The organism is Bacteroides sp. AM23-12, assembly GCF_003434395.1.
In the GTDB taxonomy this organism is placed as follows: Bacteria; Bacteroidota; Bacteroidia; order Bacteroidales; family Bacteroidaceae; genus Bacteroides; species Bacteroides thetaiotaomicron.
The window spans coordinates 1-43962 of record NZ_QTLF01000005.1 but is presented as its reverse complement, the minus strand read 5'-3'; the positions used below and the strand labels follow the sequence as shown (position 1 = coordinate 43962).

Annotated in this window: 37 protein-coding genes and 1 tRNA gene; 22 read left to right on the top strand and 16 right to left on the bottom strand. The window is 42.5% G+C overall.

Going from position 1 to position 43962, the window contains the following annotated elements:
* The 6 genes from DW640_RS06845 to DW640_RS06820 all read left to right on the top strand — a co-directional run.
* The coding region (locus DW640_RS06845) for a SusC/RagA family TonB-linked outer membrane protein (RefSeq protein ID WP_233525428.1) at positions 1-2830 on the top strand (2830 nt) is incomplete at its 5' end.
* An 18-nt stretch (positions 2831-2848) separates the two neighbouring features.
* Positions 2849-4393 carry a SusD/RagB family nutrient-binding outer membrane lipoprotein gene (locus DW640_RS06840; RefSeq protein WP_011107596.1) on the top strand — a complete coding sequence of 515 codons (1545 nt, stop codon included), beginning with the start codon at positions 2849-2851 and terminating at the stop codon, positions 4391-4393.
* A 24-nt stretch (positions 4394-4417) separates the two neighbouring features.
* Positions 4418-5545, top strand: coding sequence for a glycoside hydrolase family 18 (locus DW640_RS06835; RefSeq protein ID WP_008763540.1), 1128 nt, complete (start codon positions 4418-4420; stop codon positions 5543-5545).
* A 6-nt stretch (positions 5546-5551) separates the two neighbouring features.
* The gene (locus DW640_RS06830; protein ID WP_016267699.1) at positions 5552-6733 is read left to right on the top strand and encodes a DUF1735 and LamG domain-containing protein; all 1182 of its coding nucleotides are present in this window, start codon (positions 5552-5554) and stop codon (positions 6731-6733) included.
* Positions 6734-6762: 29 nt separating this feature from the next.
* Entirely contained in the window at positions 6763-7668 is a 906-nt protein-coding gene (locus DW640_RS06825; protein ID WP_011107597.1) for a DUF4999 domain-containing protein, read from the top strand.
* Between the two features lie 130 nt (positions 7669-7798).
* Positions 7799-10120, top strand: coding sequence for a family 20 glycosylhydrolase (locus tag DW640_RS06820; protein ID WP_117577679.1), 2322 nt, complete (start codon positions 7799-7801; stop codon positions 10118-10120).
* A 59-nt stretch (positions 10121-10179) separates the two neighbouring features.
* Here DW640_RS06820 and DW640_RS06815 read toward each other — a convergent pair whose 3' ends face one another.
* On the bottom strand, positions 10180-11172 hold the full coding sequence (locus tag DW640_RS06815; RefSeq protein ID WP_117577677.1) for a FecR family protein: 993 nt from the start codon (positions 11170-11172) through the stop codon (positions 10180-10182).
* Positions 11173-11335: 163 nt separating this feature from the next.
* Between DW640_RS06815 and DW640_RS06810 the strand changes: the two genes are divergently transcribed.
* From DW640_RS06810 to DW640_RS06790, 5 genes are read left to right on the top strand one after another with little or no spacing between them, the layout of a single operon-like run.
* The gene (locus DW640_RS06810) at positions 11336-11944 is read left to right on the top strand and encodes an RNA polymerase sigma-70 factor (RefSeq protein WP_008763535.1); all 609 of its coding nucleotides are present in this window, start codon (positions 11336-11338) and stop codon (positions 11942-11944) included.
* Positions 11945-11963: 19 nt separating this feature from the next.
* Entirely contained in the window at positions 11964-15137 is a 3174-nt protein-coding gene (locus DW640_RS06805; RefSeq protein ID WP_117577767.1) for an exodeoxyribonuclease V subunit beta, read from the top strand.
* Positions 15137-15763, top strand: coding sequence for a radical SAM protein (locus DW640_RS06800; protein ID WP_117577675.1), 627 nt, complete (start codon positions 15137-15139; stop codon positions 15761-15763). Before DW640_RS06805 ends, DW640_RS06800 begins: the two co-directional genes overlap by 1 nt.
* A complete protein-coding gene (locus DW640_RS06795; protein WP_117577673.1) occupies positions 15760-16569 on the top strand; it encodes an energy transducer TonB in 810 nt (269 codons plus the stop codon). The genes DW640_RS06800 and DW640_RS06795 overlap by 4 nt, the downstream gene beginning before the upstream one ends.
* A 35-nt stretch (positions 16570-16604) precedes the next feature.
* A complete protein-coding gene (locus DW640_RS06790) occupies positions 16605-19469 on the top strand; it encodes a PD-(D/E)XK nuclease family protein (RefSeq protein ID WP_117577671.1) in 2865 nt (954 codons plus the stop codon).
* A gap of 124 nt (positions 19470-19593) precedes the next feature.
* On the opposite strand, the gene DW640_RS06785 is transcribed toward DW640_RS06790, so the two are convergent.
* Complete coding sequence (locus tag DW640_RS06785) at positions 19594-20727, bottom strand: hybrid sensor histidine kinase/response regulator (protein WP_008763530.1); 1134 nt, start codon at positions 20725-20727, stop codon at positions 19594-19596.
* A gap of 23 nt (positions 20728-20750) precedes the next feature.
* The gene (locus DW640_RS06780) at positions 20751-21680 is read right to left on the bottom strand and encodes a UDP-glucuronic acid decarboxylase family protein (RefSeq protein WP_008763529.1); all 930 of its coding nucleotides are present in this window, start codon (positions 21678-21680) and stop codon (positions 20751-20753) included.
* A 204-nt stretch (positions 21681-21884) separates the two neighbouring features.
* Here DW640_RS06780 and DW640_RS06775 point away from each other — a divergent pair, with 204 nt between their 5' ends.
* Both DW640_RS06775 and DW640_RS06770 read left to right on the top strand, forming a co-directional pair.
* Positions 21885-22844 carry a hypothetical protein gene (locus DW640_RS06775; protein ID WP_182014805.1) on the top strand — a complete coding sequence of 320 codons (960 nt, stop codon included), beginning with the start codon at positions 21885-21887 and terminating at the stop codon, positions 22842-22844.
* A 241-nt stretch (positions 22845-23085) separates the two neighbouring features.
* Positions 23086-24045, top strand: coding sequence for a helix-turn-helix domain-containing protein (locus tag DW640_RS06770; protein WP_008763527.1), 960 nt, complete (start codon positions 23086-23088; stop codon positions 24043-24045).
* Positions 24046-24150: 105 nt separating this feature from the next.
* Here DW640_RS06770 and DW640_RS06765 read toward each other — a convergent pair whose 3' ends face one another.
* The 9 genes from DW640_RS06765 to DW640_RS06725 all read right to left on the bottom strand — a co-directional run bounded on the left by DW640_RS06765 (position 24151) and on the right by DW640_RS06725 (position 33979).
* On the bottom strand, positions 24151-25104 hold the full coding sequence (locus tag DW640_RS06765; protein ID WP_008763526.1) for a FimB/Mfa2 family fimbrial subunit: 954 nt from the start codon (positions 25102-25104) through the stop codon (positions 24151-24153).
* A 219-nt stretch (positions 25105-25323) separates the two neighbouring features.
* Entirely contained in the window at positions 25324-27024 is a 1701-nt protein-coding gene (locus DW640_RS06760) for an Mfa1 family fimbria major subunit (RefSeq protein ID WP_117577669.1), read from the bottom strand.
* 46 nt (positions 27025-27070) lie between these two features.
* Positions 27071-28585 (bottom strand): DUF3868 domain-containing protein, encoded by a 1515-nt coding sequence (locus tag DW640_RS06755; protein WP_182427177.1) that lies wholly within the window; start codon positions 28583-28585, stop codon positions 27071-27073.
* A gap of 11 nt (positions 28586-28596) precedes the next feature.
* Positions 28597-29166, bottom strand: coding sequence for a DUF3575 domain-containing protein (locus DW640_RS06750; protein ID WP_117577668.1), 570 nt, complete (start codon positions 29164-29166; stop codon positions 28597-28599).
* Positions 29167-29180: 14 nt separating this feature from the next.
* Positions 29181-31007, bottom strand: a complete 1827-nt coding sequence (locus DW640_RS06745; protein WP_011107606.1) for a hypothetical protein — start codon at positions 31005-31007, stop codon at positions 29181-29183.
* A gap of 13 nt (positions 31008-31020) precedes the next feature.
* A complete protein-coding gene (locus tag DW640_RS06740; protein WP_011107607.1) occupies positions 31021-31365 on the bottom strand; it encodes a hypothetical protein in 345 nt (114 codons plus the stop codon).
* A 359-nt stretch (positions 31366-31724) separates the two neighbouring features.
* The gene (locus DW640_RS06735) at positions 31725-32267 is read right to left on the bottom strand and encodes a ParB/RepB/Spo0J family partition protein (protein ID WP_008763520.1); all 543 of its coding nucleotides are present in this window, start codon (positions 32265-32267) and stop codon (positions 31725-31727) included.
* The gene (locus tag DW640_RS06730; protein WP_008763519.1) at positions 32264-33568 is read right to left on the bottom strand and encodes a DUF3440 domain-containing protein; all 1305 of its coding nucleotides are present in this window, start codon (positions 33566-33568) and stop codon (positions 32264-32266) included. The genes DW640_RS06735 and DW640_RS06730 overlap by 4 nt, the downstream gene beginning before the upstream one ends.
* Before the next feature lie 3 nt (positions 33569-33571).
* Positions 33572-33979, bottom strand: a complete 408-nt coding sequence (locus tag DW640_RS06725) for a hypothetical protein (RefSeq protein WP_008763518.1) — start codon at positions 33977-33979, stop codon at positions 33572-33574.
* A 472-nt stretch (positions 33980-34451) separates the two neighbouring features.
* On the opposite strand from DW640_RS06725, the gene DW640_RS23545 reads away from it, so the two are divergent.
* The 6 genes from DW640_RS23545 to DW640_RS06700 all read left to right on the top strand — a co-directional run bounded on the left by DW640_RS23545 (position 34452) and on the right by DW640_RS06700 (position 38530).
* Entirely contained in the window at positions 34452-34601 is a 150-nt protein-coding gene (locus DW640_RS23545; protein WP_008763517.1) for a hypothetical protein, read from the top strand.
* 59 nt (positions 34602-34660) lie between these two features.
* Complete coding sequence (locus DW640_RS06720) at positions 34661-35215, top strand: DUF4251 domain-containing protein (RefSeq protein WP_117577667.1); 555 nt, start codon at positions 34661-34663, stop codon at positions 35213-35215.
* Between the two features lie 102 nt (positions 35216-35317).
* Positions 35318-35962: a DUF4136 domain-containing protein gene (locus tag DW640_RS06715; protein WP_008763515.1), complete on the top strand. Its 645-nt coding sequence runs from the start codon at positions 35318-35320 to the stop codon at positions 35960-35962.
* 11 nt (positions 35963-35973) lie between these two features.
* Positions 35974-36609 (top strand): outer membrane beta-barrel protein, encoded by a 636-nt coding sequence (locus DW640_RS06710; RefSeq protein WP_008763514.1) that lies wholly within the window; start codon positions 35974-35976, stop codon positions 36607-36609.
* A gap of 111 nt (positions 36610-36720) precedes the next feature.
* Complete coding sequence (locus DW640_RS06705) at positions 36721-37758, top strand: sensor histidine kinase (protein WP_011107610.1); 1038 nt, start codon at positions 36721-36723, stop codon at positions 37756-37758.
* Positions 37751-38530: a LytTR family DNA-binding domain-containing protein gene (locus DW640_RS06700; RefSeq protein WP_117577666.1), complete on the top strand. Its 780-nt coding sequence runs from the start codon at positions 37751-37753 to the stop codon at positions 38528-38530. Before DW640_RS06705 ends, DW640_RS06700 begins: the two co-directional genes overlap by 8 nt.
* A 137-nt stretch (positions 38531-38667) precedes the next feature.
* Here the strand turns inward: DW640_RS06700 and DW640_RS06695 are convergent.
* Positions 38668-38741, bottom strand: a tRNA-Asp gene (locus tag DW640_RS06695).
* A gap of 157 nt (positions 38742-38898) precedes the next feature.
* Between DW640_RS06695 and DW640_RS06690 the strand changes: the two genes are divergently transcribed.
* Positions 38899-40215: a pyridoxal phosphate-dependent aminotransferase gene (locus DW640_RS06690; RefSeq protein ID WP_117577665.1), complete on the top strand. Its 1317-nt coding sequence runs from the start codon at positions 38899-38901 to the stop codon at positions 40213-40215.
* Positions 40216-40364: 149 nt separating this feature from the next.
* On the top strand, positions 40365-40955 hold the full coding sequence (locus tag DW640_RS06685) for a YqgE/AlgH family protein (protein WP_008763511.1): 591 nt from the start codon (positions 40365-40367) through the stop codon (positions 40953-40955).
* On the opposite strand, the gene DW640_RS06680 is transcribed toward DW640_RS06685, so the two are convergent.
* From DW640_RS06680 to recR, 3 genes are read right to left on the bottom strand one after another with little or no spacing between them, the layout of a single operon-like run.
* Positions 40952-41491 (bottom strand): GNAT family N-acetyltransferase, encoded by a 540-nt coding sequence (locus DW640_RS06680; RefSeq protein WP_008763510.1) that lies wholly within the window; start codon positions 41489-41491, stop codon positions 40952-40954. The genes DW640_RS06685 and DW640_RS06680 overlap by 4 nt on opposite strands.
* A 6-nt stretch (positions 41492-41497) precedes the next feature.
* Positions 41498-41947, bottom strand: coding sequence for a hypothetical protein (locus DW640_RS06675; RefSeq protein WP_117577663.1), 450 nt, complete (start codon positions 41945-41947; stop codon positions 41498-41500).
* Positions 41948-41983: 36 nt separating this feature from the next.
* The gene (recR, locus tag DW640_RS06670; protein ID WP_008763508.1) at positions 41984-42601 is read right to left on the bottom strand and encodes a recombination mediator RecR; all 618 of its coding nucleotides are present in this window, start codon (positions 42599-42601) and stop codon (positions 41984-41986) included.
* 88 nt (positions 42602-42689) lie between these two features.
* Between recR and DW640_RS06665 the strand changes: the two genes are divergently transcribed.
* Positions 42690-43962 (top strand): sodium:solute symporter (locus tag DW640_RS06665; RefSeq protein WP_117577763.1); only part of this gene is annotated, 1273 nt, incomplete at its 3' end.

The following is a 43962-nucleotide window of genomic DNA, read 5'->3' as shown; positions in this document are numbered from 1 at the left end:
AGGTGATGTGTTAGAAATCTCCTATATCGGTTATGCCTCCCAATCAATCACGCTTGCCAACGCCCAACCCCTAAAAGTCACAATGGGTGAAGACACGCAAACCTTGGACGAAGTAGTAGTTACTGCGTTGGGTATCAAACGTGAACAAAAAGCGTTGAGTTATAATGTACAGCAAGTAAAGGGAGAAGCTTTAACAGCGGTGAAAGATGCCAACTTTATCAATTCGCTTGCAGGTAAAGTAGCCGGTGTGCAGATAAGCAGCGGTGCTACAGGTGCCGGTGGTGCTACACGTGTTGTAATGCGTGGTATGAAGTCATTGACCAAGAATAACAATGCTTTATATGTGATTGACGGTGTACCTATGTTTAACACAGGTTCAAGTGGTGGTGACGGTCAGTACGGATCAATGGGTGGTTCTGATGCAGTAGCAGACTTAAACCCGGACGATATAGAAAGTATAAGTATGATGACCGGACCGTCAGCTGCTGCCCTTTATGGCTCTGCCGCAGCCAATGGAGTAGTCCTGGTTAACACAAAGAAAGGGAAAAAAGAAAAGATATCACTTACTGTTTCCAATAGTACGACCTTCTCCAAGGCATATATTATGCCTGAGATGCAGAACAGATACGGAACAAGTTCAGGCTTGTTCAGCTGGGGAGATCTGACAGATAAAAGATATGATCCGAAAGACTTCTTCAATACCGGTAGTAATATTATAAACTCCATTACATTATCGACAGGAAGCGATAAAAATCAGACTTACTTCTCAGCTTCCACGACAAATTCAGATGGTATTTTACCAAATAACAGCTACAACCGCTATAACTTTACCGCACGCAATACAACTAACTTCCTGAATGATAAGCTGACACTGGATATCGGTGCGCAATATATCATACAGAATAATACCAATATGGTATCTCAGGGACAATATTACAATCCCCTACCCGCTTTGTATCTGTTTCCACGCGGAGATAATTTTGATGAAATCCGCCTGTACGAACGTTACGATACAAATTACGGATTTATGAAACAATACTGGCCTTATGGCGACGGCGGACTGTCTTTGCAGAATCCTTACTGGACTCAAAACCGCATCAGACGTACCTCTGACAAAAAACGCTATATGCTGAATGCCTCTCTGAAATGGAAAGTTACAGACTGGTTAAATATCACCGGACGTGTCAATTTGGACAACTCGGATTATCGTAACAAAACAGAAAAATACGCTTCAACACTTGCCACTTTCTGCTCTGTCAATGGTGGTTTTGAAGATGCTATGCGTCAGGAACGTTCTTTATATACCGATTTAATGGCTACTGTTGATAAAACATTCGGAGATTTCCGTCTGAATACCAATATAGGTATGTCACTTTATCACACTTCCATGCAGACAATCGGCTTTGCTGGTGACCTGATTATACCTAACTTCTTTGCACTGAATAATATTAATTACGCTGCAAACTATAAACCACTACCGGACGGATACGATGACGAAGTACAAAGTATATTCGCTAATGTCGAATTAGGATGGAGAAGTCAACTTTACCTCACGTTGACCGGACGTAATGACTGGGATTCCAAACTGGCTTTCTCCAATCAGTCTTCATATTTCTACCCTTCTGTCGGCTTATCGGCTGTACTGACGGAAATGTTCGCTCTGCCTAAAATCATATCTTATGCAAAAGTACGTGGTTCTTACACAGTTGTAGCCTCTTCTTTCGACCGCTACCTGACTAACCCGGGATATGAATATAACAGCCAGACTCACAACTGGGCAAACCCGACAGTTTACCCGATGGACAATCTGAAACCGGAGAAAACCAAATCATGGGAAATCGGTCTGAACTTGAAGTTCTGGGAAAACCGCTTCAATCTGGACGCAACCTATTATCGTTCCAATACTTTAAACCAGACATTTAAAGTAGATATTCCCTCTTCCTCCGGATATAATAAGGCAATCGTTCAGACTGGTAATGTACAAAACCAGGGAATCGAACTGGCGCTCGGCTTCACCGACGAATGGGCAGGATTCAGATGGGCATCAAATGCTACTTTCACTCTGAACCGCAACAAGGTAAAACGTCTGGCAGGCGGTAGCACCAACCCTGTAACGGGCGAACTGATTGATATGCCAAACATGCCTGTAGGATGGCTTGGTAAAGAGAATGTAGCTCCCCGAGTAATCTTGACAGAAGGAGGTACAATGACCGACATATACGTGTACAATGAATTAACCAAAGATAATAACGGAAATATAAAAGTGGATGCTCAAACCGGAGGACTTAGTATGCATACGGCAGAGACTCCTACCAAAGTCGGAAATTTGAACGCTAACTATAATTTAGGCTGGACCAACAATTTCACTTACAAAGGAATCAATCTGGGAGTCGTACTTTCCGCACGTGTAGGTGGTCTGGCATACTCAGCCACGCAAGGTGTTCTGGACTACTATGGTGTATCAAGTATCACGGCAAATGCACGTGACAATAAAGGTGTACCAACGAATAACGGAAAAGTGGATACACAGAAATACTATCAGACCATCGGTACCGGTGAAGGCGGTTACGGAAGATACTATTTATACAGTGCCACCAATGTCCGTCTTCAGGAACTCAGTCTTAGCTATACACTTCCCAAGAAATGGCTGAACAATGTAGCCAATGTAACCTTCGGGCTTGTAGGACGCAACCTGTGGATGATCTATTGCAAAGCACCGTTTGACCCTGAATTGTCTGCTTCTACATCCAGTAATTACTATATGAATGTGGACTACTTCATGCAACCGAGCATGCGCAATATAGGATTTAATGTAAAAGTACAATTCTAAATTAATGAGAAAATTATTATGAAGAAATATCTAAGAAATATAACAGTCGGTACTGCTTTGGTATTAGTTGCCGGGAGTTGTACTGGTAATTTTGAAGAATACAACACCAATCAATTCCAGATTCATGAAGCTGACCCTTCTACTTTGATGAAGTCAATGATTGAGACGATCGTAAACATTCAACAGAATGACTCGCAGATGATGGATCAGATGGTCGGTCAGTTAGGAGGCTATCTGACATGTGCGAATGTATGGAGCGGCACTAACTTCGGCACATTCAATCAAAGTGATGCCTGGAATGCAGGTCCCTGGAATACTAATTTCGAGAAAATATACGGTAATTTCTTCCAGATACAGGAAGCAACTAATGAAAGCGGGCACTATTATGCTTTTGCACGTATGATACGGGCCATAACCATGCTGCGTGTTGCCGATTGTTACGGTCCGATGCCCTACAGTCAAGTGAAAAAAGGTAACTTCTATGTAGCTTATGACACAGAAGAACAAGTCTATAAGAATATAATGGAAGATTTTGCAAGCGCTGCCAACGTACTCTATAACTATTACAAAGATACCAATGGTAACGCACCGCTCGCCAGCAACGACCCTGTATTCAGCGGCAATTATGCCAACTGGGCAAGACTCGCAAATTCCATGCGACTGAGGGTGGCTATCCGCATCAGTACAGCATATCCGGAGATGGCAAAAGAAAATGCGGAAGCTGCCGCATCTCATGAAGCCGGACTGATCGAAGCAAATAATGACAATGCCATGATGGATTGCGGCTCGCAGACAAACCCTTACCAATTGGCAGCTGTAAGCTGGGGTGATTTGCGTGTCAATGCCAATATCGTTGATTATATGAACGGATACGGTGATCCGCGTATGTCTAAATACTTCAACCATTCAACATTCACTGGTCACACTCAGGAATATGTGGGCATGCGCTCCGGAGAAGATGGTTTTGCCAAAAGTGACGTTGCAGGTTATTCCATACCGGCCATCACAGGAACTTCAAAGCTATTAGTATTCTGCGCTGCTGAAACAGCATTCCTCCGTGCGGAAGGCAAACTGAAGAACTGGTCTGTCGGCAATAAATCGGCTAAAGAGTACTATGAAGAAGGAATCAAACTCTCCATGGAACAGTACGGCACAACAATGCCTGACAATTATCTGACAAATACCGAAAAACCGACAGTATCACATAATAATGATCCCAGAGGCCATGCATATACCATCTCCAACACCGTTGCCGTTGCATGGAATGACAACAATGAAGAAGAAAATCTTCAGCGTATCATTACTCAGAAATGGATAGCCAACTATCCGTTGGGACTGGAAGCATGGGCTGAATATCGCCGTACCGGTTATCCGGAACTCTATCCTTGCATCGACAATCTGTCTCCATCAGGAGTAGACAGCAAGCGTGGTATGCGTCGTCTGAGATTCCCTTACACGGAAGTACAGAACAACCATTCCAATTATCAGCAAGGTGTTTCGTATCTGAAAAATGGTGGTCCGGATAATGAAGCCACAGATTTGTCGTGGGGAAAAACTAATTAATATAACCTCCTAACTAGAATTAATATGAAAAAGAATTATTTACTATATTTTTTATTGTTAGCGTTGAGCACCCCAATATGGGTGAGCTGTAATGACTGGACAGAATCAGAAGCAAAAGATTACTTCGAAGGTCCTTCAGAAGAATACTATGCAGCCCTGCGCGCATATAAAAAGTCTGATCATCCCAAAGCTTTCGGATGGTTCGGCAACTGGACAGGCGAAGGCGCTTCATTAGTAAACAGCATGGCAGGAATCCCGGATAGCGTGGATGTCGTTTCCATCTGGGGGAATTGGTCGAATATTACAGAAGCGCAAAAGAAGGATCTCAAGTTCTGTCAAGAAGTAAAAGGAACTCGCTTCACCATGTGCTTTATCATCACTTCGGTAGGTACACAGATCACTCCACAACATATATATGACAATTGGGAGTCAATGGGATTCGCAAGCCAACAGGAAGCTGTTAATGATTTCTGGGGCTGGCCTTCGGACGAGTCTGATAAAGAAGCCGTCGAAGCATCTATCCGCAAATATGCAAATGCTATCGCTGATACGATCAACAAATACGGCTATGACGGATTCGATATCGACTACGAACCAAACTATGGTAATAAAGGTAACATTGTGGACGACGATGACAGAATGTTCATATTCGTAGACGAACTTGGCAAACACTTCGGTCCTAAATCGGGAACCGGCAAGTTATTGATCATTGACGGCGAACCGCAAAGTATAAAGAACAGACCCGATGTAGGCCCTTACTTTGATTACTTTATCATTCAGGCCTATAAACCCGGTAATGACAACAATCTGGACAAACGTCTGATAGACGGTGGTGTAGCAGGTCCGGGACTCGTTCAGACTTACGGTAGCGTAATGTCCGAAGAGCAAATCACAAAGATGACCATCATGACCGAAAACTTTGAGGCTGTAGATGCTGCTATGGATGGCGGATATCCTTATACCGACCGTTATGGCAACAGCATGAAATCTTTGGAAGGAATGGCACGCTGGCAACCGAAAAATGGTTTCCGTAAAGGCGGAGTAGGAAGCTATCATATGGAAGCAGAGTATCCGACAAATCCGGAATACAAGAATCTACGCAAAGCTATCCAGATTATGAATCCTTCTACCAAACCGTTAATTAAATATTAATTCACTATGAAACAGATTAAAAACATAAGAAACTTCTTATTGATATCGCTTATCGCAGGCGGTACATGGATCGGCTGTGACGATGCGAATTATAGTACATTGGACACGCACGTCTTCTTCGAAGAAGCTTTAACTGCAACAAGCACCAAAGTGACTGTTATGGGCAGCGGTGAAACCAATGTCACACTGAACGCGCATATCAGCAATACACAACAGAAAGACAACAGCTATAGTCTGGCAATAGATCAGGCTGCTCTTGACGCATACAACAAGGCTAATGGTACAAACTACATCGCATTGCCGGAAACCCATTACACCCTTCCGGACAATATTACGATTAAAGCAGGCGCTTATAATGCAGATCCCATTTCCATACATATCAAAGCATTCTCCGAGGAAATGAATGCATCCGGTGAATCATATGCTTTACCCGTACGCCTGGTAGCAAAACAAGGTAGTATTGATGTAATGCCTGTTACCGGTAGCTTGGTGATTCTTGCCAATAGTATCATGGAATTTTCCGCCCCGCAATTTGTTGGAAGTACAGAACTCGTAGCCCAGAAATTCTCTGAAGCTCCTGAAACCTACAACGAGTTTACTGTCGAAGTTCGTTTCCAGGTAAGCAATACTGCCAATCGTAACCGTGCAGTATTCAGCACATCCGGCAGCGACGGCAAGAGCTTGTTATTGCGTTTCGAAGATCCGCAAAGCGACAATAGTGACCACAAAGCTCACTCATTAGTTCAGATTCAGACTCATGAAACCTATCTGAATCCGACCTACTCTTTCGAACCTAATAAGTGGCAACATCTTGCTGTGACATACAACGGTTCTAAATATCGTATCTATATTAACGGTAAAGACGGAGGTTCAAAAGACGTTGCCGGCGGGCCTTGTATATTTGGTAATATGAGTTGGTTCAGTGGCGGTAGCTGGTGGAGCGGATGTAAAATCTTGGTAAGTGAAGCCCGTATCTGGTCTGTATGCCGGTCGGAAATTCAGATTCAGAACAACATGACTATCACAAGTCCAAAATCTCCGGGATTAGAAGCTTATTGGAGATTCAATGAAGGTAAAGGTAATGTATTTGAAGATGCTACCGGTAAAGGGCATACTATTACCACAACAGTCACTCCTGTGTGGATAGATAAGATTCTGTCTACAGATGAAGCTACTCCATGGAAATAAAATGATGGTACAATTTTAATATAGTTACTATGAATAAAGTATTTCAATCAATAATCATTACACTCATGAGTGCAATGATCCCTTTCTTCTCATCTTGCAGCGATGATGATTCGGTCAACGAATGGGATATGAGCTATGTTTCTTTATTGCCGGCAGATTATTTGAGACCGACTCCTTCGTTTACACTAAAGCATGTGGAAGAAGAAGGTATTGAAGGCAGTGTTGAGTTTCAGTTTATGGCTACAACACAAAAAGCTGTTACCCAAGATATAAATGTACACTATAGTGTCACCTGTGATGGTATAGATGCAAACAAAATCAATCTGTCTGCCAAAAATCTGTTGATAAAAGCTGGTTCTACAGCTTCAGAACCGATTACTTTGAGCATCACAGACTGGAAGTATCTGGAAAATACCAAAGAAGCGCTTGAGTATACTCTGAAAATAAAAATCGCAGATATCGAATCAACATCGGCGGAAGTTACTAATGCAGCATACTATCAGGAAATAGTTCTGAAAATCTCTAAAACCGCAGAAAAGAAAAAGGAAAGTGTGCTACTGACCAACGTCAAAGACTGGATATTCACCTTTATGACCGGAGTAGAAAATTCGGCATCAAACTCTGTCGCAGGAACAGGAACGAATGACGTTGCTACAAATGGAGTACCTTTCTGGTTGACAGTTGACTTCAAAGAAGTTAAAAACGTCACAGGCGTTCAAACAACCCATTGGGGAGCCGGATATGCTCCTTCAAAAGTGGAAATATTCTCTTCGGAGAATGGAGATGACTGGGTATCCATCGGACAATGGGATACTAAAGGAAGAACTCAGACTATCACATTCGACGAGCGGGTTAAGACACGTTACCTGAAGTATCAGATGATTACTGTTCCCAGCCGCGTAGATATCACAAGGTTCTATATTTATGCATGGTAATAAGCGTATGGAATAAGTTTTCCATCAATTAAATATCGGACAAGAGCAGACTTACAAGAAAAATGTATAAGTTTGCTCTTGTTTTTATATAGAGCTACAATCCACCTTTAGCAAACATAAATTAGATAAAATGAAAAAACATCATCTATTAGGAGTCATTCTTTTATGCAGTGGACTATTTTCCTGTTCTTCAGGAGTTATTCAGCAGGCAAACTACGAAGTTATTCCTCTGCCTCAGGAAATCAAAATTACGACCGGAAACTTTGTACTAAATGACCGTACTTCCATCGTCTATCCGAAAGATAACAAGGAAATGCAGCAAAATGCAAATCTGTTGGCGGAATACATTCATCAGATGTCCGGCAAAAAGCTGAAAGTCATTGACGAGCCAGTCACTTCAAACACAATAATCTTAGCAACAGGTCTGAATGCAGACAATGCCGAAGCATATCAACTAAAAGTAACCCAAGACAACGTAATCATCACAGGTACTTCAGAAGCAGGAACTTTTTATGGCATACAGACTTTGCGGAAGTCACTCCCAATTACAAACAAAGGAGACATAAGCCTTCCTGCTGCCGAAATCAACGACTATCCACGTTTCTCCTATCGCGGAGTACATTTAGATGTTTCACGCCATTTCTTCCCGGCCGACTCTGTCAAACGCTTTATTGATATGATGGCTTTACACAATATCAACCGTCTTCACTGGCATCTGACCGATGATCAGGGATGGAGAATTGAAATCAAAAAACGTCCGGAGTTGACCACTATCGGTTCCAAACGCTCGGAGACAGTCATCGGACATAATTCCGGAGAATATGACGGCATTCCCTATAGCGGTTTTTATACACAAGATGAAGCTAGGGAGATTGTAAAATATGCACAGGAACGCCATATCACAGTAATACCGGAAATTGACCTTCCGGGACATATGCAGGCTGCGCTTGCTGCTTACCCCGAATTGGGTTGCACGGGCGGCCCCTATGAAGTATGGAAAATGTGGGGAGTATCAGAAGACGTACTCTGTGCCGGAAATGACAAGACACTGGCATTTATAGAAGATGTCCTGAATGAAATTGTAGATATTTTCCCATCCGAATATATTCATGTCGGCGGTGATGAATGCCCGAAGGTACGTTGGGAGAAATGCCCGAAATGTCAGGCACGTATCAAGGAACTGGGACTAAAAGCCGATAAAGATCACACAGCCGAACAAAGACTTCAGAGTTATATCATTAATTATGCTGAACAGTTTCTTAACGGCAAAGGACGTCAGATCATTGGCTGGGAAGAAATACTGGAAGGAGGACTGGCACCCAATGCCACTGTCATGTCATGGAGAGGCATAGAAGGAGGAATTGAAGCAGTGAAGCATAAACACGACGCAATCATGACACCCAGTTCATTCCTGTACTTCGATTACTATCAGACCATGGATACAGACAATGAACCGCCTGCTATCGGAGGGTATGTACCTTTAGAAAAGGTATATAGCTACGAACCGGTTCCTCAGATACTCACTCCCGAAGAAGCTAAGCATATCGTAGGCATACAAGCCAACTTATGGACGGAATATATCCCTACTTATAGTCAGGTAGAATATATGGAACTCCCCCGTATGGCCGCATTATCAGAAGTACAGTGGACTATGCCGGAGAAAAAAGAATATGCGGATTTCCTGAAACGATTGCCCGGACTGATCGCTGTCTATGACATCAATCAATATAACTATGCCAAACATATCTTCCAGGTAAAGTCCCAATATATCCCTGATACCGAAGCCAACGTATTGAATGTTGTCTTATCTACTATTGATAATACTCCGGTCTACTATACATTTGATGGCAGTGAACCTACAGCCAGTTCCAATATATACACGGACACACTGAAAATCGGCCAAAGCTGCACACTGAAAGCAATCACTATCCGTCCCAACGGCAGTAGTGCAGTGTTGAAAGAGGATATCAAATTCAACAAAGCCACCATGCAGCCGATCACCATGCAGCAGCCCATTAATGAAAAGTATAAATTCGAAGGAAAGAATACACTCATTGACGGACTGGCAGGAAGCAGAAATTACCGTACCGGACGATGGATTGCCTTCTATCAGAACGACCTTGAAGCAGTGATTGACCTGCAACAGGAGATTCCGATAAGCAAAGCATGGGTACGCACCTACGTAGAAATAGGAGAAGAAATTCTTGATTTACGCGAACTTTCCGTAGCCGTATCAAACGATGGAAAAGAGTACAAAGAAGTAAAATCCGAAGTTTACCCCGCCGTCAGTAAGGAAGATAAGAATGGCATCTATACCCATGAACTTTCTTTCGATACAGTGCAGGCACGTTATGTGAAAATAACAGCCCGTCCGGAATATAACATACCGGCATGGCATTGGGGTAAAGGAAGACCGGCATTTATATTCGTAGATGAAATAGGGCTGGAATAAAACTTAAAAAGGTATGTCGCTGGGCGACATACCTTTTTTTAACATTCTCTTTATCCTCTTTATTTTTTAGACAATCGAATAATCCGTCCTTCCTTCTTATAGCTGAAGTGATTTGTATGCATCAATACATTCAATATTTCGTCCGGAAGATTATCAGTAGAGAATTCACCGGTAAACCGTTCGGTCTTCAGACTTTCGTCATCATACACAAACTTCAAGTCATATAGTTTCTCCATAATATTTGTAATCTCCAGCAATGAATGTTGCTTGAATTTCAGTTTTCCGTTAATCCACAGAAGAACTTCGGTCGGCTCGGCATATTCTATTAATTCAGCCTGATAGGTCGTTGTATTAATGTTCAACGTTTGTCCCGGTTTCAGCAGATAGCCATTATTGACGGTTCGCGGAGATTCCATCCGCACAGAACCTTGCAACAGAGTGGTTACTACCCTGTCCTCTTCTTCACGTGCCCGTACATTAAACTTTGTACCCAATACGCAAGTCTTAATATGCTTCGTATTTACGATGAATGGAGCATGCTTGTCACGGGCCACTTCAAAGTAAGCCTCGCCCGACAAATCAATCTGACGATCCGTACTCCAGAAAGAGTTACGGTAAATAAGCTTCGTAGATGCATTCAGCCAAACCTTACTACCGTCCGGAAGCACTGTTTGCGCTCTCTGTCCACCGGTAGTCATCACTGTATAATCAGAAAGTTTATTGGAAAGCAATCCCCACGCAATTCCGCCTGCGAAAACAAGTCCTGCGAGAAAAGCGGCTGCCGTGGACGCATAACGTCCCCATCGAACCGATATACTTCTTCGCTTGGCTTTTTTCTCCTTTTCACGTACGAGCGACTTAAACTTCGTCAGTGACGCTTCTGTGTCTACAGCATCCATCACTGCCATACGGTCGCCTACAAAAAGGGTATAATATAGCTGCTCTAGTATTTGTCGGTTTTCCGGTGCTTCTTCACACCATAGTTCTACCTGCTGACATTCTTCGTCATTGCATCCTCCCCTCAGGTAGTTCATCAAGATAGATTCATCCATGTTCAATCATCCTTTTACTATAAAAAAATATAATACCTCTGTTATTAATACAGTTGGCAGCGCAAATATACTAAACTAAAAAAGAAAAAAATATTTTCTCCCGTTTTATTTCGTTTCTTTCATTGCTTTCATTATTTTTGCTCTGCATAAAAAATAATGAAGAATGCAACAACCTCCTATATACCTAGATATTAACAATAATAAATCTATCATCAATGCCTTGAAAGCAGGCGAAGAATATGTATTCGACGCTGTCTACAGGTATTATTTCCGTAGATTGTGCGCCTTTTGTTCGCAATATGTCAGCGAGCAGGAGGAGATTGAGGAGATTGTACAGGACACGATGATGTGGTTATGGGAAAACCGCTGTAGTCTTATGGAAGAGCTTACTTTGAAAACGCTTCTCTTTACTATTGTCAAAAACAAAGCTCTGAACCGTATTTCCCATTTCGAGATCAGACGAAAAGTACATCAGGAGATTACAGAAAAATTCGAGAAAGAATTCGACAATCCTGACTTTTATCTGGAAAATGAGTTGTTCCGCCTTTATGAGAATGCTCTGAAACAGCTTCCCAAAGATTATCGGGAAGCATATGAGATGAATCGTAATCACCGGATGACTCATAAAGAAATTGCAGAAAAGCTGAACGTCTCTCCCCAAACCGTCAACTATCGTATCGGACAGGCTTTAAAGCTATTACGCATTGCCCTAAAAGACTATTTACCTTTATTTATTCTTTATTTCGGGCTTGACATATTCAAACAATCATGAAACAATTCATATCAAAAGTATGAGTGAACTCCTAGTCTATAAAGCCTCGGCAGGTTCAGGCAAAACCTTTACCCTTGCAGTGGAATACATAAAGTTGCTGATACTGAATCCACGTGCCTACCGACAGATTCTCGCCGTAACCTTTACCAATAAGGCAACAGCGGAAATGAAGGAACGTATCCTCAGTCAGCTATACGGCATTCAGATCGGCGACAAAGATTCCGAGGCCTACCTGAACCGCATCAAAGAAGAAACAAAGAGGACAGAACAGGAAATACGGGAAGCCGCAGGAATCGCCCTCGGATATATGCTGCACGACTACAGTCGTTTCCGTGTAGAAACCATCGATTCTTTTTTCCAGTCCGTCATGCGCAATCTGGCTCGTGAGCTGGAACTCAGTCCGAATCTGAATATCGAACTGAACAATGCGGAAGTACTCAGTGATGCGGTGGACAGCATGATTGAGAAACTGGGTCCCACCTCTCCTGTCCTCGCATGGCTGTTAGACTACATCAACGAACGAATAGCTGATGACAAACGCTGGAATGTATCGGATGAAGTCAAAAATTTCGGGCGCAACATCTTCGACGAAGGATATATAGAAAAAGGTGAAGGTCTCCGCCAGCGCCTCCGCAATCCGGATACCATCAAAGAATACCGCAAGCAGCTGAAAGCATTGGAAACAGAAATCCTGGAGCAAATGAAAGGATTCTATGACCAGTTTGAAGGAGAACTGGAAGGACACGCCCTTACCGCAGATGAACTAAAAAACGGTTCACGAGGAATCGGCAGTTATTTCCGTAAGCTGAACAATGGCATTCTAAGTAATGACATCCGCAATGCCACTGTAGAGAAATGCCTGGAAGATGCCAAACACTGGGCTACCAAAACATCTCCACGGTTTGCCGATATTATTGATCTTGCGAAATCCAGCCTGATGCAGATACTGGAGGATGCGGAGAAGCTGCGTTCTAAAAACAATCTCCTGCTAAATAGTTGCCGGCTTTCCCTGCAGCATCTCAACAAGGTACAGCTTCTCGCCAATATCGACGAAGAAGTGCGACAGCTGAACCATGACAACAACCGGTTCCTTTTATCAGATACCAATGCCCTGCTCCATCAACTGGTTAAGGACGGAGATTCCTCTTTCGTGTTCGAAAAGATAGGAACCAACATCCGCAATGTCATGATCGACGAGTTTCAAGACACCAGCCGGATGCAATGGGAAAATTTCAAACTGCTCCTGCTCGAAGGGCTTTCACAAGGAGCAGACAGCCTGATAGTAGGAGACGTCAAACAGTCCATCTACCGCTGGCGAAACGGTGACTGGGGAATCCTTAACGGTCTGAACGACCGCATCGAGCATTTCCCCATCAAGGTAAAGACCTTAGCCACCAACCGGAGAAGTGAGACCAATGTCATCCGGTTCAACAACCAGATATTCACTGCTGCCGTAAATTACCTGAACGAAGTCTACAAAAAACAGTTGGGCAAAGATTGCGATGATCTTCAGAAAGCCTATGCCGATGTGGTACAGGAATCTCCGCGAAGTGTACAGAAAGGATATGTCAAAGCCACTTTCCTGGAACCGGACGAAGCGCACGACTATACAGACCAGACACTGATAAGTCTCGGTGAAGAAGTGGAACATCTGCTTTCTTCCGGTGTACGGCTGAATGACATAGCTATCCTTGTACGCAAGAATAAAAGCATTCCCCGCATCGCGGACTACTTCGACAAAGAGTTACATTATAAAATTGTATCAGACGAAGCCTTCCGCCTCGATGCCTCTCTTGCCATCTGCATGATGATAGACGCACTGCGATTTCTATCCGACGAGAACAATAAGATTGCACGGGCCCAACTGGCAATAGCCTATCAGAACGAAGTTCTGCAAAAGAATCTGGACTGGAACACCCTTCTGCTCCTTCCGATAGAAAACTATCTGCCGCCCGCATTTCTTGAAAAGCAGAAAGAACTCCGTCTCATGCCTCTCTACGAATTGCTGGAAGAACTATTCAGCATCTTCGAAATGAGTCACATTGAAGAACAGGATGCCTATCTGTTTGCCTTCTTCGATGCCGTAACGGATTATTTGCAAAGTAACTCCTCGGAACTCGACGGTTTTATCCGCTACTGGGATGAGACGCTGTGCAGCAAAACCATTCCCAGCGGTGAAGTGGAAGGTATCCGAATCTTCTCCATCCACAAATCCAAAGGATTGGAATTTCATACAGTACTCCTTCCCTTCTGCGACTGGAAACTGGAGAATGAAACGAATAACCAACTGGTATGGTGTGCCCCGCAGGAAGCTCCGTTCAACGCCATGGATATCCTCCCCATCAATTACTCGACACAAATGGCCGAATCTATCTATGGGAACGATTATCTGCTGGAACGTCTTCAACTGTGGGTGGACAATCTCAACCTGCTTTATGTAGCCTTCACCCGTGCCGGAAAGAATCTGATCATCTGGAGCAAGAAAGGACAAAAAGGAACCATGTCCGAACTGCTAGCCAATACACTACCTGTAGTTGCCCTCAAAGAAGGCATCGACTGGGAGGAGGACTGCTATGAGCAAGGAGAGCTCTGTCCTTCGGAAGAAGAAAAAGCAAAAACTTCGACCAATAAACTGACTCAGAAGCCAGACAAATTGCCTGTCCGCATGGAATCCATGCGTCATGAGATTGAATTCCGTCAATCCAACCGCTCCGCCGATTTCATTCAGGGAATCGAGGAAGAAGAATCGGATGACCGTTTCATTAATCGCGGACGTATGTTGCACACGCTATTTTCTGCCATAGAAACAGCAGAAGATATTGATCCGGCTATTGAGCGCCTCATTTTCGAAGGGGTCATCGCCAGCAGCGAAAAGGCCGAAGAAATACGGGAAGTAGCCCGAAAAGCATTCTCTTCCCCGGAGATTCAGGACTGGTATTCGGGGGAATGGACCCTGTTCAACGAATGTGCCATCATCTACAAAGAAAAAGGGGTGTTGCAAACCCGGCGTCCCGACCGTGTCATGATGAAAGACGGTCAAGTAGTTGTAGTTGACTTCAAATTCGGAAAAGAGAACCTCCAATATAACAAACAGGTAAAAGGATATATGCAACTGCTTACTAAGATGGGATATAAAAATATCACCGGTTACCTGTGGTACGTAGATGAAGAGCTAATTGTAAAAGTGAAATAATGAAAGCCGCACCGCTCATAGGAATTAGCCGCCATCGGCTCAGTACTGATGGAGAGGGAGTCACTACTCTGGTGGCTTTCCATGGCTGCCCGCTGCGCTGCAAATATTGCCTCAATCCGCAATCTCTGCACTCAGAAGGTATATGGAAGAACTATGACTGCGGGCAGCTTTATGAGGAAGTCCGACAGGATGAATTATACTTTCTAGCCACTAACGGAGGCATTACATTCGGAGGCGGAGAACCTTGTTTACAGAGCGATTTCATTGATGAATTCCGTCAACTCTGTGGACAGGAATGGCAGCTTTCCGTAGAAACGTCACTCAATGTAACGCAAGAAAATATAGAGAAACTAGTACCTGTTGTCGATTCTTATATCATCGATATCAAAGACATTAATAATACCATATACCAGAAGTACACCGGAAAAAATAATGAAAAAGTCCTGCATAATCTTCAATATTTGATTGAGCACGGAAAAAACGAACAAATCATTGTCCGTACCCCCGTCATTCCCGCATACAATACAGAGAACGACGTCGATAATAGCATCCGTTTACTGAAAGAAATGGGAATCATCCAATTCGATCGGTTTACTTATAAAACACCTAACAATTGTCAGCCATGAAACGAGGAAAACAAACCTGCAAGATATTAAAGGATATCCGCAGACAAATAGCAGAAGCTAATGATATTGAGTTCATTACTTCCGAGTGTCAATATCAGGGTGATTGTCTGGGCACTTGTCCCAAGTGCGAAGCCGAAGTACGTTATCTGGAACAACAGTTGGAACGTAAACGGATGGCTGGAAAAGCCATAACTATATTGGGGATATCTGCCGGACTGGTAGCAATGGCACCAATGACTTCATGTAGTAGTTCTCCTAATAAAGGGACTAGTCAGGAAACTATCAGTGACTCTACCAATGCAAGTGTAATGTTTGGAGAAATATGCTCGACCCCTGTAAAGGATACTATACCTATGGTAGAGAAAGATACGATAAACAAACAAGAATTACCTGAACTACCCCAAGACATGGGATTAATTGAGATCACTCCCATATCAGGCGAAATAATAACAGTAAAAGACTCGCTTACTGAAAAAGACTCGCTTACCGACGTATTAGAAGTAGCTGCTGTCATGCCTGAATTTCCGGGAGGAGCACAAGAACTAATGAAATTCATTAGTGCAAACATAGAATATCCCGAAATAGCCCAAGGAGACATGGGACAAGGTCGCGTCATCGTTCGATTTATCGTTGACAAAGAAGGGAATATTATTCAACCTAAAGTGGTACGTAGTGTAGATCCATATTTAGATAAAGAAGCATTACGTATTGTCGGTCTTATGCCTAAATGGAAACCGGGAGAACTGGATGACGGAACGAAAGTTGCCGTCCGCTTCACAATCCCTGTAATGTTCAGGCTGCAATAAACAAATATCTAAGATAGAAAAAACTTATAACTGATATGCAATCATTTCTCCAACTAGTCGCTCATGATTTATATGCCAAGATAGGAAACGACCTGTCCCGTACAGTACTCGTCTTCCCTAACAAACGTGCCAACTTATTCTTCAACGAATATCTGGCAGGAGAATCCGACCAACCGATCTGGTCTCCTGCCGCAATGAGTATCAGCGACCTGTTCCGGAAGTTATCTGTGCAGAAAGCCGGTGACCCTATCCGGTTGGTCTGCGAACTATATAAAGTATTCCGTGAAGAAACAGAAAGTCAGGAAACACTGGACGACTTCTATTTTTGGGGCGAGCTGCTCATCAGCGATTTCGACGATGTAGATAAAAACCTGGTAGATGCGGACAAACTCTTCAGTAACTTGCAGGACCTGAAGAATCTGATAGACGATTACGAATTCCTTGATAAAGAGCAGGAAGAAGCAATCCAACAGTTCTTCCAAAACTTCTCTATCGAGCGCCGTACCGTACTCAAAGAGAAGTTTATCTCCCTTTGGGACAAACTGGGTACTATCTACCACCGCTACCGTGAGAACTTAGCGGAACTCGGAATAGCCTACGAAGGAATGCTCTATCGCAATGTAATCGAGCAACTCGATACCACCCGACTGAAATATGACAAATACATCTTTGTCGGCTTCAACGTGCTCAATAAAGTAGAGACCAAATTCTTCCAGCTATTACAAGATGCGGATAAAGCCATGTTCTACTGGGATTACGATCTCTTTTATACCAAGCAAATAGCCAAACACGAAGCCGGAGAATTCATCAACCGTAATCTGAAACGATTCCCGAATGAATTGCCCGAAAGTTGTTTCGACACTCTGCGGAAGCCGAAGAACATACGCTATATCTCTGCTTCTACCGAGAACGCGCAAGCCCGCTTTCTTCCGGAATGGGTACAAAGTACTCTTTCCACTGCCAACGAAGAAAAAGAGAACGCCGTAGTCCTCTGCAACGAAGCCCTGCTGCTTCCCGTACTCCACTCCATCCCGCAAGAAGTGAAGAACGTCAACATCACGATGGGTTTCCCGCTTGCACAAACTCCGGTATACAGCTTTATTAATGCCGCTATGGAATTACAAACGAACGGCTACCGTACCGCTACCGGACGTTTCACCTACGAAACCGTATCCGCTATACTGAAGCACCCATATACCCGTCAGCTATCCATCAACGCTGAACCTCTGGAACGGGAACTGACCAAGACTAACCGCTTCTACCCGCTCCCTTCGGAACTGAAAATGGATGATTTCCTGATCAAACTTTTCACTCCCCGAAGCGGCATCAAGGAGCTATGCGACTACCTGACAGAATTAATCAAAGACATCTCCCTTCTCTATCGGGAAGAAAGCGAGTACAACGATATCTTCAATCAGCTATACCGGGAATCCCTCTTCAAGAGCTATACCACCATCAACCGTCTCTATAGCCTGATAGAAACCGGAGAGCTGAATGTACGCACCGACACACTAAGACGCCTGGTCAGCAAAGTGCTGACCGCCTCCAACATTCCTTTCCACGGTGAACCTGCCATTGGTATGCAAGTCATGGGAGTACTGGAAACCCGTAACCTTGACTTTCGCAATATCATCCTTCTCTCTCTCAACGAAGGACAATTGCCTAAATCAGGAGGTGATTCTTCCTTTATTCCCTATAACCTCCGGAAAGCTTTCGGTATGACCACCATCGAACACAAAAATGCGGTCTATGCCTATTATTTCTACCGACTGATACAACGGGCGGAAAACATCACCTTGCTTTACAACACTTCTTCCAATGGGCTGAACCGTGGAGAAGAATCCCGTTTCATGTTACAATTGCTTGTAGAAGGGCCTCACAAGATTACCCGCGAATATCTTGAAGCCGGACAATCTCCTCAAGGTACAACAGATATCAGCATAGAGAAAACTCCGGAAGTATTCGAACGACTTCGCTGCTCTTATGACTGTTCGAATCCCCAATCGTATATACTTTCTCCTTCAGCCCTCAACGCCTATCTCGATTGCCGGCTGAAATTCTATTACCGTTATGTAGCCAGACTAAAAGCACCGGACGAAGTCAGTGCGGAAATCGACTCCGCATTGTTCGGAACCATCTTCCACCTCTCCGCCCAATTAGCTTATACAGACCTGACCGCTAACAGGAAAATAATACAAAAAGAAGATTTGGAACGCTTGCTGCGCAACGAAGTCAAACTACAAAACTATGTTGACCTCGCTTTCAAGCAAGAGCTTTTCAAGGTTCCGGCAGACGAAAAGCCCGAATATAATGGCGTACAACTCATCAACTCCAAAGTAATCGTCTCCTATCTGAAACAACTGCTGAGGAATGACCTGCAATACGCCCCCTTCGAAATGGTCGCCATGGAAAAACCTGTTGCCGAAAAGATAACGATTCAGACCGGTCAAGGTCCGATCACCCTCCGATTGGGAGGAACCATCGATCGTATGGATGCCAAAGACACCACCCTGCGTATTGTAGACTATAAAACCGGAGGAAGCCCCAAGACGCCTGCCAACATCAAGCAACTGTTTACTCCGTCGGAAACGCGTCCCAACTATATCTTCCAGACTTTCCTGTATGCCGCCATTATGAGCCGGCAGCAGTCTCTGAAAGTAGCTCCTTCCCTTCTCTACATCCATCGGGCAGCCTCTGAAAGCTATTCGCCCGTCATTGAAATGGGAGAGCCACGCCAACCGAAGATTCCGGTCAACAACTTTGCCTTTTTTGAAGATGAATTCCGAGAACGTCTGCAAAGACTATTAAAAGAAATATTCGATGAGAATGAGCCTTTCACACAGACAGAAGATACAAAGAAATGTGCTTATTGTGATTTTAAAGCCATTTGTAAACGATAAAATGCTGAAAGAATAATTTATAACTATCAAACAAAACCTGTCCTGTTATTCTGAGCTGTCACTACTTCTCTAAAGTAATGTGCTTAGAAAACAGGACAGGTTTTTATCTTATATCGAACTTATATTAGCTTTCCAACAACGGAATCGAGAAACTGAACGTAGAACCTTCTCCTTTCTTCGAAGTGAACCAGAGCTCACCTCCGTTCTTAGTAACAAAGTCCTTACAGAGCAGCAGTCCGAGTCCCGAACCTTCTTCATTATTTGTACCGAAAGTACTGAAATGCGTATCGGTATGCAACAATTTCTTCTGATTTTCTTCATCAATACCACACCCGCTATCCTTCACGCTAACTATCGCCATGCTATCTTCTTCTCTCAGTGATACCAAGACTTCCGATCCCTCGTTACTGAACTTGATTGCATTACTTATCAAGTTACGGATAACCGTCTTAATCATATCAATATCCGCACGTACTTCCATACGATCTTCAGGTATTTCCACAGCAATGTGGATATTCTTCAGCCCGGCTACCATTGTAAAGATCTCGCTCACTCCTTCCACTACTTCTACCATATCGATATTCTGGTAAACAACTTTCAGCTTACCAATCTGACTCTTCGTCCACTTCAATAAGTTGTCGAGCAAGGAGAATACATCCTCTGTTGTCTGATTGGCCATTGTCAGCAGTTCATACATTTCAGAGCCGATAGTTTCACTCGGTAAGTTCAGAATCAGCATATTGAGCACCATCTTAATAGAGCCCATAGGCGAACGCAGGTCGTGTGCAATCACAGAGTAGAGTTTATCACGTCCTATGATAGTCTTGCGCAACTCTTCTGTTTGTGCTATGATAATTCGTTTGGCTGCCACCAACGAGATCTGATGCGTTACACGAATAATCAGTTCCTCTTTATTAAACGGTTTGGAAATAAAATCGTTACCGCCCACCTGAAATCCTTTCACGATATCCGCCGTACTATTCAAAGCAGTAAGAAAGATCACTGGAATTTCGCTCATTTCTTCATCGGCCTTCATTTGCTGGGCTACTTCGAAACCGCTGATATCCGGCATCATCACATCCAGCAACACAAGATCAGGTTTTTCTTTCTTCACCTGCTCCAAAGCCTGAGTTCCATTGCCTGCTGTTACAATATTGAACTTCTCATTGGTCAGAAGCACCTTCAGCAGAAGGACATTTGAAATTACGTCGTCCACAATAAGGACCTTATATTCGGAAGGATTAATTTCCACATTCATATCATTCTATTTTTTATGTTACATCAGACATTTTTAAAATACTCAATCATACGCTTCAGCCCATCTTCCAGCTCGACGGTAGGCTGCCATCCCAGTTTCTCTTTTGCCAGTTTTATATCCGGCTGACGCTGTTTCGGATCATCGGTCGGCAGAGGTTTAAAAACTATCTTCGAAGTAGAGCCAGTCATCCGGATCACTCTTTCCGCCAATTCAAGAACCGGAAACTCATTCGGATTTCCAATATTTATCGGACCCGTAAAGTCATCTTCCGTATCCATCATCCGCACCATTCCTTCTATCAGGTCATCGATATACTGAAAACTGCGTGTCTGTTTCCCATCACCATATATCGTGATATCTTCATTATTCAGCGCCTGTATGATAAAGTTTGAGACCACACGACCATCATTAGGAAGCATTCTCGGACCATAAGTATTAAAGATACGAATGATCTTGATGCGAGTCTGATTCTGGCGGTAGTAATCCATAAACAAGGTTTCAGCACATCTCTTTCCTTCATCATAACATGAGCGATAACCTACCGGATTCACATTTCCCCAATAGCTTTCCGGCTGAGGATGAATAATTGGATCACCATACACTTCGCTAGTGGAGGCTTGCAGTATTTTGGCATCCAGTCTCATCGCCAGTCCGAGCATATTGATAGCCCCCATCACAGATGTTTTGGCAGTTTGAATCGGATCATGTTGGTAATGAATGGGTGACGCCGGACAAGCCAGATTGTAAATTTCATCCACTTCGGCAGAATAAGGATAAGTAACGTCGTGTCTTACAACTTCAAAATGATGGTTTCCCATCAAATGCTTTATATTGTCCTTAGAACCTGTAAAGAAGTTATCCAAACATATAACGTCGTGTCCCTCATTTACAAGTCGAGTACAAAGATGCGAGCCTATAAATCCAGCCCCGCCACTTACCAATATTCTTTTCATCTTCTAATTTTAACTATTGTTTTTCAGAGAAGAGAACTTCCCCGTCTTGTTTATAGAGGCAAATGTAAACGATTTGCTCATAATATACAATTTTAAAGGTGGATATTTTTTAAGAAAAGCAAAAATAAAATAGTTTCAGTTTCCGAAACAACTTTCCTGTGTCAAGTGTTATTAATAGAAACAAACCACTAATTCAATAGGATTATGATAATGAATGAACTTAATACAAACCTGATAGAAGCGGCCAAAGAAAAGTTCCCTGCAAAAGGACAATTGGCAAATATATTAATGGATACCCTTTATATGGGCAAGGAAGCTATCTACCGGAGGCTGCGTGGCGAAGTCCCCTTTACATTTCAGGAAGCAGCCATTATTTCAAAAGAACTGGGGATATCCCTGGACAGAATTGCCGGAGTTAGCTTCAGCAACAATGCAATGTTCGATATCAATGTAGTAGATCATGGCAACCCCTTCGAAACTTACTATGATTTCCTCAACAAGCACGTCAAGTTATTCCATACGCTGCGGGAAGATCCGAATGCCTCATTAGGTACAGCCTCCAATGTAATTCCGCAGACACTATATCTGAAGCACGAACTTCTGGCCAAGTTCCGTTTCTTCAAGTGGATGTATCAGAATGAACATATTAAGTGCAAACATTTCGAAGAACTGGAGATTCCTCAAAAGATAATCAATGTCCAGCAAGATTTTGCGAAACTTTCGCATCATATTCATTCTACCGATTACATTTGGGACAGCATGGTTTTTCTTCATCTTATCAATGATATACAGTATTTTTCCGACATACATCTCATTTCAGACGAAATGAAGCAAAATCTGAAAGAAGAATTGCTGATACTTACAGATGAGTTGGAAAGGCTTGCTATAAAAGGAAAGACAGACTTTGGTAATGATGTGCATATTTATGTGTCACAAATCAACTTCGAGGCGACTTACAGTTATCTCGAGACAAGTACACTACAACTTAGTCTGATACGTGTTTATTCCATTAATTCACTCACTACACAGGACGTTCAGATGTTTCAAAGTCTGAAAGAATGGATTCAGTCATTAAAGAAATTCTCTACACTCATCTCAGAAAGTAGTGAGATGCAACGCATCCAATTCTTTAATCAACAGCGCGAAATCATTGATGCTCTATAGAGTTCTTCCTAATTTCGATAATCGAAACTAACTGAATTTTATAATTCCAAATCATGAAAGTAGACAAGCTTATTGCCTACTTTTTTCCATTATACGTTCTTTTTCTATCTCTATTCTATCAAATGAGAAAAAGCTCTTACTCTTCAGAACTGTTTTCCCACACAAAACTCTCGTTTACATGCCGTAATTTTGCATAGAATGTATCACATAAAGTATTAACGTATATAAAAGAGAACAAACAATGAAAAATGGTATTGTAAACGAGTTGATTACTGCAATGAAAGAACGGATCCCCAAAGGACAAAATCTTGCCAATTCTCTGGCAGACATTTTGTATATGGGTAAAGAAGCCGTCTATCGCAGACTACGGGGTGAAGTAGCTTTTACTATCGACGAAGTAGCCCTTCTGTCTAAAAAACTGGGGATTTCTATTGATCAGATTATAGGTAACCACCTTTCCAATAGAGTTACTTTTGATATGAACCTGCTGCATTCGCCCAACACTTTAGAAAGTTATTATGAGATTATCAGCCGTTATCAGCAGATATTCGATTATGTGAAAGGAGACGATACGACGGAAGTATATACAGCTTCCAATCTTCTTCCCTTCACTCTTTATTCATCTTACGAATACATGTCTAAGTTCCGCCTTTGCCGATGGATTTATCAGAACGGGCAAATGAAAACACCGAACTCACTGGCAGAGATGCAGGTAGAAGACAGAATCGTGAAAGCGCATAATAAGCTGAGTGAAAGTGTAAAGCAATGTCGGAAGACCTATTTTATCTGGGATAGCAACATCTTTCTTTCCTTTGTCAAAGAGATCAAGTATTTCGCAAGTCTGAATCTGATTACGGAAGACGACGTGGCACACCTGAAAGATGAACTCTACCAATTGCTTTCAGTCATGGAGACACTATCTGTTAAGGGAGAATTCAGTGAGGGGCGAAAAGTCTCTTTCTATCTCTCAAACATTGATTTCGAAGCGACTTACACCTACATAGAGAAACAAGACTACCAAGTCAGTTTGCTCCGGGTGTATTCCATCAATTCGATGGATTCGCAAAGTCCGCAAATCTGTCAGATACAGCGGAACTGGATTCAATCATTGAAACGACATTCCACACTAATTTCAGAAAGTGGAGAAGCCCAGCGTATCGAGTTCCTGCAAAAGCAACGTACAGTGATTGATACTCTCTAAAGTACAAACAGCCCGGATCATTATCGACCCGGGCTGTTCTCCCTTCAGGATATTACTATTTATCCTGTCCCACTAATAATAGTTCCCCACTATTCTTAGATCATTCTATTGATTCTCTTCCTGAATGCGATGCACCCATCCATTGACAACAATCTGTACAGCAAGCCATGATTCAGACAAAAAAAAGATTATATGATAGTTGCTCTGTCGATCCAGATATTCTTGTGTGCTCAGATTTTTACCCTCCGCATTGGTCATAGCAAGATAATCAATCAGATTTATATCGAACACTCTCTTTCCGGATGCTTTTTCAGTAAGCACCAAACGAGTTTTCCGGTCTTCCATCAGTCTCATTGTATTCATGTCTACATAGGCAGTCGCAGGATCCTTCTGTTCCATATAGTAAGGTCGGAAACTCAACACATCATCATCCAGTAATGAATTATCATGTCCCAGATGTCCATTAGATTCTATAATCTCATAGTCATAGTCATTCATATCCAGTGTCCAGCTGCCTGTATAAGACTGGAAGCCAAATCGTACGATTTTTGTATCTCTGATCAGATTTATCGTCTCAGTCTGGTGGACGGTCCCATCGAAGTTGACATTGATGACTTCACCATACCAGAGCGTTTCCATCCTTTTATTGATGATGAGAGAGGCTTCACGTTTTAGTTTCAATTTTAAATCCGTAAGAGTAGAGACACCAGGTGTCAATGAAGTGATATCATATGAATCACGTGCACCGGCCCATGCCATAAACTGATATTGTCCGACAGGAAGTTCAACTTCCATCAGATAATTGCCGGTAGACAATGCACTTCCCTCTTCAGCTTGTTTAAACAGATATTTCCCATTCTTATCAAATACATAAAGTTCTACTTTATCTACCTGAGCATGAAACGCATCCGCAAACTCCATGTTATAGTCATACTTGAACTTCACTGACAAGCGGCATTCCGGCAGGTCTTCATTAAAGCTGTCGCATGAAGCTACTATCCCGGAACTCATCAACAGAATACCTAAGGCAACGTAACATATAAGGCTTTTTAGATTCATATTTTCCTTTTTTTCAATTATATATAGAGGAAAAGAAATAATCTCTTTTCTCGTTATTTCCTAATTCAGAGGATAGAATACTTTATTGATTCCATCAAAAGTAATATCCCGAAATTTTAAAAAGTTTTCGGCAACTTTGAAAATATTGGGAGTAAAGTTGTGGGAGAGTTTCTCCCACAACTTTTATTTGAAAAATCTATTTCTATTACTAATTCCGAATTACATAATTTCCTCTTGAGTATACCAAGTCCAAGGATTAGGTATAATTTCAATAGACAACCAGCCTTCGTCACTCTCATCCGGCGTTCCTTCGTCCGGATCCGGAATAGCCGGATATCCTGGATTGTTAAACTTCTTAACATTGATATCGTAAACAGAGTTACGAACAACTCCAAATTCACCTAATTCATTTGTTACAGCACTGGTATCATCATGTTTGATCATAATTTTGTAGTAACTTACAGCACCTACATAATAAGTAAGACCTGTTACAGTTATAGCTCTGTCTTTAGCTGCAACATTTCCTACATTAGCTTTTGTTGCTTTAAAATCGTCAACAAGACTGGTAATAGCTGCAGCATCAGCTGTAGCAGGAAGGCTAATTTCACCTACACCAACAGCAGCTAAATATCTATTATACGCAGTAGTACGAGCAGTCGGGAAGGTAGTAGGCTCTTTATCAGCATATTTAGCTTTCAATTCTACCTCAATCCACTCCATTAATGTAGCAAAAGTATAGAAGCCACCATTGATTAACATCCAGTCACCGACAAGTTTCGGATCTGTTTCCTGAGCTGTAGATGGAGTACCATCATTTGGCGCAGGTCTGCCATATTCAGACGGAATGAATTTAGCCTTCAACAGTACATGTGTAGTATAAGCATGTACATTATGAGTTGCAGTCTGCGTATTTTCAAGACAATATTCAGCAACTTTATTCACCGTAGTTGTAGGATCATTCCAAATTGAAGGAGCTGAAGTACTGGTATAAGCATTATAGTTAGCCAAAGCTTGAGTACTATAGTTAGGGTCAACTCTGTATGAACCGATCTTATACTGGTCAAACGGAGTAATACATGTACCACGAGCACCTAAAGGTTTTTTAGCAGGAGTCTCATTCCAAGTCAACGTTCTCTTAGATACAGGGAAGAATGTCTTGTTAGTAGCATTCAACACCCATCCCGCACCCGAAATAGTTGCCTTAGCATCAGAATCAGCAGTAACATATACACGAACTTTTGATACAACACGGTCAATTCTGATAGATATTGGATTATTAGTAGCTGCTGTCTCAGTTGCATAAAGAGATAAATCGACAGGTTCACCAAATGTTCCTGAAGCTTCATCTTCATCTGAAGGTTCCAACGAACCTTTGGCGTTAGACATCATAAATTTACCAGCAGTTGTCATAGAAGCCGAAGTATCGTCAAGGGCAGCATTTACTGTTGCATATGTCGTTCCAACAGGCCATTTTTGATCTGTCAGACTAGCAGTCTTTGCTTCAAATTTTGGAGATGGATTTGCAATAATCAATATCCGCTTAGAAGTTGCAGGAACTTTAAAAGCCTTGCCTGCAGCCCCACTAGGTATGCCATTGGCATCAAGACCTGCTTCATCATCAGTCAATGTGATATCAGCAGTTACAGTTGCAGCATCCTCATTCGCATTTGCCGTAAAGAATATGGCACGTACTTTAGTAATTTTGGATTCGTCCTCTGTTGCAGCTTCCTGATTCGGATTATGTAATCCACGGGTCTGTACCGGAGTCTTTACAGCTAATGCCACCCATGCGTCTGCATTCGGATCTGTTACCAAGTCATTATTGTTGCCCGGATTATCTACCGGCACCAAATCTTCGTTACTACAAGCAGCAAAAGCCACAGCAGCAAGCGCTAACATAAGAAAATTCTTCTTTTTCATTGTTTTTACAAATTAATAAAAGCGTTTGTAACTAGTTTATTTATCTCTATTTTCTTTTTTTCTTTTCTATTTCAGCTGCATTCTTTTTTTTCTTAGCCAGTTCCTCCAAATTCTGTCCGGCAGCTTGCAGACCCGATTTGGCTGCGGCTTTCAAATATTCTTCCGCATGTTCATACTCTCCTTTTAATAACATTAATACACCCATAGCATTGCTATACTCAGGCAGCTGCTTATTGACATTTACCATATTCAGATAGCGTTCCGCAGATACTAAGTCATTACGCGAAAGAGCAGCAGCGGCAGCATTAATACTGGCGATCTCATCCTTCGGATACATCCGGACCGCAGTCTCGAACACATCGATGAATTCCTGAGAACCCTTCGGATAGCTGTTGGCAACCATAAACATTTCATTCAGGCTCAGATTCTGAGGACGTGTCTTTATGATCTCTTTCGCTTCGTCCAGATTAAAGTTCTTAATCTCATAATTCACCTTACAAATAGCCACACGAAGACTTGGGAATATATATTTCAACATATATCGATAAGGTACTCCGCCACGAAGCTGCATCAACTTAGCTTCCCTACCTTTTTCAACAGGGATATCATTGATAATATTCAGCGCTTCATCTTTATATTCAAAATCAATCGTATCCAGCGCCTTCACCAGTCCATCCCAGTTTTCACCACCAAAGATGATATAATACTGATTTCTCGAGAAATCGTATCTGGATGCCAGATAATCACGTAGCGCCATCGCACGTCCTTCGGACAGACGTTTGTTATTTGCCAGTGATCCTTCAGGTGAAGCATAGCCTACAATATCCAATTTGTTTACCTTGATACTAGGATCAGACTTCAATTCATCAATCATCGCACGGATCTTAGCCAGCTCCTTCGGGTTATTCATATATTCCGGACGAATATTAATCTTGTTCACCTCGAAGTCGAGGAAACATTCCGCCTGTATATCACGGCTCTTCACTTCTTCCGCTTTAGGCTGCAAATAGGCAAAGAAAGGTGTTACCACGTAAGGTACTAATATACGTTCCAGTTCAATATCCCCAAGTGGTTCCACATCCATCAGCTGAATTTCGCCGCAGCCGCATTCGTCGCGCTGTACGTCCACCCGGGCATCGTCCATCCACGATTCGTAAGGCAATATATATCTGTATCGAATCGTATCATTTCTTTTCTTGCTACCCTTTTCCACCACATAAGGTTTTTCGTAGCTATCCTTCTCCTTCGCACTCATCAATAAAAGCCAGCGTTCATACGCCAGGTATTCATTATGTCCCTTGATGGATACTTTCGGAAGATTGTAAGTATGTGCAGGAGCAACCAGTTGCGGAATAAAATCCACTCCGTGTGCCGATTTGACCTTTACATCCTCCAGAACGAAGTCAATATTTATATAAACCGATTTACCGCGCTGTTCCAACTGTACCGGTACTACAGAGATAACCCCGTCATAAGAGCGTGTCTGGGCAACTGCCGAATTTATATTCTGACATAAGATAGCCAATACACACACGATGAATTGTATACTTCCGTTCATCATTCTATTCTACTTTATTTAATTACGTAAATAAGTGACACACTCGCTTTGGTGGGACCGAAATAGTTTTTACTGCTGTCTTTCAGTTTGGTACCACACGCCCTGCACGGATATTTGTCATATACAATATGTGCATACCCCACTCCTACCGATGCTTCGATGCTCCAGCGTTTCTTCAGAATCCATGAATGACCGACGGAAACACCCCCGCCATACAGATATCCCTGATAGCGGCTGTTCTGCATATTCTCACTAATAAACGACCAGTCCGGGAACCCACCGACATTGAAGTCCGCATAATGTCCATGCACTCCGATGAACGTACGTCTGAACTTCTCACAAAACCAGTAGCGGACTTCCGGCTGTATTCCCCAATGGCGCAGACGTCTTCCGTTGTCCGGCTTCCAGGGATTATAGTTCACCGGAACGTCCAGCGTCCACTTACGTGCCAGTCCGAATTCCAGCCCGAGATTCATGGTAGTCGTAGCGTCATATAGAAGGTTGCTTTTAAGCGCAATTTTCTGAGCTTTACTCTCGATAAAACATCCGAGCACCAATACTATGAGTATACTAACTTTCTTCATTTATCTTACGTTTATTAATTACCCTTTTGAGTGATATCAATTTTGATACGCTTCACCGTACTTTCACCTGTATATAAACTACCGGGCATAATTGTTGTCAGATACACAATACCGTTTCTCGTTGTTGAAGCCGTATTAGGCATTATTTTAATATAGATATGCCCGTCTTCCACTATGATTTTATCCGTATCATTTCTGTCCACCATCGAAGATGGCAGTAATTTTATCCATTCCTTAGGATTGTCAGTACCATCTTCCACTTCCCCGGTAAGGCAATGATAATCCACCTCACCAGTCGTCGGAAACGGATAACTATTGGCAGGCATGTATTTAAGTATGGTACCGCCGGCATCAATAGCCGCTCTTCGTCTGATATGAACCTGTTTTTCCAAATTTCCAAGTTTTAATGTTATATATGCATTCACTTTATCTCTTCCCTCAAAACTCTGCCCCACTTCACTATACATCAGCCAGCTTTGTATCAATACACTGACCGGAGTGACACGTGGAGAAGTGCTTGCTACTATAGGCAATTTTCCGTCAGCGGGACTGCTTAGCGCAAACGAATTATCAGCTTCGGCCATATTGTCGGTTATTGTACGCGCATCCGGAAAAGCCTTTTCACAATCCGTTATCACTTTAAAAGCCTCATAAGTACTCGCATCATCCGGAGAATAAGCTATAAAGACAGAATTACTCACACCCAGATAATAATCATTGTTAGCTATAATCTCATAAGAATTACTGTCGTCCACTGTAATTTCAAAATCCAGATCCGTATTCGACGGTTTAGAAAGCTTTGCATCCGCTACGGTATCATACCCCCGTCCATGCACTTTCTTTATTGTAAAAGTATACGCATGATTCCGATATATATTCATATAGTTCAGATCCTTATCTACTATCGCCATTTTGTAATAATAGCTTTTAGTTTCATAAATTCCCTGAATGATCAGATATGTACTATAAGTCTGGGTATTGGTTTCATAGATATAAATAGGACTGTTTTCGGTACTTTGTTTATTGGTTATCGTTTCTGCTGACACCAAAGGCAACGAGCATGAAGCATCGTATTGATAATTCGTCAAATTACCAGCATTGCCCATAATAGAAGCAGGGATAAGGTTATGCAACTGCCCCTGTCGCGGAACGTTTGCCACAGCAGACACTCCTTCCAGTTCAAAGTTCGATGCTTCATTAACAACCACGATTTTGGCAACCGCCCGAAGAAGCATCAACGAACTCCCGTCACTCTTTTCTATCTTCGTTGTATTATCCACCTTATCTACTTCCAGCAAATAACTCATCGGTATCGTCTCACCCACACCGCTGAACGGGATGCGGGCAGGAGAAGTACTTGCCGGCTCCGTCAGCAAGTTCGTACATGCAGTAGCCAGGGTAGTTGTTCCCTCAATCAACTTCTCAGTAAGTTGTGACTCATTGAAAACATATCCCGTAGAAGCATTTCCGTAATAAAACTGAGCCATCGGATTAGCTAATATCAGCAACTGGTACTTACTTCCATCAGTCCGCTTAGTTAAAAGGACATATCGCTTTCCTGCAAACTCGAAGGCCTGCACAGCTTCTACAAAAATAGCCCCTGTGCCACTCCCTCTGAACACGAGTACCCAGGGAGTCATTTCGACCGTATTTTCATCCCCTAGTGCCCTGGTCGAAGGCAGGCGGTATGAATTCGCCCGTGCAAAAATCTCAAGCCGCACCTTGTCTTCCGAAATATCTCCCGGATCATCCGGCTCTCCCGTCAACAATGTTTCATGCTCACAGGCGGATATCAGTAAGATGATCACCAGACCAAATATCTTCATTATATATTTCATCATTTTCTTCATCTTTTCACGCAACGTATTGATAATTAACCTCCTGTATCATCGGAATTAATTGTTCGGACAAGGAATAGCGTTCTGAATACACAATATCATTCAGATTATCATAAGCAGTAATATAATTCAATTGGTTTATTACGGGAATATTATACGGTTCATTGGCAAAAAATACAAAATCATACGTTTCCGGATTGACTAGATGTGTACTGCTCTGAACACCTATTCCTCTGATCGAAATAAATGTCCCTTTGGCAGTAGTATTATTAGTGAAAGTATCATCCATACAAGATAATATAGCTACTAATAATAAAAGGTTGAACAACCCAATATTCACTTTAAATCCCTCTAATCTCATTAAACATTCGTATTTACCTGACATTGGTACTCAGTCAAGCCTTAATCTGTAATCAGTCAAAATCTCATAATGCAAATGTCGGGATATTGCATGACTCTGCGAATTTCATTCATTTCTCATACAGACAATGAAAGTTATCTTATATGGCTAATAAAGAGGTCGTCCGAATGGAATATTGCGAAATCTAAAAATAAGGAGTAGTAAAACAGGCATTTTGCACTATTAGAATAAAAAAAAGACAAAAGTTTCAGCATTCGAAACTTTTAGTGTGAATTAATATAAATAAATTCCATAATAAAACAAGCCCCCGGATAATCTCATCCGAGGGCTATGTTATATACTATGATACAGGTGAAAAATCAGAGTGTTTTACGTTCTGTCTCCGTAGGTGCCACCTCATCCGGGATACTGAACTCCCGGTTGGCAAACAAATCCGCCAGTCCCGAAATCTGCTTCAAACGCAGCAGTTCATCCCGATCCATTCCGATATTTTTCATAATCCACTGGTCGGACATGCCGGCTCTGTCCAATTCTGCTACAATGTTACACATCAGCTCAATATTATGCATCCCACGGGCACGGTTGTGCCGGATGGTAGAGCTCATACGATTGGACAAATCCTTATCGATCACCACAATCGGAAGCAATCCGTTCTCACGCTTATAAATCCGTTTCGATGTCTTCAATACCGTATATCGGTGATAACCATCTACGAGGATATAATTATCTTCCTCTTTATTGTAATAACATACACAAGGCATTGTAAAACCGTCTTCCCAGATCGAAAGCTCCAGTAACTTCATTTCGGGAGGAGCTACGACATTCGGGTTATAATCGTTCGCTAATACTTTTTCTACGGGCACTGCTTTCACCTCGTAGACCGGACTTTTATCTACACTCATGATACTATGATTCTATATTGTTCCATAACTTGACTTCTCTTACTCATCTCCTCTTTGGTCGGCGAGAATCCCATGTATTTGCAGGCATGGTCATTCTTGAGGATACAGATACACATACGCTTGTAAGTCGGTATTTCCCTAAATTCCGGAATATCGATATCATCCTGATATTCCATGCGCACCGGCTTCTTGTATGTCTTATAGTTGCTATTGTCCATCACGATAATCGGCACTTTGGCATCAATCAGTTTCTGAATGGTGGAATCACTCAGACAGCCTCCTTTGGTTCGCCAAAAATGTACACTGACAGACAGTTTACGCAAATACCCCTTTCGGGCCCGTTCCGGCAAGGTAGAGAGCAGGAAGTACATAAACTCCCTCCAGGTGTACCCTTCCGGAAGTTTCACCATCTGCCATCCCATAGCGTGCGTACCGCCATACATACCGGTGAAGTTCACGCCATTCACCCGTCCTATCATCTTCCCCCAGGTGTTAGGGTCAAGCACCCGGTAGAGCGCCAGACTCTCCTGCGCTTCATTGATGAACGGGCTTGCTACCCGTTGACGTTCCAGATTGACTCCGGCACGATAATACAGGTCATACAGTACATTATAGTCCCACTGGAATTTTCCGTTTGCCGTCCACACATCCGTCGTCTTCCAGTCGAAGATGGGATAGGCATTATAGATGTCATTTCCGACCTTTGAAGTCCATCTATACTTATGATACATCTGGAATTTGCGGCTCATATAGATACATCGCCAGCGGTTAAAACTTTCCTGCGTACGGATACCGATCAGACAGCAGGTGCGTACCGCATCCTTTTTCTGATGGAGCCACTGCGCAAAACGCATCTGGAATTCATAATCCCACATGGTCGTATTGTAAAAAGGAAAATCCTCCTTCTTCATGGCCTTCTTAGGCATGGAGCGTACCCAGATATCTTTCTTGTTATCCTCCCAGGGCCGCCAGAAGGACTGGTACATAGATGTACACGTAGATACCCGGAAAGGCACGCACACACGGTATACATCCAGGATGTCCTTGTTCGCCTCCAGTATCCTGTCCACATAGTCGATGGTCATCTTGTATTGAATCTCATAGTCCATGTGAAACACTCCCAAACGTATTTTCAGATTATTCCGCCTGATGTAGTCGATACACATATTCAGCAGAACCCCACTATCCTTTCCTCCCGAGAAAGATACATAAATATTATCAAACTCGTTAAATATTACTTTCAGTCGCTCTTGTGCTAATTCATATACATTTTTTGTTCCTGTGATTGTTTTTTTTCCCATAATTCATCTGTTCATTTTTACATAGCGTGTCCACTTCTTGTCCATAGATGCAAACTCGAATTTCTCAAAAGTTTCCTGATCTTGTATCAGCGTGACAGAGTTAAGCGTCCAACCCGCAGGTATAAATGCCGTGACTACAGAAGATAGCAGAAGCGACAAGATCTCTTTTCGTTTCTCGTCCACCGCAGCTACATAATAATTATTAATGACAGCCTTTTTCCCGCTTTTCTGTTCAACCGGAATAAAGCCTATCACATCTCTGTTATCAATCGCAATGTACCAAACAAAATCTTCGCTTGTCTTGAACGGATAGTTATTATTTGCACGTATTACATCCGGATCCATTACTAGAGGCGCCAAAAGCTGATATAAATGTTTGTCTTTTCCTTTTAATTGTATTACCTGTATCATAGCATTCAAAAATAGACAGACAAAAATAGGTAAAATTTCCTCGTTTCAGCACAAAGCATGCGTAAAAAATTTATTTTTTAGCAATTCCCCCTCTTGTTTCATAATTATTTCCAATTCTCTTACCATCTGATGAGTGCATTAATCCAATCGTATTTTTATGTTCCGACAGCCGATTACTTTATACAAAGCAATATGGTTTCTTCCTTGTCCCTGCAATATTTTCTCAATCCTTCTTTCCCTTTCCAGTAAAGTCTCTTCATTATTTTCCACATGAAACTTTTTATTATACCTATTTCCATTATACTTATAAAAAACAATCCCTTTTTGCTTCCGGAAACGGAAACAAAGACTATTTTTTTCAATTGGGTATAGTCGTAACAGATCGGTAATTCTCTTCACGATTCTATCAAGAAAATTTCGTTACATCACTTGTACCGACCTCAATACAGATCTCAACGATATAGCAGTACGTATGTATCCAACTAACGAAACGGCAAACCTGAATAGCATCAATTATCTGCTGAATGGTATCCAGAAACAGACTTTTCACGACTCAGCACACCATATCTACAGTTGGGAAATTGCCGTTTACGATTCAGTAAAAAAAACCGGAAGAAAATAAAATCGGCGCACTATCTTTGAACCAAAGAAAAGAAAAAGTATAACTCAAAAAGTACAATTATGAAAAAGTTATCAATCTTATCAATGTTGCTATTATTCATTAGCATGGGAAACATTCAGGCACAAACTGTCAAAGAAGAATCCCGCAAACAAAAAAAAGCTGAACAAGAATTACTCGACCAAATGTTTTTCGATGAAGCTAAACAAGCTATAGAAATGAAAAACTTCATTTTGGAAGCAGATTATGTTATGTTTAAATATGGTACCACAGCTTTCGTTTCTCCCAACACAAATTTTGTAGCGGTAAAAGGTAATAAAGCTGTGGTTCAGGTAGCCTTCAATATTCCGATCAGCGGTCCCAACGGTCTAGGCGGCATTACTGTCAACGGGAATATATCCGGATATAAGCAGACTACCGACAAAAAAGGTAATATATCCGTTTCGATGAACGTAATGGGAGTCGGAATATCAGCACAGGTGAACATCCGCTTGAATAAAGGAAGTAATAACGCATCGGTAGACATAAGTCCGAACTTCAATTCAAACAACTTTTCATTAACAGGAAGTTTACTCCCAATGGCTAAGGCCAATGTATTCAAAGGCAATTCACTCTAAGGTAAAAAATGTGTGTTTAGTAAATAAACAAGTTAAAATATTTTAGCTGACTATAGGCATTAAATTAAAAACAACTATGGTTTAACACTTAAAAGAAAGAATATGAAAAAGTATCTGTTTATAGGATTAATGGCAGTACTTGCCACTTCGTGTGAAAAAGATCCGGATTTAAGTAAGCTTGACAATAATTTCACAGTTTACACCAATTATGACAGCAAAACTAATTTCAATGATTTCAAAACTTATTGTTTGCCCGATAGTATTCTACTGATAGGACAGGGAATGAAGGCGGAGTATTGGAAGGATGAGAATGCACAAGAAATTATTAAGCAGGTTGCTGATGAGATGGATACCCGTGGTTATACAAGGGTTAAAGTGATTAAGAATGCTAACATTGGGTTACAGCTCTCTTTCACGCGCCAAACAACCCAAATAATAGGAACCGGCGGATGGTATGGAGGCGGATGGTATAACGGCTGGTGGGGACCCGGTTATTGGGGACCATATTGGAACGACTGGTATTATCCGTATCCTGTAACTTATAGTTATAATACAGGAACATTGATAATGGAAATGGTAAATTTGACAGACCATCCCGAGGATACAAGTCAGAAAGTAAAGTTACCGGTAATCTGGCATTCATACGCAACCGGACTATTATTTGAGAATTCCAAATATAACATGCAACTAACGTTGGATGCGGTCAATCAAGCGTTTGACCAATCTCCTTATATCAAGAAATCCTAAAAAGCAAAATTATGAAAACAATAAAATTTATTCCGAAGAAAAAGTATATTCTGGCATTCATGATATCGGGCCTGTTTTATTTCAGTAGTTATGCACAGGATATCAGCGATAGATTGCATTTTAATGTAGACTGGCAGATGAATGCTCCTCTCAATACGAATTTTGCCGATAAAATCAGTGGTTGGGGTATGAACCTGGAAGGAGGTTATTTCCTTACTCCACACTGGAGTCTGGGGGCTTTCCTTGATTTCCATACAAATCATAAATATGTTCCGCGTCAAACCATAACTGAAGGTACTGCTTCGTTGACTACTGACCGACAAGAGTCGGCTTTCCAGCTACCATTCGGGCTTGCCGCTTCATACCGATTTATCAGCAATGGATGCCTGAAACCTTATGTTGGCACCAAGATAGGAACCATGTATGCCCAAAATACAACATATCTGAATACTATAAGTCTGACAGATAAACCCTGGGGGTTCTATGTCTCTCCAGAAATTGGAGTGAACATTTATCCGTTTTCCCAAAGCCGATTTGGTTTCCATCTGGCTGCATATTATAGTTATGCCACCAACAAAAGCGAGTTGCTGACCGGTTGTCAGGATGGAAATAATAATATTGGATTCCGCTTAGGTGTTTGTTTCTGACATGATCTAGATTCTCTCAAAAAGACAAGAGGAAGTACAAAATGTTATAGTTACTTTTGGCGACCTCTTGTTTTTTTGTTAAATTTGTAATATATAAAGTCTACGTTCAATATGCGGCAAAAGTTCAATTATCTGTTTATTGGTTTGCTATTCTCAGGATTGGCATTTTTCTCATATCTGTTTCTCTTGCTTTATTCCGACTTCACCCCGCAACATCTGGAAGTACTGATTTCTTTCAAGTCATTTATCCTGATACTTGCCGCCTTTAATCTAGTCGGTTTCGGAGTATTAATGATCCACAACTGGCAAAAGCGAAGCTTTCAGTTTCTGGTCAAACGAAAAGAGCGATTGATTATCGATTGCATTCTGACGGCAATTATTCTGTTTTTAATGAATTATCTGGTCTTGTCAATAGTCAAAGCCATATTTGAGGTTCCTGCACCATTTACTCTGAAAGGGTCCGGGCTGAGAATGATAGCCTTAGTCTGGCTGGTAGAAATGGTAATAACCAACCTTACTTTGACTATCAATTTTTACAGGCAGCTAGTTCTTCTGCACGAAAGAACGGAACAAGTCGAAGAGAATTCCATTAAGGCACAGTATGCAGCTTTGCAAAATCAGCTGAATCCTCATTTTCTCTTCAACAGTCTCAATACACTTATATCCGAAATAGAGTATGCTCCCAAAAACGCAATTCTATTTACCCAACGTTTGTCTGATGTATACCGATATATATTACAAAGCCAGCAACAGCGTCTGGTTACTATAGAATCCGAACTCTCTTTCATCGACTCTTATATTTTTCTTCATAAAGTCCGTTTAGGAGACTGCATCCGGATAGAGAATAGAATAGAAGCTGATAATTATGATTTGAAACTCCCCTCATTAACCCTGCAGCTATTGGTAGAAAATGTCATTAAGCATAATATAATTAATATGGATATGCCAATGAATATTTTGATCGATTATGATTCTGAGAATGGAAGAATATTGGTAACCAACAAAATCAGGATAAAGCCCAATGTGGTCAGCACCGGCATGGGATTAAAGAATCTTTCAGCCCGTTACCTCCTGATATGCAATCAGGATATTACCATAGAAAACAATACGAATTATTTTACCGTTAAAATCCCAGTACTGAATGAATAAAATTACAGCAGTCATTATTGAAGACGAAATTCCGGCCGCCCGTCGGTTAAACAATACATTAAATGAGTTACGCCCCGAATGGCAAATTACAGTATTGCCCGGTAGTGTAAAGAAGAGTGTAGAATGGTTTGCGGAAAATCCCCATCCGGATCTTGTTTTTCTCGACATACAATTGACAGACGGCATTTCATTCACATTCATCGAACAGGCACAACCAGAAAGTACTATCATTTTCACCACTGCGTATGATGAATATGCCATTCGGGCATTTACAGTCAACAGTATCGATTATTTACTTAAGCCGATTGATAACATCCGACTGGAAGAAGCAATTGTAAAGTTCGAACATCTGACTACCAAATACCTGAATCAGGGGCAAAAGCCAATTGACTTAATGGAAATTTTACAAAACATCACCCAACCGGGAAAGAAATACCGTACCCGTTTCCCAATCTCAGGCGATGACAAACTTTTTACCTTACAAGTGGAAGACATTGCTTATTTTTATTCAGAAAATAAAGTAACCTTTGCCGTAACCAAGCAAAATAGAGAATTTATCATTGACCTTTCTTTGGACAAGCTTATGGAACAACTCGATCCGGATGTTTTTTTCCGAAGCAATCGGCAAACAGTAGTTAGCATCAATGCCATCGTAAAGGTTGAGTCATATTTTCTGGGAAAAGCAATCTTACATGTAAAGCCGCCTTTTAAAGATAAGATAATTGTCAGCCGTGACAAAATAGCTCCTTTAAAACTTTGGCTAAATTATTAAATTTCAGCAGAGTTAATTCTGCATGTCTCAATATTCATATTCCCAATCAATTGCTTTTTCACTCAGTAAGATTAATAAGAAAAGCTCCGATCCCGTTAAGAACCAGAGCTTTTCCTAATTATAAAAATCAAAAGAAGCGGTGCGTACGGGACTCGAACCCGTGACCCCATGCGTGACAGGCATGTATTCTAACCAACTGAACTAACGCACCAAAATTTCCTTTTTAATTCGCATCTCTCCCGATTGCGGATGCAAAGGTAGACATTTTTTTGAAACCTACAATAGCAAGAGTATCTTTTTTCTGAAAAAGTGTGTTTATTAAGAATTATCACGTACATTTGCAAGCATTACTATAAATAGAAAATAGAATGAAAAATACACCAATCGAACGAAATGTGATTGACGAAACGATTAATGAGTTTCAAATTGTCGACTTTTCGAAGGCTACTATCCGTGAAGTGAAAGCGATAGCTTCAAAGGCGGAAGCAGTATCAGGCGTTGAATTTATCAAGATGGAAATGGGTGTTCCGGGACTTCCGGCCTCTGCCGTAGGAGTAAAAGCGGAAATCGAAGCGCTGCAAAACGGAATTGCCAGCCTGTATCCCGATATCAACGGATTGCCGGAACTCAAAAAAGAAGCGTCCGACTTTATCAAAGCATTCATCAATGTAGATTTAAGCCCGGAGGGATGCGTACCCGTTACCGGCTCTATGCAGGGAACATTCGCTTCGTTCCTTACTTGCAGCCAGTGCGATGAAAAGAAAGACACGATCCTGTTTATCGATCCGGGATTTCCCGTACAGAAACAGCAGTTGGTAGTGATGGGACAAAAGTATGAGACATTTGATGTCTACGACTACCGCGGTGACAAGCTGAAAGAAAAGCTGGAAAGCTATCTGAGAAAAGGAAATATATCGGCTATTATCTACTCAAACCCCAATAACCCGAGCTGGATTTGCCTGAAAGACGAAGAGTTGCGCATCATCGGCGAACTTGCCACCCAATATGACGTAATCGTACTGGAAGACCTGGCATACTTTGCAATGGATTTCCGTCAGGATCTGAGCACTCCTTATCAAGCTCCGTTCCAGCCTTCGGTAGCTCACTACACAGATAATTATGTGTTGCTGATTTCCGGTTCCAAAGCCTTCAGCTATGCCGGACAACGTATCGGCGTGAGCTGCATTTCCGATAAGTTGTATCACCGCAGCTATCCCGGACTGACGAAGCGTTATGGCGGGGGAACATTCGGCACGGTCTTCATCCACCGCATACTCTATGCACTGTCTTCCGGCACAAGCCACTCCGCACAGTATGCGATGGCTGCCATGCTGAAAGCTGCCAATGAAGGTCAATACAACTTCCTCAGCGAAGTGAAGGTATATGGTGACAGAGCGCAGAAGTTAAAAGAGATTTTCCTCCGTCACGGATTCTATCTGGTATATGACAATGACTTGGGCGATCCGATTGCCGACGGATTTTACTTCACCATCGGCTATCCGGGAATGACAAGCGGCGAACTTGCCAAAGAACTGATGTACTATGGAGTGAGCGCCATTTCACTGGTCACCACCGGAAGCCACCAGGAAGGATTACGCGCGTGTACCTCTTTTATTAAAGACCACCAGTACGCACAGCTCGACGAAAGAATGAAGCTGTTTGCCGAACATCACCCGATTGCCTGACAGCCAAATAGCGTATTTATGCCGGAACTGATGTTCATGTCAGATGCGGATATTCATAAAAGCTGCTCTTAAAACAAAAAAAATGGGAAAGTATGGCTATTATTCCATTTCTTTTCTTATATTAGTGGCACGAATATCAATCTGATGGCATGAATATAGACTCTGACATATTTAAAATTCAATCGAATAATGTATTGCCATCACGAGGAAAGATTCTCATCTCCGAACCTTTCCTTCGTGATGCCACATTCGGCAGATCTGTAGTTCTGTTGATCGACCATACCGAAGAAGGCAGCATGGGGCTGATTATCAACAAACAACTGCCGATATTTGTCAACGACATTATCAAAGAATTCAAGTATATCGAAAATATACCTTTATACAAAGGCGGACCTATCGCTACAGATACCCTGTTCTACCTTCATACACTGGCAGACATTCCGGGTGCCATACCTATCAGCAAAGGACTGTATCTGAACGGTGACTTTGATGAGATAAAGAAATACATACTGCAAGGAAACAAAGTAGACCGCTACATCCGCTTCTTCCTGGGATACTCCGGCTGGGAAAGTGAACAACTGAGCACCGAACTCAAAGAGAACACATGGCTCGTCTCCAAAGAAGAGAATGCCTATCTGATGAACGGAGACACCAAGGATATGTGGAAACAAGCCTTGGAGAAACTAGGCAGCAAGTATGAAACCTGGTCACGCTTTCCGCAAGTGCCGACTTTCAATTAATGTCTCTTCGGATTCAGATACTGGAAGATAGCAGCATCTTTGTAACATCCACCGACCTGTAACCAATCCTTCAACAGTCCGCACTGGACGAAACCGCAGGAAGTAAACAGTTTCATACAGACTTCATTGTCCGTAGCCACATGGGCATAAAGTTGAGTCAGCGACAAGAAATCGAAAGCATACTCGCACAGCAACTGCAAAGCGTCCGATGCGTAACCTTGCCGGCGATAGTCTTTATGAACGGCTATGCCGACCTCACCACGAGAGTGGAGAGGAACAAAATCCGTGATATCAATCGTCCCCAATATCCGATGATCGGACTTACTCATTATCATCAGGCGCAACTGCTTGTCGGCAAACACATCACACTGGGAACCCTCTATATATTGCCGGAGCACGTAGCGGGAATAAGGAACGGTAAAATTACTGATATCCCACATGGAAGGGTCATTCTCCATCTCATACATCACATCCATATCTTCCGGCTCTACCGCACGAAGATAGATGCGGTCATTACTTAAAAAAGACTGTTTCATACCGGCTTATTCTTTATTAATATGGAGTTCGTTACGAAGTCTTTTCTCGCTGGGCAGACAGAAAAGGGAAGCGGTCAGCCCGATCAGCATACAGAGATTTCCGGTGTTGCTAAGGGTCAGATAATAGCACAATACGTTGAGGACGATGGCCACTTCGAGCAATCCGAGGCGTACCATGCTCCACTGCACATAACGCTTCAATGCAAGAGGAATCGTCAGGAAGTCTATCTTCTTTTTCAGTACCAGACTGAACAGTTTCAAGGTAAGCGGCACACACAAGGCGGTCAGCAAGATACCTGCCGTCTCCATATAATAGGTGGCCTGTGGGTTATCGACCAAAGCTCCCACAGGAAGAAGGTCGAACTCCCCTGCCCCAAGCAAAAAGGCGGGAAGCACCCAAAAGAAAACATAACTGATATTCAAATTTCTCACTGCGCGTTTTATCTGTTCTTCCATGTTAGTTACGATATTCGTTCAAATAATAAAGTTAGATTATACGGTTCCGGTAAAAAGAGTCCGGTTGACAATACTGCGTCCCAGAGTGATCTCATCGGCATACTCCAGTTCATCACCAACGGAGATGCCCCGTGCTATTACGCTGAGTTTGACCCCCATCTTCTCCAGTTTACGGTAGATGTAGAAGTTGGTGGTATCTCCTTCCATCGTGGTGCTCAAAGCGAGGATGACTTCCTTGATTCCTCCTTCGGATACCCGCTGTACGAGACTTTCTATTTGCAGGTCGCTCGGTCCTACCCCGTCCATTGGCGAGATCACTCCGCCCAGTACGTGGTAAAGTCCCCGATACTGCTGGGTGGCTTCTACCGCCATCACATCGCGGATATTCTCTACCACACAGACGGTAGAGGCGTCACGCTGCGGATTGGCACAAATCTGACAAGTCTCGGTATCAGATATATTATGACATACTTTACAGTACTTTACTTCACGTTTCAGCGTAATGATGGAGTTGCCGAATGCCTCCACAGTAGCCGTGTCCTGCCGGAGCAGATGTAATACAAGCCGCATAGCCGTCTTACGCCCGATGCCCGGAAGTTTGGAAAATTCGCCTACTGCCTTTTCGAGCAGTACGGAAGGATATTGTTGGTTCATAGATTACGAATGAAATTCTATCTGTTTCGGGCGCAAAGATACGGATTATTGTTTTTAATACAAAGAAAGTATTACCTTTGCAGCCGATATGATGATATTAGTCATTATTATATGCTATTTTGCGGGCTTGTTGTTAATAGCCCACATCACCGGACATAAAGGCGGATCAAATGCAGCGTTCTTTAAAGGAGAAAACAAATCACCCTGGTATATAGTCTCCTTCGGCATGATTGGCGCGTCTATTTCCGGCGTGACCTTCGTATCCGTGCCGGGCATGGTTCGCGGAATGGACATGACGTATATGCAGACCGTATTCGGATTCTTCTTCGGCTATATGATCGTAGCACACATATTGCTGCCTCTTTATTACAGGCTGAATCTGACGAGTATCTACGGATACCTCGGCACACGCATCGGCGTGCATACCTACCGCACCGGCTCTTTCTTCTTCCTGCTCTCCCGTATGCTGGGAACGGCAGCCAAACTATATCTCGTCTGTCTGATCCTCCATACGCACGTATTTCAGGATATGCACGTCCCTTTCTGGGTGATTGCCGTCGGCTCCGTGGCCCTCGTGTGGATATACACCCACAAAAGCGGCATCAAGACAATCGTATGGACGGACACCCTGCAAACATTCTGCCTGATCGCAGCCCTGCTATTCATCATCTACTTCACCATACAGAAGCTGGATATAGGCTTTGACGGCATCGTACAGACCATCCGCCACAGCGAACACAGCCGCATCTTCGTATTCGACGACTGGATGTCCCGCCAGAACTTCTTCAAACAGTTCTTCAGCGGCATCTTTATCGTCATCGTCATGACCGGACTCGATCAGGACATGATGCAGAAGAACCTCTCCTGCCGTAATCTGCACGAAGCCCAAAAGAATATGTACTGCTACGGATTCTCGTTCATCCCGCTGAATTTTCTGTTTCTGTGCCTGGGCATTCTGCTGATTGCATTAGCGGGACAAATGCAACTGGAACTACCGGCCATGAATGACGATATCCTTCCCATGTTTGCCACACAAGGATATCTGGGACAGTCGGTACTGGTTCTTTTCACCATCGGCATCATCGCCGCAGCTTTCAGCAACTCAGACTCCGCGCTGACCGCCATGACCACCAGCGTATGTATAGACCTGCTGAACACGGACAAAGACACGGAAGAAACAGCCCGTCGCAAAAGAAAGAAAGTACACCTGTCCCTCTCCATCCTGCTGGCTTTCTTTATCTGCCTGGTGGAGATGCTGAACAACAAAAGCGTGATTGACGCGATCTACATCATCGCCTCCTACACATACGGGCCTTTGCTGGGCATGTTCGCCTTCGGACTGTTCACCCGGCGCCGGACTA

Coding starts and splice junctions, on each gene's coding strand:
- DW640_RS06790 (WP_117577671.1), top strand. CDS start 16,605: ATGCAATCATTTCTCCAACTAGTCGCTCATGATTTATATGCCAAGATA.
- DW640_RS06745 (WP_011107606.1), bottom strand. CDS start 31,007: ATGATGAAATATATAATGAAGATATTTGGTCTGGTGATCATCTTACTG.
- DW640_RS06785 (WP_008763530.1), bottom strand. CDS start 20,727: ATGAATGTGGAAATTAATCCTTCCGAATATAAGGTCCTTATTGTGGAC.
- DW640_RS06765 (WP_008763526.1), bottom strand. CDS start 25,104: ATGAATCTAAAAAGCCTTATATGTTACGTTGCCTTAGGTATTCTGTTG.
- DW640_RS06675 (WP_117577663.1), bottom strand. CDS start 41,947: ATGGAAGAACAGATAAAACGCGCAGTGAGAAATTTGAATATCAGTTAT.
- DW640_RS06805 (WP_117577767.1), top strand. CDS start 11,964: ATGAGTGAACTCCTAGTCTATAAAGCCTCGGCAGGTTCAGGCAAAACC.
- DW640_RS06795 (WP_117577673.1), top strand. CDS start 15,760: ATGAAACGAGGAAAACAAACCTGCAAGATATTAAAGGATATCCGCAGA.
- DW640_RS06835 (WP_008763540.1), top strand. CDS start 4,418: ATGAAAAAGAATTATTTACTATATTTTTTATTGTTAGCGTTGAGCACC.
- DW640_RS06775 (WP_182014805.1), top strand. CDS start 21,885: ATGATAATGAATGAACTTAATACAAACCTGATAGAAGCGGCCAAAGAA.
- DW640_RS06780 (WP_008763529.1), bottom strand. CDS start 21,680: ATGAAAAGAATATTGGTAAGTGGCGGGGCTGGATTTATAGGCTCGCAT.
- DW640_RS06830 (WP_016267699.1), top strand. CDS start 5,552: ATGAAACAGATTAAAAACATAAGAAACTTCTTATTGATATCGCTTATC.
- DW640_RS06755 (WP_182427177.1), bottom strand. CDS start 28,585: ATGATGAACGGAAGTATACAATTCATCGTGTGTGTATTGGCTATCTTA.
- DW640_RS06710 (WP_008763514.1), top strand. CDS start 35,974: ATGAAAACAATAAAATTTATTCCGAAGAAAAAGTATATTCTGGCATTC.
- DW640_RS06820 (WP_117577679.1), top strand. CDS start 7,799: ATGAAAAAACATCATCTATTAGGAGTCATTCTTTTATGCAGTGGACTA.
- DW640_RS06770 (WP_008763527.1), top strand. CDS start 23,086: ATGAAAAATGGTATTGTAAACGAGTTGATTACTGCAATGAAAGAACGG.
- DW640_RS06810 (WP_008763535.1), top strand. CDS start 11,336: ATGCAACAACCTCCTATATACCTAGATATTAACAATAATAAATCTATC.
- DW640_RS23545 (WP_008763517.1), top strand. CDS start 34,452: ATGTATCCAACTAACGAAACGGCAAACCTGAATAGCATCAATTATCTG.
- DW640_RS06840 (WP_011107596.1), top strand. CDS start 2,849: ATGAAGAAATATCTAAGAAATATAACAGTCGGTACTGCTTTGGTATTA.
- DW640_RS06700 (WP_117577666.1), top strand. CDS start 37,751: ATGAATAAAATTACAGCAGTCATTATTGAAGACGAAATTCCGGCCGCC.
- DW640_RS06725 (WP_008763518.1), bottom strand. CDS start 33,979: ATGATACAGGTAATACAATTAAAAGGAAAAGACAAACATTTATATCAG.
- DW640_RS06715 (WP_008763515.1), top strand. CDS start 35,318: ATGAAAAAGTATCTGTTTATAGGATTAATGGCAGTACTTGCCACTTCG.
- DW640_RS06800 (WP_117577675.1), top strand. CDS start 15,137: ATGAAAGCCGCACCGCTCATAGGAATTAGCCGCCATCGGCTCAGTACT.
- DW640_RS06730 (WP_008763519.1), bottom strand. CDS start 33,568: ATGGGAAAAAAAACAATCACAGGAACAAAAAATGTATATGAATTAGCA.
- DW640_RS06825 (WP_011107597.1), top strand. CDS start 6,763: ATGAATAAAGTATTTCAATCAATAATCATTACACTCATGAGTGCAATG.
- DW640_RS06690 (WP_117577665.1), top strand. CDS start 38,899: ATGAAAAATACACCAATCGAACGAAATGTGATTGACGAAACGATTAAT.
- DW640_RS06815 (WP_117577677.1), bottom strand. CDS start 11,172: ATGGATGAATCTATCTTGATGAACTACCTGAGGGGAGGATGCAATGAC.
- DW640_RS06760 (WP_117577669.1), bottom strand. CDS start 27,024: ATGAAAAAGAAGAATTTTCTTATGTTAGCGCTTGCTGCTGTGGCTTTT.
- DW640_RS06740 (WP_011107607.1), bottom strand. CDS start 31,365: ATGAGATTAGAGGGATTTAAAGTGAATATTGGGTTGTTCAACCTTTTA.
- DW640_RS06750 (WP_117577668.1), bottom strand. CDS start 29,166: ATGAAGAAAGTTAGTATACTCATAGTATTGGTGCTCGGATGTTTTATC.
- DW640_RS06705 (WP_011107610.1), top strand. CDS start 36,721: ATGCGGCAAAAGTTCAATTATCTGTTTATTGGTTTGCTATTCTCAGGA.
- DW640_RS06685 (WP_008763511.1), top strand. CDS start 40,365: ATGAATATAGACTCTGACATATTTAAAATTCAATCGAATAATGTATTG.
- recR (WP_008763508.1), bottom strand. CDS start 42,601: ATGAACCAACAATATCCTTCCGTACTGCTCGAAAAGGCAGTAGGCGAA.
- DW640_RS06720 (WP_117577667.1), top strand. CDS start 34,661: ATGAAAAAGTTATCAATCTTATCAATGTTGCTATTATTCATTAGCATG.
- DW640_RS06680 (WP_008763510.1), bottom strand. CDS start 41,491: ATGAAACAGTCTTTTTTAAGTAATGACCGCATCTATCTTCGTGCGGTA.
- DW640_RS06735 (WP_008763520.1), bottom strand. CDS start 32,267: ATGAGTGTAGATAAAAGTCCGGTCTACGAGGTGAAAGCAGTGCCCGTA.